This window comes from Corynebacterium sp. ACRQP, assembly GCF_022345915.1.
GTDB classification, from domain to species: domain Bacteria; phylum Actinomycetota; class Actinomycetes; order Mycobacteriales; family Mycobacteriaceae; genus Corynebacterium; species Corynebacterium lehmanniae.
In genome coordinates this window covers 55,403-112,793 of record NZ_JAKRMZ010000002.1, presented here as the reverse complement: position 1 = coordinate 112,793, position 57,391 = coordinate 55,403, and the positions used below count along the sequence as shown (strand labels likewise).

Genomic DNA, 57,391 nt, shown 5'->3' with positions numbered 1-57,391 from the left:
AGTTCCTCGGGGTCGTGGTTATAGCCGGTGACGTTCTCCTCCCCCACTGCGCTGCGGAAACGGAAGGTGAGCTTCGTGCCGTCCTGCTCCGCCGCCTCGACGGGGAACCAGGAGTGCTTCAGGTTCATGGCGCGAAGCACCGGGATGTAGTGGTTTTTGTGGCCTTCGGCCTGCCTGTCGCACTCTTTGTAAGTGCATTCACGGCGTCCGGCCGGCTGCTTGGGCAGCGGGACAACGGCATCCCCGACGCGGATCGCGCCCGCTTTCGGCGAGTAGTCGAACTTCGGGCCAGTGTTACCCACGAAACGGGCCGCTTCCATCGGGCTGTCGAACTTTGCGACGACACTTTCGCCCGTCTCATCGAGCGTGAACGCGAACGTAGTTCCGCTCATGTGGGCCAGGGTGGCAGGGGTCCAGTCGGTGGGCATGTTGGACATGTCGTTCATGTCGGAAGACATGGTTGATCTCCTTCGAGAATCGCACTTCCGGCGCGGCGGTTGCGCGTGCCGGCGGATCTTCCCCCGGGGGCACCGTGCGCGATATGCGCGGTTGCCAGCCGACGAGCCGGGAGGCTTTTCCCTTGTGCAGGGTGCGTCGGACTTCGTGATCCAAACCAGGACAATAACAGACCGCTTGGTCTACTGCAAGTGGGGGCCGGAGGACGTCGATAAGCAATATGCTCTAAGGGATGAAACTCAGCAGCGCGATGATGACACTGGCGGCCGGGTACGGGGCGGTGCGCGGGCTGCAAAACCGCCCGCCGATGCCGTTCAACGACCGGAATTTTCAACCCACACACCCCACACCGGTGATGTACGTGCACGGGATCAACTCGCGCACCGCCGCGTTTGAGTCGAACGCGCAAAGGCTGAAAGAACAGGGGTTTTGGGTCTGGGGCTACGACTACGGCGACATGATCGCGCCCGGGTTCTTCGGCGCGGGCGACCTGAATTCGATCGTGGGGGACGTGGAAGAGCACGTGGACCGCGTGCTGCGGAAAACCGGCGCTGAGCAGGTGGACATTGTGGCACACTCGCAGGGCGCGCTGATGACCAAGCTGTTCATTTCGCGCGGGGGTGCGGAGAAGGTGCGGCGCGTGGTGGCGATGGGCGGCAATTTCCACGGCACCGACTTCCGCGGGCTGGCCGGACAGATGGGCGCGTTCGCCTCGAAGCACCCGCACTTCACCGCGATATTCGCCCCGGGGGCGGCGCAGCAGCTCGCAGGTTCCGCCTGGTTGCGCGAGTTTTTGAGCGGCCCGGACACCGTGCCGGGAATCGCGTACACCTCCATCTACTCGCCGGCGGACACGGTGGTCACCCCGGCATCCGCGTCGATGCTGGAGGCCGTGCCGGGCGCGGATGTGGCGAACATCGACTCCGGACAGTGGTACGACGGCTACGCGCCCTACCACGCACTCATGCCGCGCGACCCGCTGTACGCGGACCTCACCGTGTGGGGGCTGCTGCGCGAGGTGGGCGACCATGTGCCGCCTGCACAATTCGAGTGAGCACCTTTTGCTTATCGACGAGCTAAAGTTTCTGGCCATTTAGGGTTATTCGAACGTGCGTTTGGTTTTGTGACGGTCGTGTCGGAGGCGTGTCGTAGCGTATGCATTGTTCATTCGTTGACAGTGCGCACCTGAAGGGAGGGATCCGCCCATGACCACGGTGATTGACCACCACGTGGACCAGCTCGTCGATAGCCTGAAAGCTCTCGAGGCGCTCATGATGCAGCCCGAATCCCTCCACCTTCTGTCCACGCACCAGGCGATGGAACGGCTGCACGCGGCGCTGCCGCTGCTCTCCAACGCGAACATCGCGTTTGCGCACCTGTGCGAGCGCGACGGGGCTGGCCGGTTGGTCGGCGCCAACCACCCTGTGGAGTATTTGACCAAGCAGCTCGGGCTCCCTCGGGCCGACGCCTTTAGCCTGCTCAACCAGGCGAAGACGATGTTCGGCGAGGTCGAGGTGCCCACCCCACCCTCGGATCCGCTGATGGACGAGGAAGAACGCAAGCAGCAAACCGAGGAAGAAGAGCGCCGCAAAGAAGAAGCGCGCAAGGCCAAAGAGCGCGCGCGGAAGGCGGCGGCGAAGGCCAACGCGGAGAAGAAGCGCATCATCGAACGGGCGCTGATGCAGCTCAACGAACACTCGGACCCGGGCCGCGACGAGATCTACGCGCAGGCGCTCGAGGCGGCGGAGACGATGTCCGCGGAAGAACTGCGGAAGCACGTGAACACACTGGTCAAGCGTGCCAACCGCAAGGGCCGGGACTACGAGGGCAACAAGGACCCGCTCGCCGCGTTTAAGAAGAGAACCATGATTTTCGGCGAGGAGGACAGCGACGGCGGTTCCTGGGGGCAGATCTACTTCGACAAAGCCAGCCGCGCCGCGTTCGAGGCCGCGCTGGCCGCCGGCGAGTCGCCCGGGGCGAACCTGCCGCCCGGCGCCGAGGACAAGCGCACCCGCGGGCAGCGGCGGTTCGACCAACTCATGGACATCGTTGGTGACCACGCGAACTCCTCCACCGCGGCGCGCAAGGGCATCGGCACCGTGGTGATAACGCTGACGCTGGAAGACCTCATGGGGGCGGACGCGTACACCGAGTTCGCCACCAACACCTCGGTGTCGTTGACCGCGTTGGACATGGTCCGGCTCGGGTTGGCGGGCGATTCGTTTGCCCTGCAGCTGGACTCGTGCACCGGGGTGCCGCTGTCCCTCGGGCGTGCGCGGTTGGCAAGCGTGGAGCAGAAACTGGTGCTTTTGGCCATGCAGCAGGTGTGCGCCTGGACCGGATGCACCAAGCCAGGCGTGCAACTGGAAGCCCACCACATCCAGTCGTACCTGCACGGCGGGTTCACAGACCTGGAAAACCTGGTCCTCCTGTGTCGCGAGCACCACATGTGCAACAACGACAACAGAGACGGCGCAGGTGGCAAAGGACACTTCGAGAAAGACCCCTCCACCTGGGACGTCACCCACCACCCCGCCGACGGCGGGCCACCGACGCCGACCACGACCCGCCAGTACCAGGAATCGCCTGGTCAGAGGACTATCAGGCGGGTGCGGAAAAAATACCCCGCGTTCGACGACCCACCGAACCAGACAATCACCGACCCGCCGTTATTCGACATCGGCGATGGGTCCAGGGCCGGCCCCGACCGGGGCGGCAACATAGCGTGAGAGTTAGCGCTGCGCGCACATGGCAGGGCACCACCTGTCCCCTGCCATCCATACTGCACAGTCAGCTCCTAGTCATCTTCTCCACATCGCAGACCGGGGTATCCCACCCCTCTGGGACGGGAAGCCCGAAGTCCTCAATCAGCACACGAACTGCTTCGTCTGGGCAGTCGCGCACAACCGCTGCGGTTTGAATTCGACGCCACTTCTCCCGAGCGTTCTGGAGTTGCTGTTGCCAGCGGGCATTGTCGACATCGAGGTCGAATTCGACCCTCAATGCTTCAAGGACGTCCTCAAGGCAGGGCCGGAAACGAGGACCCCCGGTAGGAAAATGAAAATCCGAAAGGAGAGTGCCGCGTTTGAAATACGTGTTTACCTGCGCCGATTTTTGAGTATCAAGCTTGGCCGCAAATCCCAGTAAGTGCGTGAATTCATCTCGATGCGCATGCACATGGAAATGAGAGGTTGGGTATTTGCGACTGCTCCCCCGCAGGTATTCAACACGAAACAGCGGGTCCAACCCCGGTTGCGCGTATGGGTGAACGGCAAAACTCGAACTCTCAACAGCTAGAAACCTTCTAGTCGTATCCCACGAACAGCGGTACTCAGGTTTAATTCCGATGACTGCCTTCCCCTTGGACAGAAGGGGAAGGATACCCGGCCGCTCATTCTGCTGCTCGAACCGTATCGAGACCGATACGCCGCGCCCAGTATCCAGCCAGCTGTATTCAAACGGCGGACACGAGCCAGCAAAGACGGAGAGCGACGCCGAAAGTTCGCGGTCGAATTCTTTTACCGCGTTCTCGAGACTTCGACCTCCCGAATCAGCCATTGAGCAGCCACCGAAGTTCCCGGATACGCTCCCAAACCGCCTGCTCTCGTGGCGAGAGATCGAAGAATCGAGCACGCTCTTCAAAATTCTCGATTCCACCATCCACGCTTCGCTCGAGTCTGCGTAGTTCTCCGCGAGCCTCCTGCGGCGTCAGGTGTCTCATCAGGGGTGCTGACATTTTGGCCTCCTTACCCCAACTACCTTTTCGCTAATTGTTCCACGTCCCCCGATGCTTTTGCGCGAATTAGCAACTTGTATCGAACATTAGTTCGCACACTAACCGCTAACCGCAGCGCACGATCGGCTGCGGGTCGTACACCGTGGTCTGGGTCTCCCGGCTGAGCTCGTTTCCGGCGAGGTCGTAGATGATGCGGGTGTCGGAGGTGGTGAAACCAGGCGCGCCCGAAGACGGCGCGCAGTTCGAGCCGGAGACGTTCACCGGCTGGGGCTGCGTCTGCGCCCACCGGCCACCGTTGACGGACTCGACGGTCACGGTCTTAACGCCCATCAGGCTCACCGTGACCTCACCGCCGCCGACGCTGGTGGCGATGCGCACCGGGTACGGGCTGTCGTTGCGGAACTGCAGATCGATCGCCCCCTCGTACACGGTGGCCTCACGGCCGGCCGGGTAACGGGAGATGTAGTAAGAGTGCGGCATGTGCGCCACATCCGTCATGCCGGCAAAGTAGGAGGCGTTGTACAAGGTGGTGGCGAACTGGGAGATGCCGCCGCCGACCGCGGTGTCTGCGCGCCCGTTGAGGATGATGCCGGACTCCACGTACCCCTGCGCGGGGCCGCGCGGTCCGGTGTAGCCGTTCAGAGAGAACGTCTCGCCCGGGTTCACTACCGCCCCGTTGACGGTCTGGGCCACCAGCGCAATGTTGGTGCCGGACGCGCCCGAGTAGCCGCTGGTGGTGAACGAACCGACAACGTCGTTGAAGGTGGCGTTCTGCGCCTGCTCAGTGGTGAACTGCGCGGGCACGTCCTTGTACACCGCGTCCCATTCGCGGGAAGCCCCGCCGGTCAGGCGCTTTTCAAAGTCGGCCAGGGTGGCGTCCCAGTCCACCACGGAGCCGTCCACGGACGGTTCGACGCCGCCTCCGGCCAACACGCGCGCGTTCTTGCCCTCCGCCTCGGTCTCCGCGAGCTGGTCGCCCAGGATTGTGCGCGCCGCATCCAGGTTCACCTCGGGCGCGATGCGACCTTCCACCGCGGGGAACTGCACGATTTCGCCGATGCGGTCCTGCGGCACCGCGGCGGCGACGCCGTCCTTGCCGGTGACGGTGATCGGTCCGTCGAGGGCCGCGCGCACGGGGCCGCCGAGCGCGGCCTTCATGGCATCGTCGTTGATGGCGGGCTGCACCTCTTTCGGCTCCACCTCAACTCCGTCCGGGTTGAGCCAGCCGGTGGTCACCTCGTCGCGAAGCGTCGCGCGGTCCACGTCCTGGCCGAGCTTCGGGTCGGTGGTTTCGGCCTTGCCACCCTGCACGCGGATAGTGCCGTCGACGGGGTCCACGTGCAGCTCTTCGGTCATGCGGTCGAGCTGGCCGCCCAGGGCTTTGTCGTCGACAGTCGGTACGACATCCACCTCGCGGGTGGTGAACAGACCGCGGAAGCGCTCGACGGGGTTAGCGGTCTCGATGCCGGCGGCGTCCACCGTGGCGTCGAAATCGATGCCCAGGCCAGACTTCGCGGGAACGAACTCGGTGGCCTTCTCCCCCGCCTTGACCGGCACGGCCTTGTCGGCGACGCCGCCGAGTTCAGCCTGGAGCTTCTCGCGCGCCTCATCAGGCACCATGGCACCAATGTCCACGCCGCCGACCTGGGTGCCGCGGGGGACGTTGCCGCGGTGGGTAGCCAGATCCGCCAGATAAATCGCGAGCGCCACGGCGAGGATGCCTAGGAGCACACTGAGCGTGATTTTGGCGCCGCGGCCCATCACGCCCGGCCCGCCCTTGGCGGTGCCTGCGCGTCCTTTCCTGTGCGAGGTTGCCTTCACCGTAGTCACGGGCCCCACAGTAATGCAGATCTTTGATCTCTCATAGCCGGAGAGACGCCTACAACCCCACGTCGATGAGCTGCTGCTGCGCCCTTGTGGCGGCCTCGTCCACGCGGGCTTCAGGGATGTAGCCGTTGTGCACGCACCACACGATGTGGTCGATGATGCCGGGCAGGTCCGCGCCGGAGGACCACAGCGCCTGGTCCGCGCCGGAGCCGATCGCCCTGGCCACGGCGTCGCGGGTGGGGGCGTAGTCCAGAATGCCGCGCATGCCGGACAGGTCGTCGGTGACCACCACGCCTTCGAAGGGCACACCGCCCGGGTAGTCGCCGGTGCGCAGGAGCCGGTAGGTGTCCGGGTTCATGGAGCTGGGCACGCCGTCCGGGCCAAGGCCGGGGACGATCATGTGGCCCATCATCACGCTCACACGGGGGAACTGTTCCAGCAGCGGGCCGTAGGGGCGCAGGTCCAGCTCGCGCATCTGGTCCAGCGGCGGGGTAACGGCCAAGTGGTGGTGCGTGTCCCCGGAGGCGCGCCCGTGGCCGGGGAAGTGTTTGAACGTCGGGGTCACCCCGGCGTCGATAAGCCCCTGCGAGAACAGCCCGGCGACGCGCACGACCTCGTCGGGGTTGCCGTGGAAGGAGCGGTCGCCCACGATGTCCAGGCCGTTGACGTCCAGGTCCAGCAGCGGTGCGTAGTCCACGTTGATGCCGTGGGCGCGCAGGGATCGGCCGATGTCGTAGCCGGTGCCGCGGATCACCTCGGGCGGCTGCCCGGCGAGCGCGCGCGGCGGCATGAACTCGCCGAGGACCTGCGTGTGCCGCTGCACGCGGCCGCCCTCGAAGTCGATGGCGACGCTGAACGGCCGGTGGTACTGGGCGCGCAGGGCGTTGATGTCGCGGCCCACCTCGGTCAGCAGCGCCGGGTCAGCCCAGCTGGGGATGATCAGCCCGCCGACACCCTGGTCAAGCGCAAACCGCGCCTGGTCGTAGTTGGCCACGCCGACCACCATGAGCGAAGCAACCTTTTGCCGCAGGTCGTCCGGCACGCGCTGCTGCGCGGGCGACAAGGGTGCGGGCGCGGCCGGGGGCGAAGTAGGCGGCACCATCTCGGGGGCTTCTTGCTTGTCGACGTCCTCCCGGCCCGCAACCGCAGTCTCCAAAACCGCCGACTCAGCAGCGTTGTCCTCAGACTGTTCGGCACATCCGGCGAAGCTAAACGTCGATAGGCAAACAAGTGCGAGCAGCGCCGCACCTGTCCGAGCCCGCATAAACCATTCCCCTTGTCGCCTGTTTCAAACCCTGTTTCAAACCACAGCCACTGTACCCGCTGCTGGTAGGCTTCTCCGACATGTCCCACCGAGTATTTGCCCTGCCGGCGTCGCTTGCCCGGCGCGCCACCGCGCCCGTTTTGGCCAGCACGGTCGTTGGCGTGGTGCTCGGTGTTGTGGGGGTGCTCGGCATCGCGTCCGTGTCCGGGCAGTCCACGGTGCCGCAGGGTTCGGCGGTGCCGGCGGATGAGGCGGTTCTCGGCGGGCCGGAGTACGGCTCGAGGAAGTAGGCGCTGGTGCGGGGGATGCGCGCGCACCTCGCAGGCTGGCTGGTCCTGCTCGTTGTTGTGCTTGCACAGCCGCCGGGCCAGGTTGCGGCGGACACGAAATTCGACCTGATCGCCGACCCGGCGCGGTTTCTGCGCCGCGCGACGCACGCCTACACGGACGAGTTTCCGCTGGGCCAGGTGCAAAACCAGGCGTACGGGTATTTGTTTCCGCAGGGGCCGTTCTTCCTGGCGGGGGATCTGCTGCATGTGCCGGATTGGCTGATCCAGCGCGCGTGGTGGTGGCTGTTGCTGGGGTTGGCGTACTCCGGCACGCTCGCGTTGGCGCGGCGGGTCGGTATCCGCGGCACGTTTCCGCAGGTCCTCGCGGCGGCGGTGTACGCGCTGAGTCCGCGCATCCTGACTACCCTCACCGCGATTTCCTCGGAGGCGTGGCCGGTGGCGCTGGTGCCGTGGACGCTGATCCCGCTGACGCGCCGCAACCCACAGGTGGCGCCGGCGGTGGTGGCGGTGGCGTGCATGGGCGCGGTCAACGCCACCGCCACCATCGCCGCGTGCCTGCCGGCGTTCGTGCTGCTCATCGCGCGGCGTGCTTATAAAACCGCCGGCAAGTTCGCCGTCGGGGCGGCGGCGGTGTCCGCGTGGTGGATCGGGCCGCTATTGGTGCTGGGCCGCTATTCCCCGCCGTTCACGGACTTCATCGAGTCCGCCGGCGTGACCACCGCGTGGCTCAACCCAGTGGAGATCCTGCGCGGCACCACCAGCTGGACCCCGTTCGTGGACACGGAGCGCGCCGCCGGCCACCTGCTGGTGGCGGAGCCGACCTTCGTCATAGCCACCTGCCTCGTCGCCGCGTTCGGTCTCGCGGGCCTGGCGCGCCGCGACATGCCGTGGCGCGGGCCGTTGCTCGCGGTGTTCGCGGTGGGCTTCTGGGTGCTCGGCTCTGCGCACATGAGCACTTCGCTTTACGACGGTGCTCTCGCCCCCTTCCGCAACCTGCACAAATTCGACCCCCTGGTCCACCTGCCGCTCGCGCTCGGCGCCGGGCACCTGGCCGCGAACGTGAACCGACCGAAGGCTGTCGGCATCACCCTTGCCGCCGCAATGGCGGTGGCGCCAGCGTGGTCGCTGCGCCTGCTGCCGGAGGGCACCTGGCACGAGGTGTCCGAGGACTGGGTCGCCGCGGGCCAGTGGTTGGACGAGCACGCCGCCGGCACCCGCACGCTTGTGGTCCCGCCGGCGTCGTTTGCGCGGCAGACGTGGGGGTGGACGCGTGACGAGCCGATCCAGGCGCTGACCCAGGCGCGTTTCGCGTTCCGCGACGCGGTGCCCCTGGTGGATCCGGAGGCGATTCGGGGGTTGGAGGGGCAGGCGGAGCTCGTCGATAGGCAAGCGCTGCGTTCCATTGGTGTGGGCGCGGTGGTGGTGCGCCGCGACCTTGAGCGCCAACCGCCGACGCCGAATATGGGCGAGCCGGATGCGAGCTTCGGCGAGGTGGACATCTTCCTGCTGGACCCTCACGCGGACGTGATGGACACGGACCGCGAGCCGGTCGCGGTGGACGGCGGCGGCGAGGTGCTGCCGCTGCTGTGGCGCGAACTCGGCTACTTCCCGGCGCGACTGACCGGCGGGGATGCCGATGTGGTCACCGACACCCCGGCGCTTGCGGTGCGCAATTACGGCACCATCGACGGCCAGTCCGGCTATCTCGCCGCCGAGTGGGAGGACGGCACGGTGCGCAACCGTGTGAAGGACTACCCGTCTGCCGGCTCCCGCGCGGCGGTGGCGGCGGACGGCTTCGCCCGCGCGTCGTCCTCGGCCGCGGATGCCGGCGCGTTCGGCGGTCCCGACGCGTCGAAGTCGCTCACCTCCGCCTTCGACGGCGTAAACGAGACCGCCTGGTGGCCCGCGCCCGGCGACCGCGACGCCTGGATCGAGTTCCAAACCCAGCAGGAGCACGTCACCATCGCCGCCACCGCGGACACCACCGTCCAGCTGTGCGACGGGCACAGCAACTGCCGCAGCGTCACCCTGGTCAAAGACCAGCCGCGCAGGCTCACCCGCGGCGACGCCACCATCCTGCAGCTGACCGAACCCGTGGGCATCCGCGAACTCGACGTGGGCATCCACCGCATCGTCGAGGTGGAGGGCACCGCGGACCGCTACTTCTTCCAGCGGCATTTCCCCGAGCACACGGTTATCCAGCGCCGCTTCACCACCGCCGAGGACGCCACGTGGCAGCTCAGCGCGCCCGCCACCATCGACGGCGAGCGCCGCGTGGGCAGCGTCTTCCTCGAAGCCGGCACCCACGAGCTGTTCACCCGCACGGATACGGTCATGCTCTCCCGCGCACCGATGCCCAACCGCACCGGCGACCGGCTGATCCTGACCACCCGCGCGTTCAACGACGGGCTTCGCGCCACCCTCGGCGGCAACGAGTTGGAGCCCGTGCGTATCGACGCCGGCGCCCAGGCCTTCCGCGTCCCCCCGGGAGCCGACGGCGAGTTCGAGATGCGCTTCGCGGGCGAGGGCGCCTACCGCTACTCGCTGATTTTCGGCGGGGCGTTCAGCCTGCTCGTGCTCGCACTGTGTTTGTGGCTGCCGTGGCGGCGCGAGGACGGCACCCCGTACGTGCCGAAAGCAGGCGCGAACTGGGTGCCGACCGTCGCGGTGATCGCCGCGTTCCCGTTCCAGAGCCTAGCGGCGGTGGCCCTCGCGTGGGTGGTGCGCCGCTTCACCGTGTTACCGATGCACCGCGTCGCGGCCGGCACCATGGCTATCTGCGGGCTCGTGCTGGCGCGCGCGCCGTGGCCGGCGGCGAACTACGCCGGTTCCTCCACCTTCTTGGTCGTGGCCGGCCTGTTCGCCGTGGCCTGCCTGACCAACCGCGCGCCCGGCACCTCCACCAGCTCGTAGGAGATGTAGGCCACGGCGGTGCTCGCCAGCGCGGTGGCCGCGTAGACCAGTACAAACCCGCCCGAGAACATCGGCACCCCCAGCACGGGGAATACGAAGTACAGCACCGCCATATGCCACAAGAACACCGAGTAGGACCAGTGGCCCAGGGTGCGCATGACATTCGACGACAGCACCGTGCCGCGCTGCCGCTGCCCCAGCGCGAACGGCGCGACCACCAGCGCCGCGAACACCGCGCCGAGCAGCACCCGCACGTTGAACTCCGCCGGCGAGGGGTGTGCCAGCCCCCGCGGGCCCACCACGCCCCCGACCCAGGCCACCGGCAGCGCCAGTGCCGCCACCGGCCAGCGCGGGCCGGTGTAGCGCACGCCGGCGCGCTCCAGCTCCGCCAGCACAAGCCCCACCGCGAACCAGGGGACGTACGACGGCGGCCAGATCTGCATGTTCACCACCGCCGGATCCGTCACACCCGACACCGCCCACGGCCACGCCAGGCCCAGCACCACGGCCCCCGCCAGCGCCGCGTGCCGCCCCCACGACCCGAGGCGCAGGTACAGCGGCAGGACCAAGTAGAAGGCGGCTTCGACGCATAACGACCACATCTGCGTGAGCCCGTCGATAAGCGAATGCGGCACGTAAATCTGCGCAAGCAGCACATTCGCCGCGACCTGGCCCCACGTCACCCCCGCGAGCGGCGGCAGCGCGAGCAGCACCACAACCACGCACACAAGATACGCGGGTGCAAGGCGCGACACCCGCCGCCCGTAGTAGCCCTCACGGAGACCGCCGCGCGCCAGGAGGAACGCCGAAAGCGCAAAGAAGACGGCCACGAAGTAGTCGAAGCGCTCCAGCACCGCGGAGCCGGTGGCGGTCTGGAAGGCGACGTGCGTGGCCACGATGCCGTAGGCGGCCACGGCGCGCAGGCCGTCGAGCTCGGGCAAAATGGCGGGTCTGTTCACGATGGCGCAAGTCTAGCCACCCGGTAGGGTGACACGGGTGAACCTGCGACGCCGACTTGCCGCCTGCCTCGGCATCATCGTCGTGTGCGGCGCGCTCAACCTCGCCTCCCCCATCGTGATTGCGCAGCAGCGCACCCTGGATCCGGGCGAGTACACCATGCTTTTCGACGGCACTTCGCCCCGCACCCGCACCATCGAGCTCACCAAGGCCCCGAAGAGCCTGGATGCGGTAGTCACGCTGGACGGCGAAGAGGTGGACGCGTTTCCCATCGACCCCTCCACCGCCTTTCCCGCGAAGGGGCGCGCCGGGCTGGGGCCGCTTTTGCCCTACCGCCCGGAGCGGCGCACCTACCCGATGCTCGACTCCACGTCCGGCGATGACGTCGGGTTGGACTACCTGGGCCCCGGTTCGGTGCGGGGGTTGGACACGTACAAGTACTCGGCGGCGCTTTCGGACGGCTGCGTGCGCACCGTGGATGCGGAGCGGCGCACCGGCCGCATCGTCGACGAGGTGTGGGACTGCGGCGCCGACCAGTGGGTGCTGGCCGAGGAGACCAAGGCGGCGCAGGTGTCGGCGGCGGGGCGCGACGTGGCGTGGCTGCGGGGGCTGCAGGTGATGTCGGTGGTCACGCGCGTGATCGCCGCCGCGGCGTTTGTGGCGGGCCTGGTGCTGTATGCGCGCCGCCGTTAGCCGCTGGTGGGCGCCCGCGTACGGCGCGCTACTGGTGTTGTCGCTGACCTGGCCGTTTCTTATGCCCGGCGAGGCGTTCGCGCTGCGGGACATGATGGTGTTCGATGCTATGGCGCTCACCCGGGCATCGCTCGGCTGGGGTGACCTGGCCGCGCGCAGTGTGCCGCAGGACGCGCTGTTGGGGATCCTGCCGTGGCCGGTGGCGTTCGTGCGCGTGTTCATGGTCGCCGCTGCCGGGTGCGCCGCGTGGGCCGGGCACCGGTTCGGGCGCACCCCGTTCGGGCAGGCGGCGGCGATGACGGTGGCGGTGTGGAACCCGTTCGTGGTGGAGCGGCTGCTGCAAGGGCAGTGGTCGCTGGCCGCGGCGGCGTGGCTGCTGCCGTTGGTGGCGTTGGGGTGTGTGCCGGCGTCGGGCCTGGCGCACTGGTTGGCGTCGCTGACCCCCACCGGCGCGCTAGCGGCGGCGTGTTTTTCCCGCGGGTGGCGCGGAGTTGCGGTCAGCGTGTGCACCTGCCTGCCGTGGGTGGTGGCGGGTGTGTTTGCCAGCACACCCGGCACGTCCTCGGCCGCGTCCGCCGCGGCGTTCGCACCCCGCGCAGAGGCCTACGCCGGCACCCTCGGCTCGCTGCTGGGCCTGGGCGGGATCTGGAACGGGCAGGCGGTGCCGGCCTCCCGCGAGCTCGGGTTCGCGCTGTTCGGGGTGGCGCTGTGCGCCCTGCTCGCTTTGGCTTGGCGGTCGGTGCCCCGCCGTTTTCTGCTGCTGGCGGCGCTGGGGTTCGCGGTGGCGTTTGCCTCCTGGGCCGGCCTGACCGCGCCACTCATCCAGCACCTCCCGGGCGGCGGCCTGCTCCGCGACGGCCAGAAATGGCTCATCCTCGCCATCCCGGCCTTCGTCGCCGCCGCCGGAGCGCTCGAGCCCCGCCGCGCACTCGCCGCCGCCGCGTTCGCCCTGCTCCAGGTCCCGGACGCGCCGATCGCCCTCGCGGCGCTGACCCCCACCTCCATCGAGGTCCCCGCTGTCGACCACCGCGGCCGCGACGTCCTCTTCGAATCCCGCCCCGCGCTTGTACCTATCGACGGCCATCCGGTCGTCGACCCCACCCCCAAAGCCATGAACGTCGTCGAATCTGGCGCGCTGACGGTGGACGGGGTGGCGGTGGACCCGCCGTCGCTGCGGTGGACGGCGGCGCAGGCTGCCTTGGACGACCAGGAACGCCTGCGCGAGCTGGGCGTCGGTGTGGTGGTGCGCGCCGACGGTTCCGTGGCCGAGACTGGTGAGCCCGCGCGCCCGCTACCGCCTGCCGGGATCGCGTTGTTCGCCCTGTGGTGCATGGTGCCATTGCTACAGTGTGTCCGAAATCACACGGGAGCGCACCGTACCCCCTCACCAGCACATTTCTAAAAATTAGTTGGCTCCGACCAATTAATGACAAATTCCAATCATTGACCCTCTTGCATCGTTCACTTTTCGTCGCTTAAAGTGAACGCCAAGTTAACAACAGGTTACGTACATGCGTAACCCTGAGCCTAGAAAAGGAGCAGATACAGCTTCTGCAAGGAGGAACACAACATGGCTAACACAATTGACTTCAGCATCATCCGCGAGCGCGCACTGCGCAACATCCGCGAGGACCTGCTCGCCGAGTACGCCGGCAAGTTCGACGCACTCGAGATCAACGACGCGTTCGATGCTGTCCTGCGCACCCACCGCAACTCCGCTGTGATCGAGGACTTCATCCCGGTCCTCGTCGAGGCCGAGATGCGCGACCGTCTCCGCGACGGCGAGCTGTTCCCCTCCGCGGCGTAAACCCGCACAACCCCAACGCCCAGCCCTTCCCAGCGGCTGGGCGTTTTGCTATGTTAGATCGAAACTGTCGGTAGCGGAAAGCTCGCCGGCACCCAGCGAACGTCAACCCCACGCGTCCGGGGAAAAGGGCGCACTCATGGCGCCTTGTGGCCGTATCAGGGCTGAAGCGGTTCGATTCCGCTCACACGCACAACGCTTGCGGCCTGCACGACGCACACGGGCACGACCCCCACCACAGGGTTGCACCGAGCACTGTTTACTACCGCGACGTTGGGGGTGCCCCGGGCGGATCCGCGAGGGTTGGGAACGGGGACAGAAACGTACAAGGAGGCACTCATGCTGCTCGCAGAGGCACTGGCGCGACGCGCCGAGGCGCAGGACCGCCTGAACAAGCTGCAGGAACGCCTGGTGCAGGGCGCGATGATCCAGGAGGGCGACACACCCGTCGAGGACCCAGCGGCCATGCTCGAGGAGGCGGCCGCACTCCTGCAGGAGATTGAGACGCTGGTGCGCCGCATCAACCACACCAACGCGCAGACCGCCTTCGAGGGCGCCACGCTCACCGACGCCATCGCGCGCCGCGACGCGCTGCTGCGCTCCCGCCGCCTCTACGCCGCCGTCGCCGACGCCGGCACCATGACCGGCTCCCGCTATTCCCGCTCCGAGGTCCGCTTCGTCCCCGCCGTGGACGTGAAAGCCCTGCGCGACATGGCCGACAGCGCCGCGAAGGCCTACCGCGAGCTGGATACAAAGATCCAGCAGCTCAACTGGACAACTGAGCTACTTTAGGGCTCCAATAATCATCGCGAACCTCCGGCCGGTCTCCTCCCAGGAGAACCGCGCCGCCCACTCGCGCGCCGCGGGAGCCATTGCTTCTCGACGCCCAAGGGTCTCCCCCACAACCTGCTCAAACTCCTCGCCGGGATGCACCAGCCGACCAGTCTCGCCGTCGCGGATGGAGTCGGCGACCCCACCTGCGGACGCGTACGCCACGGTGGGCACGCCGTGCTGCGCCGCCTCGATCACCGCGATCCCCCAGCCCTCCTTGCGCGACGGCAGCAGGTGCACCGTGGCCCGCTCAAGCAGCGCGTGCTTGTAAGCCTCGGAGACGTGCCCGTGGAAGACCACCTTGTCGCCGTGCGGGGCGGCGTACTCGCGCAACTGGTCCTCCCACCAGCCGGAACCGACCACATCCAGGACGGCGCCATCCATCCCCGCCACCGCGTCGATAGCCTCCTCGATGCGCTTGTGCGGCACCAGGCGGGAGAGGGTGACCAGGTGCAACCTTTGGTCGTCGTGAAGCACAGGCGTGTGCGCCGGCACCAGGTCGACGCCGTTTTCCACGATCTCGATGTCCTCCTCACGCACCCCAAGCGCCACCAGGTCGCGCTTCGAGGCTTGCGACACCGTCACGTACTGCGCACCCCGGTACACCCTCGGCGCCACCCGCGACTCTAAGAACCACCCCAGGCGGCGGATCAGCGGGCCCGCCACCGGCCACTGCTCCTTGTGGCAGTGGTGCGTCAGCAGCACCACGGGCTTTCTCGTGAACAGCCGCGCAAAAAATGGGATGCCATTTTGCGTGTCCACGACCACGTCCGGCCGGTTGCGCCAAATCGATAGCGGCGCCGCAAGGTACACGCCGAACTTTCCCCCGGCGCGCTCGTAGCGCACCCCTTTCCTGCGAGAGCGCCTCGGCGCGTCCGTGTGCGTTGAGGTGCGGTAAATCACCTCGTGGCCCTGTGCCGCCAGGTACTCCCCGACGCGCTCGAGATAGCGCTCCGACCCGCCGCCTTGCGGGTGGGTGGAGTCGCGCCAGCACAAAAGCAGTATCTTCATGGCGCGATAACCTCGAGTCCCACTTCACGCGAGGCGTCAGCGAGGCGACTGTCATAGGTGAGCATCGCATCGGCCTCCAAGTCCAGCGCGGCCTGCAGATGGATCGCATCCAACGTTCGAAGGTACGGCATGGGCAGCATGCTCGCGCTGCGCAGCGTCGCCCGGTTCAGTTCCGCAAGCGAAATGCCGCGCAGGATCAGCGTGACCTCTCCCTGGGGCCTGCCCAAGCGCACCGCCAGCCGCCGCAGCTCAATCTCGAGCAAGTCCGACGAAACCACCTCGCACTCCCCCGCCTCGAGCCACAGCCGCATCGCGTGCGTGTGCGGCTCCGCTTTCAGCAGGCAGGCGATGGCTGACGTATCCGTATACACCCGCCGCATCCTAGAAGCGGTCCTCGCGCATATCATCGAGCATCTCAGCCAACGGCTCGCCATCCGCCGGCTCCACCGGAAGGTCCAGCCAACCGCCGACACGGGTGGCGGGCCGTGTGATGGCCAGCCGCGGCTTCGGCTCGTCGAGAGGCACAAGTCGCCCCACCGGCTCGCCGTTGTTGGTGACAACGAAGCTGTGCCCCGCCCGCACCGCGCGCAGGATCCGCGCAGAGTCGTTGCGCAGTTCGCGCTGCGATATCCTGCGCTCGACTAGCGATTCGTCGTATCCCGGCGTGGCCATGCACCGCACTGTAGCACGGTTGCTACAGTATGCCTATGCACCGTACCCGCCGGATGGCCACCCTTTCCCGCTCGCTCCGGCTGTTGCGCGCGTTTTCCTACGAACAATTCCGCCCGCGCATCTTCTACTCCATGCTCGCCCGCGATACGCGTTCGCTTATCGACGCCGTCTCGCACGACCTCCTGGGCACCCCCGTCACTGGCCAGTCCGTACTGGACGTCGGAGGCGGGCCCGGCTACTTCGCCGACGCCTTCTCGGACTGCTTCTACGTCGGGCTGGAACCAAACGTCTCCGAACTGTCGGCGGCGGGCTTAACCGGCTTCGGGGCGGTGCGTGGCGACGGCACCGCCCTTCCCTTCGCGGATGATTCCTTCGACGCGGTGTACTCCTCCAACGTCGCCGAGCACATCCCGAACTGGCAGGCCATGGGCGACGAGATGCTGCGCGTGGCCAAGCCCGGGGGCCTGGTGGTGCTCAGCTACACGGTGTGGCTCGGGCCGTTCGGCGGGCACGAAACAGGGCTGTGGCAGCACTACGTGGGCGGGGAGTACGCGCGCCGTCGATACGCAAAGGTGCACGGCCGCGACCCGAAGAACATCTTCGGCGAGAGCTTGTTCGCCGTCTCCGCGCGCGAGGGCCTCGCCTGGGCGGAGGGCACCGGCCAGCTCGCGGCCGCATTCCCCCGCTACCACCCGTGGTGGGCGTGGTGGGTCACCCGCGTGCCGCTGCTGCGCGAGTTCGCGGTGTCGAACCTCGTGCTCGTGCTGCGCAAGGGTTAGTACTGGGGCTTAATATGCTTGGATCCGAGCACTGCTAAGGCTTCTTACAAGTTCCCCCGCCATCCCGATGAGAATAGCGAAAGGCCTGCCAAACGGCAGGCCTTAAGCTCTATTAACAACAGATCCTGTCTGAAGTTTTCCAGCAGCAACGATACAACATCACTGCCGTGCTACTCAAGCGTCTACTTCGTCGCAGCGTGGATGCGCTCGTCCAGCTTCTTCAGCTGGTCGAAGATCTCCTGCGGCACGCGGGATCCGAGGCCTTCGAGGTAGCGGCGGGAGTCCGCGACGTCTTCCTTCCACAGCTCCGGGTCGGCGGTGAGAGCCTCGCGCACGTCCTCGATCGGGGTGTCCAGGCCGGTCAGGTCCAGGTCTTCGGCGCGGGCGGTGTAGCCGACCACGGTCTCGTCGGCATCGACCTTGCCCTCGATGCGGTCGATGACCCACTTGAGCACACGCGAGTTGTCGCCGAAGCCCGGCCACAGGAAGCGGTCGTCGTCGCCGCGGCGGAACCAGTTGACCAGGAAGATCTCCGGCATGCGGTCGCCGCCCTTTTCGCCCATGTCCAGCCAGTGCTGGAAGTAGTCGCCCACATTGTAGCCCATGAACGGCAGCATGGCCATCGGGTCGTGGCGCAGGGAGCCGACCTTCGCCTCCGCGGAGGCGGCGGTCTGGCCGGAGGAGAGCATCGCGCCGATCATGGTGCCGTGCTCCCAGTTGTGGGCCTGGGTGACCAGCGGCACGGTGTCCGGGCGGCGGCCGCCGAAGAGGATGGCGTCGATCTTCACACCCTGCCAGTCGTTGAACTCCGGTGCGGCGGCCGGGCACTGCTCGATGGCCACGCAGTAGCGGGAGTTCGGGTGGGCGGCCTTGGAGGAGGATTCCGGCGTCCAGTCCTCGCCGCGCCAGTCGATGAGGTGGGCGGGCTTGTCGCCGTCCATGCCTTCCCACCAGATGTCGCCGTCGTCGGTAAGTGCGACGTTGGTGAACAGGATGTTGCCCGGCTCCATGCTGCGCATGGCGATCGGGTTAGAGGCGTAGTTGGTGCCCGGCGCGACGCCGAAGAAACCGTTTTCCGGGTTGACGGCGTACAGCCCGTCCTCACGCAGTTTCATCCAGGCGATGTCGTCGCCGACAACCTCGGCGGTCCAGCCGTCCAGCGTCGGGGTGATCATGGCCAGGTTGGTCTTGCCGCAGGCGGACGGGAAGGCGGCCGCGACGTGGTAGGACTTGCCCTCCGGGGAGGTGAGCTTGAGGATGAGCATGTGCTCGGCCATCCAGCCCTCTTCCTTCGCCATCACGGATGCGATGCGCAGGGCGTAGCACTTCTTGGCCAGGATGGCGTTGCCGCCGTAGCCGGAGCCGTAGGACCAGATCTCCTTGGTCTCCGGGAACTGGGAGATGTACTTAGTGTCGTTGCACGGCCACGCCACGTCCTCCTGGCCCGGCTCGAGCGGGGCGCCGACGGAGTGGAGGCAGTGCACGAAGTTCTCGCCCTGGATCTTCTCCAGCGCCTGGGTGCCCATGCGGGTCATGATGCGCATGGAGAGCACGACGTAGGCCGAGTCGGTCAGCTGCACGCCGAGCTTCGGGTCCGGGTCGGAGATGGGGCCCATGCAGAACGGCACGACGTACATGGTGCGCCCGCGCATCGCGCCGGTGAAGTGCTCCAGCATCTCCTCCTTGAGCGCGGCCGGCTTCATCCAGTTGTTGGTCGGGCCTGCGTCTTCTTCGTTCTCAGTGGAGATGAAGGTGCGGGATTCGACGCGTGCGACGTCGGACGGGTTGGAGCGGGCGAGGAAGGAATTGGGGCGCTTTTCCTCGTTGAGCTTGATCAGGGTGCCTGCCTCGACAAGTTCGGCGGTGAGGCGGTCCCATTCTTCCTGGGAGCCGTCGGCGAAGACGACCTTGTCGGGCTGGAAGAGCTCGACCGCCTCGTTGATCCAAGCGATTAGCTTTTCGTTGTCGGTGGGGTTGGTCCCCTCCAGGCGCTTGATTTCGGCGGTCATACGTACTCCTTGTTCAACTGGTTATGGCCAGTGCGCGTGCGAAATTCATCGTTGTTGCGTCACAAGAGTATCGAAACGGGCGTTCATCTGGCCAAAAGTTCCGACCAATCCGCGCCCACTGGATATAACCAGACCGCACGAGCACGACCTTTGCTGCAAGCGGGGGTGACGCCCTACCCCCGTCGCCCGTTCTTGAGCCTTCGCTTTACGACGCCTTCGGGGGTGCCCCGTGGAGCTTGCGTTTGCCCTGTTCATGTGGACAATAAACGTGATGAATAGTACTGAAAATCTGCGCCCCGGAACGGGCGAATTGCCGGCGGGCCGCCCGCTGCAAACCGAGTTCGACACCGGCCTGGACTACCCGCGCCTGGGGTCTGTGACCTTCCGCCGCGGCACGTTGACGGAAAACCAGGAGGCCCTGTTCGACGAGCATTGGCCGCGCCTGGGCCGCGTACTGGCGGAGGGCTCGGACGATCCCATCGACGTCGACGAGTGGTTCGGCCGCTCCGGCCACCCCACCATCGTCGAGATCGGCTCGGGCACCGGCACCTCCACCGCCGCGATGGCGCCGCTGGAGGCGGACACGAACATCATCGCCGTGGAGCTGTACAAGCCTGGACTGGCCAAGCTGTTGGGCTCGGTGGTGCGCGGCGGCATCGACAACATCCGCATGGTGCGCGGCGACGGCGTGGAGGTGCTGGCCCGCATGTTCGGCGAGGAGTCCCTCGACGGCGTTCGCATCTTCTTCCCGGACCCGTGGCCGAAGGCGCGCCACCACAAGCGCCGCATCATCCAGTCCGGCACTCTAAACCTGATTGCCACTCGCTTGAAGCCGGGCGGTGTGCTGCACGTTGCCACGGACCACGCGGAATACGCCGAGTGGATCGACGAGCTCGTGAGCGTTGAACCCACCCTCGAGTACAAGGGCTGGCCGTGGGAGGAGGCGCCGCTGCTCACGGACCGGCAGGTGATCACTAAGTTCGAAGGCAAAGGCCTGGACAAGGATCATGTGATCCGCGAGTACCTGTGGGAGAAGAAGTAGCCATGGATCTGCAAGCGCTGTCGCACCCGTACACCCCGGGCGCGCCCGCCGGCCCGGAAAGCTACCTGCTGGTGTGGGATGCGCCGAACTTGGACATGGGCCTCGGCGCGATCCTGGGTGGACGCCCGACTGCGGCGCACCGTCCCCGCTTCGACGCGATCGGGCGCTGGCTTATCGACGAAGCCGAGGCCCGCGCCGACGAGCTTGGCCGCGACATCGAACCGGAGGCGACGGTGTTCACCAACGTCGCCGCCGCAGGCGCGGATTCCATCCGCCCGTGGGTGGAAGCGCTGCGCAACGTCGGTTTCGCGGTGTTTGCCAAGCCGAAGAGCGACGAGGATTCGGACGTGGACCAGGACATGCTGGCCCACATCCAGCGCCGCCGCGACGAGGGCGTACTCCAGGGCGTCGTGGTCGCCTCCGCTGACGGGCAGAACTTCCAGGAGCCGCTGCTCGAGCTGGTCGACGCCGGCATCCCGGTGACCGTCCTCGGTTTCCACGAGCACGCCTCCTGGGCGGTGAACTCCCCCGACGTGGAGTTTGTGGACTTGGAGGACATCCCGGGCGTGTTCCAGAACCCGCTGCCGCGCGTGAACCTGGACCGGCTGCCGGACGGCGGCGCGTGGCTGCAGCCGTTCCGCCCGCTGCGCTCCCTGCTGCACAACACCCGCGACTAGGAGGCCGGAGATGTTTTACAAGTGGGGCCGTTTCGCGTTCCGCCACCGCCGGATCATTCCGCTGGTGGTCATCGTGCTCATCCTGGCCATGCAGGTGCTGATCGGCTCGAAGCTGGGCGAGCGCCTCTCCCAGGAAGGCTGGGAGGACCCGGGCGCGGACTCGACCACGGCCGCGCAGATCGAGTACGACACCTTCGGCCGCGACAACTCGGGCGATGTGATCCTGCTGGTGAGCACACCCGACGACGCGGCAACCCCGGTCAGCATCGACGATCCGATGCTCGTGGACACGATGAACACCCAGATCAGCAGCCTGCGCGATCAGTTCCCCAACGAGATCGACCACATCACCAGCTACTTCGAGCGCCCCAACCCGCAGCTCGTCAACGACGACCACACCAAGGCGTTCGCGGTGATCGGCCTGAAGGGCGACGGCGAGCAGACGCTGAAGGACTTCCGCACCATCAAGCCCGCACTCGAGGCGATGGAGTCGCCGTACGGGACCGTGCAGGTCGCCGGCGCCACGGCGGTGGCGGACGCGCTGGATACCGGCATGGCGAACGACATCGCCCGCGCCGAGAAGGTCGGCTTGGTCTTCGTCGCCGTCATTTTGTTGTTTGTGTTCGGTGGCGTGGTGGCTGCCGCGATGCCGCTGATCGTGGGCATTTTGTCCATCATCGGTTCGCTGTCGCTGCTGTCGGTGTTGGCGCAGTACCAGCAGGTGAACATCTTCTCGCAGTCCATCATCACGCTGCTTGGTCTGGGCCTGGCCATCGATTACGGCCTGTTCATGGTCTCGCGCTTCCGCGAGGAGCTGGACCGCGGCGCGGACGTCGAGGAGGCGGTGGCGGTGACCACCAACACCGCCGGCAAGACCGTGTTCTTTTCCGCGCTCATGGTGGGCGTGGCCTTGTCCGGGCTGCTGATGTTCCCGCAGGCCTTCCTCAAATCCGTGGCCTACGGTGCAATGAGCGCGGTGCTGCTCGCCGCCGTGATCTCCGTGGCAGTGCTGCCGGCGCTGTTCGGCATGCTCGGCCCCAAGATCGACATGTGGTCGGTGCGTAAAGCTTCTCGACGTGCACGCCGCCTCGAAGACACCGTGTGGTACAAGATTCCGGCGTGGGCGATGCGCCACGCCAAGGCCGTCGTGGTCGGCTGCGCGGCCCTGTTGCTCCTGCTCACCGTGCCGATCGTGGGCATCACGTTCGGCGGCATCAACGAGACGTACCTGCCGCCGAGCCAGGCCACCCGCCAGGCCCAGGACGAGTTCAACGAGGAGTTCCCCGCCTTCCGCACCGACCCGGTCAAGCTCGTGGTCACCGGCGCGGACAACCAGCAGCTGGTGGACATCGTGATGCAGACCCGCCAGGTCGAGGGCCTGGCTGCGCCGCTCAAACCCGCGCACGCCACGCAGGACGGCACCACGGTGCTTTCCGCCCCGTTGGCGGATAGGGCCGGGGGCGCGGACGTCGTGAAGCAATTGCGAAACATCGACACCCCCGAGGGCGTCGAGACCTACGTCGCAGGCACCCCGGCGATGGAAACCGAGTCCATCGAGGCGCTGCTGAAACGCCTGCCGTGGATGGCGCTGTACATGGTCATCGCCACGTTCCTGCTGATGGCGCTAGTGTTCGGCTCCGTGATCCTGCCGGCGAAGGCCGTGATCATGAATGTGCTCGGCATCGGCGCCACGCTCGGCTTCCTCACCGCTGTCTTCGTCGACGGCCTCGGCGCAGGCGCGCTGAACTTCACCCCGGGTCCGCTGATGAGCCCGATTCTGGTGCTGATCATCTCCATCCTCTACGGCCTGTCCACGGACTACGAGGTCTTCCTGGTCTCGCGCATGGTGGAGGCGCGCCAGGACGGCGAAAGCACCGACGAGGCGATCAAGCGCGGCACCGCGCACACCGGCGGTATCATCACAGCCGCGGCGCTCATCATGATCGTCGTCGCCGCCGCCTTCGCGCTCAGCGAGATTGTGATGATGAAGTACATCGCCTACGGCATGATCTTCTCGCTTGCGCTCGACGCCACCCTGATCCGCCTGCTGTTCGTGCCTGCGGTGATGCACCTGCTGCGCGAGGACAGCTGGTGGGCGCCGCGCTGGGTCAAGCGTTTGGCCGGCGCGTTCGGGGAGGGCTCAAGCCTATCGACGCCACCGCGCACCGATACCCCCATCTCCGACATGGTGCCCGACACCCAACCCGGCCGCGCGGGAGTGTCGGTGTCCGAGGATGCCTCGCTGGTGCCGTTTACCCAGCTCATGCGCGACCTGGAGGAGCGCCGCGCACGCCAGGCGCTGGAGCAGCTGAAGAAGAAGGAACTTGAACGCTAGGACGTGGTGGCAGTGGCTGCGCTGGCTCGCGCCCGTGGCCATCATGGTGGTCGTGCTGGTGGTGTTGCGCGACCAGCTGCCGTTTTTCGGGGAGGCGTGGAGGGCCGTCGGCGCGGCGTCGACAGGCCCGCTGCTGCTCGCGGTGGCCACTGCGGTGCTGTCGCTGGCGGCGATGTCCGGGGTGATGCAGATCCTGCTCAACGTGGAAGGGCGGATTACGGGGGTGGCGCGCACCAACGCGATCGTGTTCGCCTCCAACGCCTGGTCCACCACGGTGCCGGGCGGGCCCGCGCTGTCGGCGTGGCTGACGTTTAGGGTGCACCGGTCCTGGGGCGCGTCGGTGGGGTTGTGCGGCTGGTTCTTCGTGGTCTCAGGCGCGCTGTCGACGGTGTGGATGGTGCTCATCGGCGTGGTCGCCGTGGCGCTTTTGGGCGCGGAGCTGTCCGTGTGGTCGCTGGTGGCGTCGCTGGCAGTGGCGCTGGCGACGATCGGCGCGGTGTTCTGGGCGACCCTCCACCCTGCGGTGCTGAAGCGCTGGGTGCGGTTTCTGCCGGAGAAGGTGCGCGGGCGGGTCGTGGACGTGATCGACCAGGTCTCCGCGATCCGCATTTCCGCGCCGGCGTTTTTCGCAGCGGCGGGGCTCTCTCTTGCGAACCGGCTATTGGACCTGGCCACGATGGTCTTCGCCGTGTGGGCCGTGTCCGGCCAGGGCGCGCCACTTGCCGGGGTGTGCCTGGCATTCATCATGACCAAGCTGGCCGGCTCGGCCCAGGTCACGCCCGGCGGGCTCGGCACGGTGGAGCCCGTGGCGGTGGGCATGCTGGTCGCCGCCGGGTTGCCGCTGGCCCACGCCACGGCGGCGACGGTGGTGTACCGGGCGGTGTCGTTCCTGCTCATCACGGCTATCGGGTGGGTGGTCTACGCCGCGGTATACGCGGGTCGTGGCTTCATGGTCGGGCGACCGTCTGCCGGCGACGCTGTTTGAGCTGGCGTGACGTTTTAACTTGCGCGCCGTACGCAAAATGGGTCTAAGGTGGCCCTACATGAGCGTTTCCAGCATGCTTTACGGTCGCAGCGTGGATTTCGAACGCGTCTTGCCGGTCGGCTGGCACGCGCACGAAGAGGGGGTCGCCGCGCTCCTCGAAAGCTTCCAGCGGGTACCGGACGTCCAGCGGGTGCGCCTGGCGAAGAAGACGTCGAACCTCTTCCGCTCCCGTAGCGCCGGCGGCGCCGGACTCGATGTCGAGGGCCTGCGCGGCGTCATCGCCGTCGACCCGGTGACGAAAACAGCCGACGTGCAGGGTATGTGCACCTATGAGGACCTCGTCGACGCCACCCTGCCGTACGGCCTCGCGCCATTGGTGGTGCCGCAGCTAAAAACTATTACTCTCGGCGGCGCAGTTTCCGGCATGGGCGTGGAGTCCACCTCCTTCCGCAACGGTCTGCCGCACGAGTCCGTGCTCGAGATGGACGTGCTCGTGGGCACCGGCGACATCGTCACCTGCTCGCGCAACGAAAACGTCGCGCTCTTCCGCGCGTTCCCGAACTCCTACGGCTCACTCGGCTACGCGGTGCGCCTCACCATCGAGCTCGAGGAGGTCGAGCCGTTTGTCGAGCTCCAGCACATTCGCTACAACGACCTCACGGCCTTCCAGGACGCCCTCGGCGACGCTGCCGCCACCGGAGAATGGGCCGGGCGCGCCCTGCACGGCCTCGACGCCGTCGCGTTCTCCCCCACCGAGCAGTACCTAGTCTGCGCCTTCCGGGTGGGCCAAGCGCCGGGAACGTCCGACTACACGCGCGATGCCGTGTACTACCGCTCGCTTCAGCACCCGTCCGGAGTGCACCACGACTTCCTCACCGTCCGCGACTACATCTGGCGCTGGGACACCGACTGGTTCTGGTGCTCCCGAGCCTTCGGCGCCCAGCACCCGAGGGTGCGCAAACTCTGGCCGCGCGAGCTGCGCCGCAGCGCGTTCTATTGGAAGCTCGTGGGCTTGGACAAGAAGTACGACCTCGAGTACCGGTTCCTGAAAAAGCCGAAGGGCCTGCCGCGCACTGAGCGAGTTGTGCAAGACATCGAGGTGCGGGACACACAGGTCGCCGAGTTCCTCGACTGGTTCTTCAAGGCCAGCGACATCGAGCCGGTCTGGCTGTGTCCAATCCGGCTTCGGGACGGCGTCGATACGCTCGCCGGCGTTGGGCTCGATGACCAGGCACCGTGGCCGCTCTACCCCCTCGAGCCGGGGACGACCTGGGTGAACGTCGGCTTCTGGTCCGGCGTCCCGGAGGTGAAGCCGGGGGCCTTCAACAGGGTCATAGAGCGAAAGGTCTCCGATCTCGGCGGGCATAAGTCCCTGTACTCGGAGGCGTTTTACGACCGCGCCGAGTTCGAGCGTCTCTACGGCGGGGATCTACCGGAGCGCATGAAGGCCCAGTACGACCCGGACCGGCGCTTCCCGGGCCTCTACGAAAAAACAGTGGAAAACGCGTAGGAGAATGACCATGCACATGACCGTCGCAGATATCGTCAACACCCTCTTCCCCGGTGGCACGCCGTTCAAATGGGAAGCCTTCGACGGCTCCTCGACGGGCCCGGCAGACGCCAGGCACACCGTGAAGGTGAACAGCCCCGAGGGCCTGTCGTACATCGTCACCCACCCCGGCGATGTCGGGCTCGCCCGCGCCTGGGTCACCGACGGTCTGACTGTTGAAGGCGCGCACCTGGCGCACCCTTACGACGTCTTCGACGACATGCGCACCCTCTACAACAATTACAAGCGCCCGAACCCGCGCGAACTTGTGCGCATCGCGCGCTCCCTGCGCTCCATGGGCGCGCTGCAAATCCAGCCCATTCCAGAGGCGGAACAGGCCTCCTGGCTCGAGCGGACCATCCGCCAGGGCCTCGCCCCACACTCGAAGGAGCGCGACGCACAGGTCATTTCGTCCCACTACGACGTGGGCAACGACTTCTACGAACTGTTCCTCGGCGAGTCCATGGCCTACACCTGCGCCTACTACCCCACCCCGGACGCCACCCTCGACGAGGCGCAGGAAAACAAGTTCCGCCTCGTCTTCGAGAAAATGAACCTCAAGCCCGGCGACAGGCACCTCGACGTCGGCTGCGGCTGGGGCTCCATGGTGCGCTACGCCGCCCGCCAGGGCGTGAAGTCCCTCGGTGTCACCCTGTCAAAGGAACAGGCAGAGTGGGCGCAGGCGAAGATTAAAGAGGAGGGCCTCGAGGAGCTTGCGGAGGTGCGCTTCCTCGATTACCGCGACGTCACCGAGACCGGCTTCGACGGCGTCTCCTCAATCGGCCTGCTCGAGCACATCGGGGTGAACAACTACGCCTCGTACTTCGAGTTCCTCGCCGGCAAGCTGCGCCCGGGCGGCGTGATGGTCAACCACTGCATCACCTACCCGGACAACCACAAGACGCCACAGGGCGACTTCATCAACCGCTACATCTTCCCGGACGGCGAGCTCACCGGCTCCGGCACGATCATCCACGAGATGCAAGACCACGGCTTCGAGGTCTTCCACGAGGAGAACATCCGCTTCGACTACATGCGCACGCTGCGCGACTGGTGCGAGAATCTCAAGGCCAACTGGGACGAGGCGGTGTCGCTCGTCGGTATGAACACCGCAAAGCTGTGGGGCATGTACATGGCGGGCTCGGAGTGGGGCTTTGAACACGACGTCGTCGAGCTGCACCAGGTCGTGGGCATCAAGCTTGATCGCGACGGCTCGCGCGCCGGCACGCCGGAGCGCCGGTGGTGGAACGACTCAGTGTTCTAAAGTGACCATCATGCGCAACACAATTTCCAAGCCTTACGCCATCGCCGCAGACTACGTCGCCATCGCCGCATTCGCCCTCCTGGCGCGCGCGGCGCACCAGTCCGACGATATGCCGTTCAACTTCTCCGGCTGGCTGTCCACCCTGTGGCCGTTCGCCCTTGGCGTCACACTCGGCTGGCTGATTTCCCGCGAAAACAAGGGCGGGGTCATCTGGATCGTCACCGTCGTCACCGGCCTGGTCATCTGGGGCATCCGCAACCAGGCAATCCCCCACTGGTCGTTCATCGTCGTGGCCACGGTGATGTCCGCACTGCTCATGCTGGGCTGGCGCGGCGTAGCCAAGCTGGTGAAGAAGTCCTAGAAGCCGATGCCGAAGTTCCAGGCCGGGTTTCCGGTCTGGATGCCATTGATGAACCAGACCAGCATGCTGATCAGGTCGCCGAAGATGTCAAGAGTGGAAGAAAGCATAGGAAAAACCTTACTAGAGGGGACTAATGGTGTGTTTCTTAGGCAGGTCGAATTCCTGCTTGGAGGCTAGCTGCCGGAGGGCTCGCCGTAAAGCGATGCGGGTCTGCGAAGGCTCAATCATCTGGTCAATGTAGCCGCGCTCCGCAGCGACGTACGGCGAGGTCATTTCCTGGTCGTAGAAGTCCATGAACATCTTCTTCATGGCCTCGCGCTGCGCCGGGTCCTCGATGGCGGCGAGCTGCTTGCCCTGCAGCATCACCACCGCCGCCGCCGAACCCATCACCGCGATCTGGGCGGTGGGCCACGCCAGGTTGATGTCGCCATTGAGGTTCTTCGACCCCATCACCGCGTACGCGCCGCCGTAGGCCTTGCGCACGACCAGGGTGACCTTCGGCACGGTGGCCTCCACGCCCGCGAACGCGAACTTCGCGCCGCGGTGGATCAGGCCCTCGCGCTCCTGCTCCACGCCCGGCAGGTAGCCGGGGGTGTCCACGACGTAAACGATGGGGATGTTGTAGGCGTCGCAGGTGCGGATGAAGCGCGCGCCCTTGTCGGCGGCGTCCGCGTCGATGCAGCCGGCGGCGTACATCGGGTTGTTGGCGACGAAGCCGACGGCGCGGCCGTCGATACGCCCGAATGCGCAGATGAGGTTCTCGGCGTACCCGGACTGGACCTCAACGAGGTCCTCGTCGTCGCCGAGTTGCACGAGCAGGTCCATCATGTCGTAGCCGGCGTTGGTATCGTCGGGCATGAAGGTGTCTAGCGCGGTGTCGTCGAGCTCCTCGTCGGGCTGCGCGGCGACGACGGGCGCGGCGTCGAACGTGGACGTCGGCAGGTGCGCGAGCAGGTCCTTGACGTAGTCGAATGCGTCCTCCTCCGTCGCCACAACCGCCTGGATGTTGCCGGCGGCCTCCTGCACGCGCGCCCCGCCGAGCTCGGCGGAGGTGATGTCCTCCCCGGTGACCTCGCGGATCACGTTCGGGCCGGTGACGTACATCTCGGACTCGCCGTCGACGGCCACGACGAAGTCCGTGGTCACCGGCGCGTAGACGGCGCCGCCGGCGGATTTGCCCAGCATGATGGAGATCTGCGGCACGCGCCCGCTCAGAGGCAGCTGGCGCTTCGCGATCTCGGAGTACATTGCCAGCGACGTCACCGCGTCCTGGATGCGCGCGCCGCCGGAGTCCTGGATGCCGATCACGGGGCAGGAAATCTTGATGGCGAACTCCATGACCTCGGTGACCTTGCGCCCGAACGTCACGCCGACGGAGCCGCCGTAGACAGTCTTGTCGTGCGCGTAGACGGCGACGGGGCGGCCGTCGATGCGCCCGTAGCCGGTGACAACGCCGTCGGAGTAGACGGCGTCCGGGTCGCCGGGGGTGCGGGCCAACGCGCCGATTTCGACGAAGGAGCCTTCGTCGAGAAGCGCGTCGATGCGCTGGCGCGGGGTGGTGCGCCCGGCGTCGTCGCGGCGCTTCCGGGAGCGCTCGGAGCCCGGGTCCTGCGCCTTGTCCAGGCGCTCGCGCAGGTCTTGGAGTTTCTCGGCGGTTGTCATCGCTTCCCCTCAATCCATGCGTTCATATGCTTTCCAACGATCCCCACCGCCGGCTCGTCCACCACCGCGAGGTGGTCGCCGGGCAGGTGGACGATGGTCAGGTCGTCCACGATAGCGCCCCAGCCGCCGTCCTCGTCGATGTGCGCGTAGTTCGGCTCGAGCTGGATCGCGCCGTCGTGCATGCGCTCGGCGCGGAACAGCAGCACCGGCACCTGCACATCCGCCCAGCGGGTGAAGTCGAGGTGGTTGAGAATCTGGTTGTCCACGAAGCTCGCTCGCTGGTGCTCCAGCACACCGGCGGCCAGGCCGTGCTCGGAGGCGTCGGTGGTGGCCAAGAACTCGGTGAGCATCTGCAGCAGCGCGTCTTCGCCGGCGGTCTCCAGCAGCTCGTAGGGCACTTCGAACTCGAGGCCGTACGTTTCCTTGGCAAACGCGGCGTAGCGGCCCCAGCGCGCCTTCGTCTCCTCGAGCGTGTCCGGGATCGGCTCGGACGGCTGGGTGGTGTCCAAAAGCGCGATGTAGTCGATCTTGTCGTTGCCCAGCTGGTGCGCGACCTCGTAGGCCAGCGCGCCGCCGAAGGACCAGCCGGCGAGCACGACCTTGCGCCCGTCGGCGATGCGCTCGATGTCCTTGACGTACTCCGCCGCGCGCTCCTCCAGGGAGCCTTCCAGGCGCTCGACGCCGTAGACGGGCACGTCGTCGCCAAGCCTCCGCGCGAGCGGCGCGTACACCGACGACGACCCGCCCGCCGGGTGGAACACGAACACCGGGGAAGCCTCGGCGTCGCCGTCGCGGAAGACGCGGATGTTGCCGTCCACAGGTGTTTCCAGCCCCTCGCGCACGAGGTTCGCCAGCGGCTCGAGCGTCTCGGCGCCGAGCACGTCGTCCGCGGTGACGTCGATGCCGGAGCGCTCGGTCAGGTGCGCGGCGATCTCGGCCGCCTGCTCCTTGCTAATCGACGGCAACTCCGACGTCACACCGGCCGCCGCCGCACCCGCGTACTTGGCCCAAGCGCCGAAGACCATGCGCTCGGAGGCGTCACGCGGGGCCACGCCCACACCTTGGGTCTTCTCGGCCGCCGCGGCCGGGTCGCGCGCCTCGTCGTTGTAGGCCAACGGCTGCGGAGCGTCCGTCTTGCCGGCGACGGCGTCTTCGACGATGCGGATCACGTCGGCGACGGAGGCGTCGCGAAGCGTCTGCACCTGCAGCGGCGGAATCTGGAAGTCGTTCTCCACGCGGTTTTTGATGCGCATGCCCATCAGGGAGTCGAGGCCGAGGTCGATCAGCGGCAGCTCGTCGGGCAGGTCCGCGGCGTCGTAGCCCATGGACTCGGAGACGATGTCGCGCAGGCGGTCCGCCACCGACTCGCCGGAGTTGGGGTCCCAACGCACGGCATCTGTCTCGGTGTCTTCCTCGGGGGCGTTGTCCACCGAAGGTTCGTCGTCAAGCGGTTGCTCCATCACGCCCTGCACCGGGGCGCGGTCGATGGTGGACGCGAAGCCCTCCGCGAGCAGTGTCGCGCCGTCGAAGACCTTGATGGACACCCCGCCGAGCGAGGAGGCGACGATGGTGGTCACCTCGCCGTCCGCGGGCAGGTAGCCGTGCTCCTCGGTGGCCACCACGCGCGCGTCGGGCGAGACCTCGGCGGCGGCGGACTCGATGAGCTGGTGCGGGCTGAAGATCTGGTCGGCGGCGGTGGAAAACGCCACCTCGCCGCCCGGCAGGCGCACGCGCGAGCCCAAAAGCGACGCGCGCGACGACGACGGCCGTGCCGGCGTCCAGTGGTCCACCTGTTTAAACACGGTCTTCGGCGCCTGGACCACGTCGCCCGCACCGTAGAACGCGCCGAAGTCCACGCCCATGCCGCCCACGTACAGCTTCGCGGCCAGGTCCAGCAGCGATTCCAGTTCGTCCACCTTGCGCTTGGTGGTGTACAGCAGCTGCGCCTCTGGCTTGCCGGCGGCGAACGCGGTGTTCATCATGCCCATCAGCGCCACCGGGTTCGGGGTGATTTCCACGAGCGTGGTGTGGCCGGCGGCAAACGCGGCCTCGGTGGCGTCTTGGAAGTACACCGGCTGGCGGGTCATGCGCAGGAAGTACTGGTCGTCGTGGACGATCTGGCCGGGCTGGTACACCTCGCCGCGGTCCACGGAGGAAAACAGCGGCACGCGCAACGGCCGCGCGTCAAGACCTGCGATTTCGCCGGCGAGGTCGCCCATGATCGGGTCGAGGGCGCTGGTGTGGCCGGCGCCACGCACGTTGAGCTTGCGCGCGAATTTCTCCTCGGCCTCGAGCGCTGCCACCACGTAGTCGACGGCCTTGCCCGGCCCTCCGACGGTGGTCATGCCGGGCCCCGCGTACACGGCGGGTTCCACGCCGCGAGCCTGCTCATGCTTCTCGACGAACTCCGCCAACTCCTCGCGGGAGAGCTCCACCACCGCCATCGCACCTTCTTGCTCGGTGCCGGCGATCATGGCTTCGCCCTCGCCCATGAGTCGGGCGCGCGCGGTGGCGACAAGGATGCACTCCTCGGCGGACAGGCCGCCGGCGCCGTAGGCCGCGGCGATCTCGCCCATGGACATGCCCATCGTGGCGGCCGGGGTGATGCCGGCGGCGGCGAGGAGGTCGGTCTGGGCGATCTGGATGGCGGTGATGGTGACCTGGCCGTTTTCGGTGTCGTAGGTCAGCTCGTCGTTCTCGATGATCTCGAGCATGGACCAGCCGGCCTGGAACTGCACCATCTCGTCCAACTCGCGCATGCGGCGCGCGAACAGCGGGGAGCGGGCAATGAGCTCCTTGGCCATCTTGCGGTGCTGGGAGCCGAAGCCGGAGTAGACGAAGACGGGGCCCATCGGGGTGGGCGCGTCGGCGGCGGCGATGCCGGGGCCGATCTTGCCGTCGGCGACCTGGCGCAGGCGGCGCACCGCCTCCTCGACGCCGGTCGCCTGCACGACGGCGGCGGAGCGACCGTGGTTGCGCTTGGCCAGCGAGCGCGCGACCGGGATCAGGTCGGCGTCCGCGCGGCCCTCGAGGAAGTCCGCGAGCACACCGGCGGCCTCCTTGCGCCGCGACGGCAACAGCCCCGACACCGGCAGCGCCGCCGCGGAAACGCCTTCGAACGCGGGCTCATCCTCGACCACGTCGAAGTTGTAGTCGGCCGGGTCGAAGTCGGCGACGACCACGTGCGCGTTGGTGCCGCCGAAGCCGAAGCCGGAGATACCGGCGACGCGGCGGCCGGAGTAGCGCGGCCACTCGCGCGGGTCCTGGACGACCTCGATGCGCTCGGCGTCGAAGTCCACGTAGCGGTTCGGTGCGGCGAAGTTGATGGACTCCGGGATCGTGTCGTGCTTGAGCGCCTCGAGCACCTTGATCAGCGCCACCACGCCGGCGGCGGATTCGGAGTGGCCGATGTTGGACTTCGCCGAGCCCAGCAGCAGCGGCTGGTAAGCCTCGCGCCCGCGGCCGAGCACCTCGCCCAGCGCGGTGGCCTCGATCGGATCGCCGAGGATGGTGCCGGTGCCATGAGCTTCGACCAGGTCCACCTGGTGCGGGTCCACGCCGGCGTCGGCGTAGGCGCGGCGCAAAACGTCCACCTGCGCCTCCGGGTTCGGGGCGGTTAGCCCGTTGGAGTGGCCGTCGGAGTTCGTCGCGGAGCCCTTGATCACGGCCAACACGTTGTCGCCGTCGCGTATGGCGTCCTCGACGCGCTTGAGCACCACAAATCCCGCGGCGTCGGCGCGGACGATGCCGTCGGCGTCATCGGAAAAGGCGTGGATGCGCCCGGTCGGCGAGATCACGCCGAGCTCCGAAAACGCAAGCGTCGCGAACGGGTTGGCCAGGATGTTCACGCCGCCGGCCAGGGCGACGTCGGCCTCGCCGTCGCGAAGCGCGCGCACCGCGTGGTGCACCGACACGAGCGACGAGGAGCACGCGGTGTCCACGTTCATCGACGGGCCCCGGAAGTCGAACGCGTACGAGATGCGGTTCGGGATCACGGCCGAGGACGCGCCGGTCAACGCGTACGGGTGCGCCTCGTTCGGATCGGCGGCGATGAGCATGCCGTAGTCGTTGTTGGACGAGCCCACGAACACGCCCACGGGCTCCCCGCGGAGCTCACTGGGCGCCAGGCCGGCGTCCTCGAGCGCCTCCCACGCGATCTCGAGCATGATGCGCTGCTGCGGGTCCATGTTCTGCGCCTCGAGCGGGGAGATGCCGAAGAACTCGTGGTCGAAGGACGCGATGCCGTCCATGTAGCCGCCGTCGGTGTTCTCCTCCGCCATCTTGGTGCGCACCACCGGGTCGCCCAGGTACTCGTCCCAGCGGAGCGGGGGAAGCGGGCCGGTGGCGGAGCGGCCGTCGATAAGCATCTGCCAGAATTCGTCGTTGTTCTTCGCGCCCGGGAAGCGCCCGGCGGAGCCCACGATCGCGATGTCGTGGGAGCTCGTTGCTTCTCGACGTTCAACCTTCGGCGCTTCCTGCCTCTGCGCGAGGAGCGCCTGTGCCAGCGCCGTGATGGTCGGATACTGGTAGGCGACGGTGGGGTCGACCCGGCGGCCGAGCAGCTTTTCCAGCTCGCCGGAGAGGATCACCGCATCGCGGGATGCGAGGCCGTAGGTTTCGAGCGGCGTGGTCGGGTCCACCGAGTCGACGCCGGTGGCGCCCTCGACCCAACTGGTGAGCCACTGGATCAGTTGATGCTCGTTCATAACAGTTCAGAGTATCGGCCCATCCGGGCTTTTCGTTACTCCGCTGCAGCGTGTTCGCGCTCGGTGAACTGCTTCGCGTTGACGCGGCGGGCGATCTTGCCTGCGGTGGAGCGGGCCACCCCGCCCGGCGCGCGGAACTCCACGACCTCCGGCGAGATGCCGTGGTTGGTGGTGATGGCGGAACGGATGGCGTCCTCGGCGGCGGCGTCGCCTTCCTCGGTTGCGTCGTCGGCGCGCTCGGCGAGGATGATAAGGCGCTCCACGTCGTCGCCAGGCACGGCGAACGCGGCGACGGAGTCCTTGCGCACGTGGTCGGAGGCCTCCATCGCGGTGGCCTCGATGTCCTGCGGGTAGTGGTTGCGGCCCGCCACGACGACGAGGTCTTTCACGCGCCCGGTGAGGTAGAGGTGGTTGTCCAGCACGGTGCCCAAGTCGCCGGTGGCGCACCAGTTGTCCTTCGGCAGGCCGTCCTGGATGGTGGCTCCGATGGTGTTGCGGAAGGTCGCCTCGGTTTCCTCCGGGCGGTCCAGGTAGCCGGCGGCGACGTTGTTGCCGTTGACCCAAATCTCGCCGATCTCGCCTTCGGGCAGCTCGTTTTTGGTCTCGGTGTCCACGATGGCGAAGTGCATCCACTTCGCCGGCTGGCCGATGGACGCCATGGGCACGCCGCCTTCGGCGGGCACGGCCTTGCCGTCGGCGAGTGCTTCGCGGTCGAATTCAATGAACTTCGGTCGCTCCTCGGTGCGGTCCGTGGACACCAGCAGTGTGGCCTCCGCCAGGCCGTAGGAGGGGCGCAGCACCGTGCGGTCCAGGCCGGACTCGCCGAACGCGCCGACGAAGGCCTCAACGCCCGGCTTGGTCACGGACTCGGAGCCGATGAGGATGCAGTGCACGCCGGAGAAGTCGTACTGGTCCGGGGTCTCCGGCGCCGCGTAGCGGGCGGCCAGATCCAGCGCGAAGTTGGGGATGCAGGAGTAAATGTGCACGTCGGCCGGGTCGTCGTTGCGCCGCGAGAGCATGTCCACCCAGCGCTTCGGGTTCTGCAGGAAGTCGCGCGGGCTCATGATCTCCAGCACCTGGCCCAGCACGAGGCTGACCACGGCGACGATGGCGCCCATGTCGTGGTGCTGCGGCAGCCAGGTGGGCACGCGCATGGGGGCTTCGAAGCGCAGCGCCTCGTTGATCTGGAGTACGTCGGTGACCAGCGCTTCGTTGGTGATCATCACGCCGGCCGGATTGCGGGTGGAGCCGGAGGTGTACTGCAAAAAGCAGATGGCGTCCGCGGTGTTCTCGCCCTCAACGGGGGCGACGGGCTGCCAGGAATCGGCGAGCGTGTCGGGCAGGGAGTCCGCGGCGATAATGCGGGGGCGCTCCGCGGCCGGACGGTCGGCGAAGAAGGCGCGCACGGCCGGGGCGCCGGCGGAGTTGGTCACCACGAGCCGCGCGTTGGCGTCGTCGAGCACGGCGCGCAGGTGGGCCTCATGGCCGGGCTCGTTCGGGTCGTACAGCGGCACCGGAGCCAGGCCTGCGTACAGCGCGCCCATGAAGGCGAAGAGGTACTCGGCAGAGTTCGGGGCCATAATCGCCACGCGTTCCCCCGGCTCGCCTACCTGGGCGAGGCGCGCGGCGACGGCCTTGATGCGTGTGTTGACCTGCGTGCGGGTGAACTCGCGCGCCTCGCCTTCCGGGTTGGAGGTGAAGTCCCAGTCACGGATGTTCACCGCGTCGCCGCCGCCGGTGGCCAGGTGGGCCTGGTAGATCGTCTCGCTCAGGCGCGGGAGGGTGAAGTGCTCTGGGAGCGCGATTTGGCCGTCATCGTCGAAAAATTGCGCGATGAGCTGCTGAAGATCCATACCCGTAACTCCTTTTCAGGACAAAATGATTTTGGACTACAAACTGTCTACCACGTTCTGGACCCAACCTACAGTCCATTCCGGCGTGGTGGTCCCGGGGATGACGGCCGGATTGGTCGCGTACATGGCGTGATTGCCGTTCGCCGCAATGAGTGCGTGAGCCCGGTCGATGGCGTTACCCACACCCTTCGGCGCGTCGCAGACCGTGTCGTCCGGCGCGCAGATCTCAAACGCGCGGTCCTCAACCAGGCCGAAGCCGCCAGGACGCGGGCCGGTCATGGTCGCGCCCGGGGTGACCCGGTCCACAAGCCCCTGCAGCGGCTGCATGACAATTTCCGCGCCCACGCCGCCGACCTCGGCGCCCGGGTTGACGCCCACGCCGTTTTCACGCCGGCCGTCCGCGATCATCACCGCGCCCAGCAGCCGCTCCGGGTCGATCGGCCCTTCGCTGTTGCCGATCTTGGACGCCACGTCGCCCACAATCACCGCACCCTGGGAGAACCCGGCGACGATGAACTTTGTCGACGGGCACGTCTCCGCCACAAACCTCAGCTCGCCCGACAGTTTGGCGGTGCCCTCGGCGCGCGAGTCGTCGTAGGTCATCTCGGCGCGCCCGTGCGCCGTCTGGATGTTCCTGAACTGCGCGGTGTACGGCACCGTGAACACGCGCACGTGGTTGATGTCGTACATCTGCTGTAGCGGCTGGGTGATCGAGAGCATGAAGCTCGCCGGGTTGGCCGCGGGCGCGAACGGGTCATCGTCTGCCGCGGACTCCCAGGTGCCGGGCACGGAGACGAACTCGACCGCAGGGCACCAGTCCGGCTCCACCGCCTGCGACTCCGAGGGTTCCTCAGGCGCCTCGGAGGTCGCCAACGGCCCGTCCGCGGACGGCAGCCCGGTCTCGCCGGAACGCCACTGGTAGATCCCCAGACCGATCAAGGACAGCACCACAATCACTGCGGCGACGACAAATACGTTGCGCGATGCGCGCATGAGCCCAGGCTCCCTTCTGTACTGCTAGGAGCAGAGGTTGGCGCGTGCGGTGTCGCTGATCAGCGCCGCCACGCCCGCCGCATCCATGTCGGTGCGGCGCTGCTCCACAAGCTGGCCTGCCACCGCGTCGCGGGTGATCAGGTCGTCCGCGCATACGGTAGCCCCGGTGGCTGTGAGCTGGTCTTCAATCCCGTCGACGTTGACTCCGCTTTCCCTTAGGGTGGCCAGGTAGGCCTCCTCCTGCGGGGAGAATGCGCTGGCCTGCTCGGGCACGTCGGTCACCTCGCGGGCCGGTTGGTCGTCGGCGCGTTTGCCTTGCGACGGCACAACTGCCGACGACGACGGCGCCACCGACGATGACGCAGTTTCCGTCTCGGATTCAGTTTCCGCCTCAGTGGTCTCGCTGGCCACCGTCGGGGTCTCCGTCACGTCGTCGGAGTCCACAGTGGCGCCTCCGCAGGCGGCCAGGGCGACGGCGGCAGCGGCCGTCGCAAAGCAGAATGCAACCTTGCGCACTACTTCTTCCTCACGTTGACGTTGCCGTTGACCTGCTCGATCGTGCCGCGCTGGAAGTCGATGGTCAGGCCGCCGGCCGGGATCTTCTCCATGTCCTTCACCGGCCAGCCCAGCTCGCCCTGCTCGTAGCCGCGCCTGCCCCACTCGTCGAAGATGTCGCCGGTGAGGATGGTGTGCGCGCCCGTGGCCGCGGACCAGTAGATGTTGCCGTGCTCGAACGGCTGGAAGAAGCCGCCCTTGACCGCAATCTCGTTGCCGGTCGGGTACCCCAGCTCAGAGGTCGCGGTGCCGATCTCGCCGTACTTCTCCGCGATCGCGCCGTGGACGATGAAGTGTTTGCCGTCCGGGTTGCGGGTGAGGAAGCCGCCCTGGAACTTCTGCACGTAACCCTCGCCCACCTGGTTCGCCTCGGCCACCGGGTACTTCAGGTCGCCGCCCTCGTAGCCGTTTTCACCCCACGCGGCGAACATGTCGCCCGGGATGGCGTACGCGCCGGTCTGCGGGGTCCAGTAGACGGAGCCGTGCTCAAAGTGCACGAAGCGGCCCACGCCGTCCGGCGCCGGCGTCTCACCCGTGACCGGGAAGCCCAGCCAACCCGCCGGGCCGCCGAGCGCATTGTACTTGGCCAGGATCGCGCCGAACAGCGCGTGCGCGCCGGTGTCCGGGGACCAGAAGGCGGTGCCGCCGCGGAAGTCCTGAGCCTTGCCCTTGGTGTCCTTGCCCGCGTCGTATTCGTCGTTGACGCAAGACCCGATCGTGCCGGACTTGGTGGCCTCCGCGATCGCGCCGACCGGGGTGCACTTGGAGCCGCGGTCCGCCTCCGGCACCTCCAGCGCGTTGGCCATGTACGGCCAGGCCTGCGCCATCTCGAACTGCCAGTACTCCCAAGAGTGCACGCCTGACGGGCGGAAGCGCACGATCGGCTTCACCGGGGTGCGGGAGGCGTAGTCCACGAACGTCTGGGTGGACAGGCGGGACAGCACCTCCAGGCCGATGCCGGCCGGGTTCGCCTGGCCCTTGGCCACAGACTCCGGGTTGCCGAAGTCGTCGCGGCCCGAGCCTGCGGAGACGTAGACCGTCATGTCCTTCAGGTTCTCGATGCCCAGCTTCGGGTCGTGGTCGATCCAGTCCTGCGAGCCCAGCGGGCCCCACATCGCCTCGGCGTTGTAGCCGCCGGCGTCCATCTGAGCCGCCTTGATGGCGGTGGGCATGCCGGTGGTGGTGGTGTCGAGGTAGCCGGAGAAGGAGCCGACGAACTTGAACAGGTGCGGGTTGCGCTCAGCCAGGTTGACCGCGGCGGTGCCGCCCATGGACAGGCCCACCACGGCGCGGGAGCCGTTGGAGCGGAACTCGTTGTTCAAAACCGGGATGAGCTCCTTGGTAAGGAACGTCTCCCACATGTAGTGCTTGCCGTTGTTCTCGCGCTGCCAGTCGGAGTAGAAGGAGGACTCGCCGCCGACCGGCAGGATGACGTTGACGTTCTTGTCGGCGTAGAACTGCTCAATGTTCGTCTCGATGGTCCAGCCGTTTTCGTCGTCACGCGCGCGCAGGCCGTCGAGTGCCCACACCTCGGGGAACTTCGCGGTCGGGTTGGAGTGCCAGTCGCGCGCCAGCAGGATCTGCACCTGGATCGGGTGGTCCGGCATGGACGGGGAGTTGATGAACACCGCCACGCGACGGTTGGTGATCCACTCGATGCGGTCCACCTTCACGCCGTCCGGCAGGCCCGGGATCTGCGGGCTGGTCTCCACCTCGATCGGGGTGCGCTTCGGCGGGTCGTGCGGGCGCAGGCCGTCGGAGATGCCGCGGTTGGAGGACAGCTGCGAGGACAGGTCACTCGGCAGTGCCGGCTGCGCGCTGGCGGCGGGCGCGGTGGCAACTGCGGGTGCCAGCGAAAGCGCAAGAGCGGCGGGCAGCAGCGCGGCGGCGATCCGCGTGGGGGTGGTTCGGTTGTCTCGCATGAGTCTCCTACCTCGTCTGGCTACTGGTGTCACAAGAGTATCGACCAAAAGCTTAAGTTTCACTTGAAGGTTTAGTCGTGTGCGACACGCGATGCGTTACGACGAGCCCCTCCCCTCGCCGCCGCGCCTGCCCCCAGCCCGGGCCCGGGGCCCGATCCAGCCCCCGATCCGCGCAGATCTTCACCATCTGCGGTTCACCATTTGCCCCGAAAAGGCCAAAACCGGCTACCTACATCCGGCTATGTGCTGGAAAATCAGCGGGTAGCCGTTTGTAGGTAGCCGGTTTCGGCAGGATATGCCCGGCGGTCCGGGCGAGATAGCGCCCTACCAGGCGTTCATCACGTTCAGGATGCGCGGCTTGGTAGCCGCGAGCTGGCCGCCGAACTGGTCCCAGTTGTGCAGGCCGGTCGGGGTGAACACGGCGGTGTGCTGCACACCGGTCACAGTGGCCTTCGCGGACCACGCGCGGGTGGTAGCGTTCGCGACGTTTTCCAGCGCGATGCCGGCGGCGCGGTGCTGTGGCAGGTACTTCTGGTCTGCCGGGCCCGGCACGCCGGAGCCGGCGGAGACGTACACGTCGCGGCCGCGGAGGTTGCCCATGTTCAAGAACGGGTCGTTTTCAAAGCGGCGCGGGTTCAGCGAGGACCCCCACATGGCGTTGACGTTGTACATGCCGCCGTCGAGAAGCGCGGCTCGCAGTGCGGTCTGGCCGCCCGGCACCGTGGTGGTGAGGTAGCCCGAAAAGGACAGCACCTGGCGGAACTGGTTCGGGTGCAGCGCGGCGAGGTTGATCGCCGCGGTGCCGCCCATGGACAGGCCGAGGATGGAGTTGTTCGTCGGCGACACGCCGAAGTGCTGCTGCAGGTAGGGCGGCAGCTCCTTGGTCAGGAAGGTGTCCCACTTGTAGGTCACCGGATGGTTGAAGTCGTAGGTCGCCGGGGCGTTCCAGTCGGTGTAGAAGGAGGACTGGCCGCCGACCGGCATCACCAGGGTGATGTTGTTGTCCTTGAACATCTGGGCGGCGTTGACGTCGTTGACCCAGGCGTTGGTGATCTCGGTGGCGCGCAGGCCGTCGAGCATGTACAGGCCAGCGTTGCCGGCGCGCTGCGCGGGCTGGATCTGGACGGGGATGTGGCGGTTCATCGCGGGGGACCACACCGTGCAGCGCTGCACCCAGAATCCGACGCGGTCCCACTCGCAGTGGCCGGTGGAGTCGGGCCGCAGCCAGTCACGGTGCGCCGCCGACGCCTGCGGGGCGCCGATCACCGCTGCCAGGCCGGTAACCAGGGCCATGAGCAGCGCAGTGAGCTTGCGGCGCACAGAATTTTTGGAGTTCATAGATCCCCTCAAAACGTGTTTTCAGGCAAAAGACACGTTCACGTTACCAATTCGAAACGTCACCCGCTATTCCCCGTCGTGCGCCTGCACCGGCCAGGCGATCTGCGCGCCGCCCATTCCGGGGTTGCCGCCGTGGCGGATCGCCCGGCGGGTGTCAGCGTCGATGTAGAGGCCGGGGTCGCTGGAAAGCTGCAGCGTGCGGCCTTTGCCAAGCGAATAGCGCACGTTCTTCCAGAAGCGCTCCCAGCTCATCGGTTCGCGCGAGGTAGCCAACAGTTCGGAGATTTCGGGGCTGCGCAGTGCGGCGCGCGCCTGCTTCGCGCGCATGGAGCTGATGAACGGCGGCAGCCCGTCCAAGTAGGTGTCGGTGTCGGCGGCCTGCCAGGCAGGGTCGAGGAACTTGTCGTGGCCGACGCGGCCTTTCGGGTCGCGCGGCATGCGCGCGGCGATGGGGGTTGCCAGGCCTACGGTGTCCAGAATGCGCACGTCCAAAGGCGCGTTCATGCTAGTCATGCCCAGGTTGATCAGGTATGCGGTCAGCGGCAGATTGCTCAGATCCGAGGCATCCTCTTCGCGGTCGCGGTAGTACCAGCTGTAGATTTCCGGGTCGGCGGAGACGTAGGCGAGGTTGAGCTGCGCGGCGTTTGCGTCGATGCCCTTGTCCAGCGCGTCTTCCCAGTTCTGCATGAGTTTAGAACCGAGGAAGTCTTCGGCGTAGCGTGGCGGGTCGGTCAGTTCGCGGCCGACGGCGAGCGTCCAGAACTCGCGCTCGTCCACGATGCCGAGTTCCTTCTCGCCGGTCTGGTACGCCTCCCAGTCGATGGGGTGGGCGCGCACGATGGTCACACCCGCCCACACGGCCACGGCGGTCGCCAAAGCAATGCTGACGCGCGTAATCGGCACGGCCATCGCGGGCAGCAGCAGCGCGAACAGCGGCAGCAGCCACATGCGCCCGTGCATGAAGTCGCCGCCGACGCGCAGGACGTAGAGGATGTGCGCGAGCGCGCAGCCGGTGACAAGCAAAACAATTGCTAATCGACGTCCTCCGGTCCCCCGCATCATCCACCCCACCAACGCGGCGGCGGCCAGCACGGGCAGCCAGAGCCAGTAGTAGCCCACAAAGTCGGCGAAGTACTCGAACCCGCGCGCCCACTCGGCGCCGGAGGCGGACTTGGCCACGGCGGTGTGCGGGGTGAGCAGGCCGTAGTAGCCCATGCGGAAGATTTGGTAAGCGGCTGGCACGGGCAGCGCCGCGGCGAGGATGCCTGGGGTCTTGCGGGGGTTGCACGCGATGAGCAGGATGCCGGTCACGCCGCCGTAGAGCGCGAGCTCGGGGCGCACGAGCCAGGACATGCCGCACCAGAAGGCGAGGAAGTAGCCGACCTCGGGCGCGCGACGGCGCAGCGGCTCGGCCCACGCGACCAGCGCGGCCCACCACCCGGCGATCCACAAAAGCGACAGGCCCCACTCCAGCCCAGAGGTGGCGAAGTCGCGCGCCGGCGGCAGCGCCAGGTAGATCACGATGCCCAGGGGCACAACGGGGCCCACCTTGCCCCAGAACCGGCCCGCGGCGAAGGTGGCCAGCGCGGCCGCCGTCACGGTGCAGATCAGCGCGAGCCACATGGCCACGTCCTCGAGCCGGGCTCCGGTGAGCCAGCCAAACGCGGTAATCAGGTACTGCCACAGCGTGGAGGTGTTGGCTTCGACGCGCTCGCCGGCGTTGAACACGGGCCCGTTGCCGGCGAGCAGGTTGCGCACGGTGCGCAGGACGATCAGGCCGTCGTCGGACATCCAGCGGCGGGTCCACCCGCCCCAGAACGCGAAGATGCCCGCGACTACGGCTGCGGCGAGCGCGGAGAGGCGGGCGTTCTTTGTCATTGCGACGATGTTAGTGGGTCAATGCCTACCAGCCTAAGTTCGGCACAACGTAGACGGCCATCGCGATGCAGAACAGCCACGCCGCGGCGAGCAGCTGCAGCACGCGGTCCTCCAGGGCGATCTCGTCGGGCGCGCCGCCCTGCCCGCCGTCGACCACGGAGGCGTAGCGCAGGATCGCGATGACAAACGGCACCATGGACACCTGGTACCAGATGGCGGCGGTGCCCTCGACGGAGTTGGACAGCTGGAAGCCCCACAGCGCGTACGACATGACCACGGCGGTGGCGGACAGCGTCCACACGAACCGCAGGTAAGTCTCGGTGTAGCCCTGCAGCGAGCGGCGGATTTCCGCGCCGGTTTCTTTCACCAGCAGCAGCTCGGCGTAGCGTTTGCCGGATGCCATGAATAGGGAGCCGAACGCCGCCACCAGCAGGAACCACTGGGACAGGCTGATGCCTGCGGCCACGCCGCCGGCCATGGTGCGAAGCATGAAACCGGAGGACACCAGGGCGATGTCGATCACCGGGATGTGCTTCCAGCCGAAGCAGTAGCCCAGCTGCAGCGCGATGTAGATGCCGATGACCCAGGCCAAAGACGTGCCGTCGGTAGCCAGAAGCGACAGGCCGAGCGCGAGCGCAATGAGCACCGCCGCCATCACGTACGCCAGGTTGATCGGCAGCATGCCGGAGGCGATCGGGCGGAACCGCTTGGTGGGGTGGCGGCGGTCGGATTCGACGTCGCGCGCGTCGTTGATCAGGTAGATCGAGGACGCGCCGAAACAGAACACCACGAACGCCAGGAGGATGTCCACGGCGGTGCGGGAATTGAAGGCATCCGCGCCGGCGGCCAGGGGCGCGGCCAGCACGAGGACGTTTTTCACCCACTGCTTGGGCCGCAGGCCCTTGATCATCGCGTCCGGGAGGTTCTTCGGCGGCGTTTTCTTCATCACCTGGTCAACGCCGGAGGTGTGCGGCTCCGACTTGATCAGGGGCTCGTCCACAGGTTCACGGGTGTTTGCCACTAGATCCTCTTCTCAGCCTCGATTGCCACCTTCGCCGTCGCCGCGCCCAGGGCGGCACCCGCGAGGGTGTCGGTTGGGTAATGCACGCCGAGCACGTTACGCGACAGCATCATCACCGGCACGAGCAGCCACGGCCACTTTTTGCCGGTGATGTCCGCCAGGTGCGCGGCGGCGGCGCCGGTGTTCGCGGCGTGCGAGGACGGAAACGACAGCTGCGAGGGCGTTTTCACGCCGATTTTCACGCGCGGGTCGTGCGGCCGCGGGCGACGCACGATGCGCTTGAGCACCACGGTCGCGGCGTGCGCGGCGAAGGTGCCAGCGCCGAGCGCGAGCCATTTGGAGCGATTTTGCTTGTCGACGGCTCCGCCAAGCCCCGCCACCGCCAGCCAACCGAGATCGTGCTCGCCGAAGTAGCTCAAACCCCGGGCAGCCTTCGCGGTTTCTGGGGTGTACAGCGCGTCTTGGATGGCGACGAGCAGGTCGGTTTCTTTACTGGGCATCGAAGATCTTCCCCCAGTTCTCGTGGCTGGTTAGTCCTTCGCGCGCGTCGCGGTAGGTGCGCTTGAGCTCCGGCCAACGCTCCTTGATCTGGGCGCGCAGTTCCTTCTGCTCGTGCACCAGCTCGTCGGCAAGCTGCTTGTCGCGCTTGCGGAAGGCCACGCCGGTCCCGCCTGCGGTGGACACGGTCGCCGAGTCCACGCGGGCAAGCGTGTACCAGCGCGCCTCGTCGGCGGTGAGGTTGAGCTGCGGCGCGTCCCAGTGCGCGCGGTCCTCGTCCTTGCGCAGGTGCATCAGCGCCTTGACGGCCCACGGGATCTTCTTGATCTTGGCCAGGCGGCCGCCAACTTTGTTGGTGGGCACGCCCGGCGCGCCGGTCGGCGCGGGCAGGTCTGTCGCGGACGGCAGCACCTGCGCGTCCGAGTACTCCTTACGGATCCCTTGAATCCGCGGCAGCGAGGTTTCGAGGATGTCGAAAAGCTGGTCCGGGCCGGCGAGGAAGTCGCGCATCGCCTCGTTTTGGATGGCGATGGTGGAGTACTCCATGCAGAAGTAGTGCTTCGCGGTGGATTTTTGCATGTTCTTCAGCATCGCCTCCGGGTTGTCCGGGCCGTAGATGCTGGCCACGATGAGGCGGTTGCGCATGTGGAAGTACGCCTGCCAGTCAATCGCGTCGTCCTTGTCCGCCCACGCCATGTGCCAGATGGCCACGCCGGGCCAGGTGACCGTCGGAAAGCCTGCTTCCTTGGCGCGCAGCGCGTACTCGTTGTCGTCCCACTTGATAAACAGCGGCAGCGGCAGGCCCATCTTCTCCGCCACCACGCGCGGGAAGAGGTTCATCCACCAGCCGTTGTAGTCCACGTCGATGCGGCGGTGCAGCGGGCGCGATGTGGTCTTCTTCGGATCCAGGTCCTCTTCGTCCGTGCCCACGTAGCCGAGCGGGTACTTGGCAAAGTCGTGGTCGTAGACGGCGTGCTTGGCGGCGGAGAACATGAAGATCTCCGGGTCCACCGTTTCACCCGTGGTGCGCAGCTGGCTGCGGTCCTGCAGGTTGAGCATCTGCCCGCCCACCAGGATCGGCTGTGCTGCGTAGCGCGCGGCCTGCACAGCGCGGACGATGGAGTCCGGCTCGATGGCGATGTCGTCGTCCATGTACAGGATGAACGGCGCGTCGGTGCGGTTCAGCGCCTCGTACATGATGCGGGAGTAGCCGCCGGAGCCGCCCAGGTTGCCCTGCTGGAAAATCTCCAGCTTGCCGTTTAGGTTCTTCTTGGCCTCGACGAAGTCCGGCTCGTTCGCCGGGTGCTGGTTGCCCTGGTCCGGCATGAGCACGTTGCTGATGCAGGCTTCCACGTACGGGTCCTCCGCCAGCGCGTGCAGCGCGTTGACGGCGTCGCGGGGACGGTTGAACGTGGGAATGCCCACGGCCACCTGTTTGGGCTGGGGCGGGACCACGGTGCCGTCGTCAAGCACCTGCTCTTTGGGCTCCTGCGGGGAGCACCACGCGGCGTCCGCGATGCGCGTGTCGTCCTCGGCGGTGATGTCGAACCACAGCCAGCCACCGTCCTCGAAGTTACTCAGTTTCAGCGGGATCTCGATGCGCCCGGTTGCCTCGACGTTGGTGATGCTCACGCGCGTGCCGTCGTGCTTGGACCGGTAGACGGAGATGGTCGCACGCCCCTCGACGTCCATGGCCAGGACCACCGTGTCCAGCTGCGACCAGCGGCGCCAATAGCTCGCCGGGAAGGCGTTGAAGTACGTCTCGAAGCTGACCTCGTTGCCCGCGGGGACCTCGAAGCTCGTGCGGTCGGACCAGCGCAGACGCTGCTTGTTGTGCTCCTGCTCGATCAGGTACAGCATGCGCACGTCGTGCGGCTCGCCCTTCTTCGGCATGAGGACGCGCTGCAGCGTGTCCACGGCGAGGGTCTTGCTCGTCTCCACAGCTCTCACTTTCTGTTGTGGGCAGTTGGAGCCAAGCGTAATCGCTCCAAAGGTGATTCCTTGGTGTGGCTCGCGGTTCGGTGCGGGCTAGCTGGAGAAGAGGAGGCGCAGTCCTTCGCGGAGGTCGGCCACGATGCGGTCGGCCTCAGATTCGGGAACCCTCAGGTTATCCAGCGTGAGGCCGTTGATTAGCGCGGTAACGAGGCGCGCTTTGGGTGTTACATCCTCCTCACCGCCGAGCGCAGCGACAACGCTGCTCTGAAAATCTTCAAGCACCTCGGTATAGAGCTTCGCAATCCAGTCCCGGGTTGCAGAGGCGGAGCCGTACGTGACCCAGATCGCGGCATCTTCGGAACGCACCCCTCCGATCGGGAGAAGCTCGGCGAGCCTCGCCACCCAGGTTTCGAGCTCGTTTTCCCTTTCAGGCACCGCCGCTACCCGCTCGCTCTGGCGCTGGATGGAGCGGATGAACGCGTGAGCCAGCAGGGTGTCTCTATTCGGGGCGTGATACTGCACCGAGCCGGCGGCGAACCCGGATTCCTTCGCCACCTCCCGCACGCTCACGGCATCGAGGCCCCGCGACGCAATGATGCGGATAGTGGCGTCGGCAATTGTCGCGGCCGATTCTGAAAACTGATGGTCCAGGGAAAAGTCATTCATGGTTGCGCACCAGTCTAGATTCTCGTACGTTCGTAAGGCGCAATACGTTCGTACGAGAGAATCGGAGCGTCCCATGGATTCAGTCATCGCAGTCGTTGGCTTGGCGCTGCTCGACAGCCTCAGCCTGGGCACCCTTGTCATCCCCCTCGCGCTTATCGTCCACTGGCGCGCCGTCCGCGTTCCCGCACTGACCGCGTATCTGATCACCGTCGCGGCGGTCTACTTCCTCCTCGGGCTCGGGATGCTCCTCGGATTCGCTGGCCTGGGCTCGGCCGCCGAACGGATCACGCAGACCGACGTCTTCCCGTGGATCACGTTGACGCTGGGCGCGGTCCTCGCACTTTTCGGCATCTTCGGCCCCAACCCCAAAAAGCCCGAACCCGGGCAGTTGCCGAAACGCGCAGCCGGAGCCACAAGCAGCGTGCCGAGCATGGTCGCCCTAGGCCTCGGCGCATCTCTCACCGAGGCGGCGACGATGCTGCCGTACATCGCAGCGATGGGAATCATTGGCAGCTGGGATATCCCCTCCGCGGCAAAGGCCGGGGCCGTGGGCGTCTACTGCCTCGTCATGATCTTGCCTACGGTCATCCTCGCTACCTTGGCACTGCTCTTCGGCCAGAAGTTCTTCCCGCGGCTCGAACGCCTCATCCCCCGCCTCGAATACGAGGCGAAAGTGACGCTTCTCTGGATCGCCGCCATCGTCGGCATCTACATGGTGGCGAACAGCGTCGCGACGATCCGCGGCGACCTTCCCGCCCTCTGATTTTGCTCGCAGGGTTTCGCGATGTGAGGCACAGTGGGTCCATGACTTTGCTCGCGCACAAAGACTTCGGCCCGCGCGACGGGCACCCAGTCGTGTTTTCCGGCTCCATCGCCTCCACCACCGACATGTGGCTTCCGCAGCTCGACGCGCTGTCGGACACCTTCCGCGTCATCGCACTCGACCACCCCGGCCACGGGGAAACACCCGACGCATCTTGCCTATCGACGATCCCCTCCCTCGCCTCCTCCACCCTTGAAACGTTGGACTCGCTGGGCGTGGACGAGTTTTCCGTCGTCGGACTGTCGCTCGGCGGCGCGATCGCGCAGTGGCTGGCTGCGCACAGCGGCCGGGTGAACAAGGCGGTGTTCATGTGCACCGGCGCCAACCTCGGCGGCGCACCCGTGTGGGCCCCGCGCGTGGAGCAAACCCGCACCCACGGCGTGGCACCGCGCGTCGACGGCGCGGTGCAACTCTGGGTGACCGGCGAGTTCAGGCAATCGCACCCCGCGACTGCCGACGCGCTGGCCCGCATGATCGCCTCCACCACCGGTGAGGGCTACGCCACCTGCGCAGAAGCGTTGGCGGGTTGGAATTTCGCCGACGAGCTCGCCCGGATCACCGCGCCGGTTCTCACCATCGCCGGGCCCGAGGACACCTCCACTCCGCCCGGGGTCGTGCACGCCATCGCCGACGGTGTTTCAGGCCCCGCCGAGACACTCACGCTCACCGCGGGTGGGCACGTGCCGACCGTGGAAGTTCCCGACGAGGTCACGGCCGCGATCCGCGCGTTCCTTTCCAGGTAGGCTGCGGGCCATGCAGTTCCAGGGATACGACGCAGATGGCCTCCCCCACGACCCCGCAGATCAGCAGCGCTCCGGCTCGCAGGCACGCAACTACGCCGTCGGCGCGGCCTGCATCGTGGTGGCCGTGCTGTCGTTCGCGTTCCTGTCCGGCTCAACGTCCGTGTTCATCGGCGTCGCCGGCGCCGTTGCGGGCGCGGTGTTTATCCTCATGGGAATCCAGGGCAGCAGCAACCAGCAGCCGGATGCGCTCGAACAGGGCGACTACGGGCTGCAGGACCCGGGAGCGGACTACGACTGGGACGGCAACTTCCGCCGCGAGTTCGGAGACGGCGCTCCGGGCGGGCGCTAGGGGCCGAGTGCGCCTATGGGCACCACCACAACGCCGTCAGCACGGCGGTGCGCGGGCCCGCCGGAGGTGATGACCAATTTCACGGTGTCTTGCTCAAGTTGCTCGTCAAACCGTGAGAGCGTGTCCGCTGCCTGGTCCAGAACCTCCGGCGTGTATCCGAGTTTGACCTCCACCAGAATGTCCACCCCTTCGAAATTGACTACCGCATCCACCTCTAACTTCGTATTCAGTCGCGCGTGATAGACCGTTTTCCCAGTTAGAGCGCGAAGCTCGTGCACTACGAGTGACTCGAAGAGCTGCCCGAAATAGCGCGGGTCCTGCATGAGATGGTGGGGGCCTCGTTCGAGGGCAGCCATTGCGAATGCTGGATCTGCAAGGTGACGTTTGGGGGATTTCCGCAACGTAGCTTTGGAACGCAAATGCGTCGACCACGCGGGCTGGTCTACAGCGATGAAAATGCGCGTCAACGCGTCGAGGTAGTCGCGCGCGGTTTCTCTGGTGACATCCGCGTCGCTGGCGATGGTTTGCATTTCGACTTCTGTCGCAACCGCGCGTGCTATGGACTGCACGATGCGACGGACCCGCTCCGAATCCCGCACCACCGTTCCCACTGTATGAATATCCACATCCGCGACGGTTTGCACATAGTCGCGGACGTTCTGCATCGCGTCTTCTAGCGAGAGATCAGCGTTGTAGGGAAGCCCTCCGCGACACATCCGCTCAGCGAGTCCAGAGAGGGTCAAGTCTGGGGTCGCAAATTTCGGATCCCCACCACTCGCGATGTGTCGAAGTGAGACAGATCCATCGGACTCTCCCGACTCGCACAGTGTCATTGTGGACATGGTGAGCCGGGCAAACCGGCCCGCGCCAGAGTGCCGGGTCGCGTCTACGCTTGGAGCAGTCGAACCAGTGAAGATGAACTGGCCTTTCGCCTTCCGCTTATCAATCTCGTGGCGGGCAAAATCCCACAGACGTGGCTGCAATTGCCACTCATCCACCAACCTCGGCGACGCCCCCTCCAAGAGCAGTCTCGGGTCTGTCGACATAGCAAGCGGAACTGCAGGGTCTGTTTCGACATTCAGCACACTGCCTGCGTGACGGCTCGCGGTTTCTGTTTTTCCGCAGCCCTTTGGTCCCTGAATGAGGACTCCCCCTTGGCGGCGGAGTGCCCTTTCGAGCTGCTCATCCGCAAGACGAGGAATGTAGAAATCAGACATACCGAAATCATAGCTATCTAGCTGCCCATTTTGCATTTCGAAACGGTTTCACTTTGCGTTTCGAAACGGTTCTGCTTTGCGTTTTGAAACGGTTTCACTTTGCATTTGGGAATTTCGGGGGTGGGCCGGAGGGTCGTCGATAGGCAAAGGCCCCCTACTTCTGCTCCCACATCGAACTCGGCGCGGTGAGGGCCTTGCGGTTGCGCGCGAGGATGAGGCGGTCCAAGTCCGCGAGCACCGCATCCACATCCGCAGGGTTGTACTTTCGCTCGCGGCGCGCCTGCTGCAGCTCCCAGCTGGCAGCACGCAGCGCAACCTCCTGCAGCTGCGCAGCGCCAGCGCGCGCACGGTCGAAGGCAGCCTTACGCTCCTCGGAACCCTCGGGGTCCTGCAGGCGCTTCTCCGCGATCGAGTCGAGGCGCTCCTGCATCATCGCGTATGCCTCCGGCGCGTACTCCTCGCCGTGCTCGCGGACCGCCTTGCGCGCCGCGGCGTACGCCCGCTGGCTCAGCTCCTCGACGGCCTTGTCGCCGGCGGGGCCGTTTTGCAGGTCAAGCTTATCGACGAGCCACGGCAGCAACAGCCCCGGCAGCACCATCGTGCAGGTGAGCACGGTCAACGCGATGACTGAGAGTTCGTGGTGGTAGGCAGTCGCGGACGCCGGGATTGCCAGCACGAGCGCCAGGGTGACCAGCCCGCGCATGCCCGCCCACGCCATGAGCAGGACCTCCTGCAGGCGCAGCGGCGAGACGTTGGTGTGGTGCTTTTTCTGGTTGATCTTGTACAGCACCCACATCCAGATGAAGCGCACCGCGAACGCGACGACGGACAGGACCACGCCCACCTGCACCGCCTGCCAAATGTGCGTGCCGGCGGTGTCCATGGCATCGCGCACGCTCATGCCGATCAGGCCGAACGCAACGCCGGTGAACAGCAGCTCCACCGTCTCCCAGAAGGAGTGGCCGGTGAGGCGGTCCTCGGCGGTCATGGTCGAGCGCGAGGACATCTCCACCGCGGCGATGACGATCGCGATGACGCCGGAGGCTCCGATGGCCTCGCAGCCTGCGTAGATGGCGAAGGGCAGCACCCAGGTAAACGCGGTGCGGATCACGGAATCTGGCACAGAGTTGGCGAAGATCGCGGCCAATCTGCCCACGACTAGGCCGATCAGCACCGCGGCGATGGCAGCGTAGAGGAACTGCAGCGCGCCCTTGCCGAAGTCGACCTCGCCGTGCGCGACCGCGGCCGCCATGGCGACGTTGAAGGTGACGATGGAGGCGGCGTCATTGAACAGCCCCTCCGTCTGCAGCGTGCCGGTGATGCGCTTCGGGATGCCGGCCGGGCCCGCCACCGCGTCTACCGCCACCGGATCCGGCGGGGCAATCGCGGCGGCGAGCACCATCGCCGCTGCCAGGCTCAGCCCCGGCAGCATCCACATCGCCGTGGCGGTCAGCGCCGCGACGGTAAGGAACACCAAGATGATCGACATGGTCAGCACCACATTGAGCTGCGCCCCGATCTGACCCCAGCTCGTGCGCCGGGCCAACGACCACAACAGCGGCGGTAGAAAGATCGGCAGGATCAGGTGCGGATCGATGGACACGGTGTCGATGCCGGGAATGAAGATCACCGGTGCGACCACCACGGTCAGAAGCGCCGGCCACGGCAGGCCGGTGCGCTCACCTATTGCGGCGACGAGGACGGTGGCCAACAGCAGGCCGATAAGTGCTATGAAAGTTCCCACAGTGGGCAAGTGTACGGGGCGCCGTAGGTGGCAGCAGGTGTCGCCGAAGCTGATCCTTCATCTCAACGTTCGTCGACTCGGTCCCGCGCAACACAATGAAGATTGCCACTAAGGTAAGGCATACCTTAGTCTGATCACGTTAGGTCAGGCAGACCTATCTAACAACTCTTTACCCACCTACGAAAGGTGCAACCTTGGGACTCTCTACCTCTCGCGCCCTGAAGGGGATCGCAGCCACTTTCGCCGCGGCGCTCGTGCTTGCCGGCTGCTCCGGAGGATCAAGCGATCCAACAGCCGCTCCCGAAACCTCCGATGTCAACGGGTCAGAGGAGCGAATTGTGACAATGGGCCTCGGCGACGTCGATACGGTCCTTGCACTCGGTGAACAACCGGTCGGTTACGCCACCTGGCAACAGGAAGGTTCGGGGGACCCTTCCGGGCTTGGGCCTTGGGCCAAGGACAAGCTCACAGTCGACCCGAACCCGATCCGAGACACGACCACTGAGTTCAGCACAGACACTGCCGAAAAGGTGGCCTCGCTCAACCCGACAAAGATCATTGCAGTGAACAGCGGCCTCGAAGCCGACAAAGAAGCACTGCTCGAGCAGATTGCGCCAACCACCTTCCACTCGGATAAATACCAAGATTGGCAAGTGCCGTGGGATGAACAGATTAAGGAAATCTCCAAGGCGTTGAACAAGGAAGCCGAAGGCGAAAAACTCATCGCCGACTCCGAGCAGGCTTTCCAAGATTTCCGCGAAGCTCACCCTGAAATGCAAGGCAAAACAGCGGTCATCGGCATGCCTTACGACGGCAAGTTTGGCGTATACACCTCGGGCGACGGCCGCGGCTCCTTCATCGAAAAACTGGGGTTCAAGATCCCAGAGAAGTTCAACGGCGATGGATCCAGCTTCTTCCTCGACTGGTCCCCAGAGAACTACGCTGACTTCAACGACGTGGACTACGTCTTCGTATTGGACTACTACGGCGCAATCGATGCACTGAAGAACGATGCCACCTTCATGGACCTCGATGTGAATAAGCGTGGCGGGGTCTACTGGTTAGACACAGATACCGCCAACGCAATGAGCATGCCGAACCCCCTGTCTATCCCATACGCAATCGAGCAAATCAGAAAGCAGCTCTAAGTCTCCAACCTCAAGTGGTGCTTACCGGGGGACAACCAGTGGACCCCCGTTTACCGGGTCTGTCGCCACGACAGCAGGCAGATGAAAAACACGGTCCAGTAGGGACTCGGTGAGCACCTCGGCAGGCGCACCGACCGCTTCCACCTCGCCACGCTGCATCACGACGAGTTGATCTGAGTAGCGTGCAGCGAGGTTCAAATCATGCAGCACCATAAGCACGGTTCTCCCCTCCTGATCAGCGAGACGACGTACCAGCGACAAGACCTCGACAGAGTGAGACAAGTCGAGGTACGTCGTAGGCTCGTCCAAAAACACGAGCGGAGTCTCCTGCGCTAAGACCATCGCAATCCATGCCCGCTGACGCTGACCACCAGAAAGCCGCTCGAGCGGACGGTTTGCAAACTCCGTGACATTGGTCAGTTCCATCACCGCATCGACCACACGCGAATCCTCAGCTGAATCCTGTCGCAACCAGGATTGATGCGGGTGGCGTCCGCGGCCAACCAAATCACGAATCGTCAACCCCTCGGGAGCGACCGGGGTCTGCGGCAATACTGCCAGCTGACGTGCAATCTCGCGGCGCTTCAGTTCTGCCATGTCCACGCCGTTCAGCGTTACCGTGCCGCAGTCGCGTGCAAGAAGCCCTGCTGCTGCTCGCAACAGCGTCGACTTGCCGCAACCGTTTGGGCCGACGATTGTGGTGATACCGCCTTTGGGCACATCGAGATCGATGCCTTTGAGGATGACAGAAGCGCCATAACTCACTGTGAGATTTCGGACTTGAAGCATCATATGGACACCTTTCGTGTTGCACGCAACAGCGTGTAAAGCAGCACTGCACCACCGATTGCCGTCGTAGCTGTCCCCACCGGCAGGTTCCCTGGCACCAGGGTTCGCACAGCCAAGTCAGCGACGGAGACGATCGCTGCGCCAGCAAGCATCGCAGTTCCTAATGGCGGCGTTGCTGTATGTGTGATCTTGCGACCGATCTGTGGCGCGACAAACGCCACGAAGGCTATCGGCCCAGACGCCGCAACGCTCATCGATGCCAGCATCACAGCCATCAGCATGAGGATGAGCTGGGTACGCCGGGGCTCTACCCCGAGACCAGCCGCGGTGTCCTCCCCGAGAGAGAGCGCCTCAAGCTTGAAGGCTGCCCACCGCAATAGCGGAATGACGACCGCCAGTGCAATAAGTACCGCGATTGCGTCGTGCCAACCAGAAGACCCCACCGAACCGGTTACCCACGCCTGCGCCTTGCCCACATCTCGATAGTCGGCGCGAACAAGCAGGAACGAATTGTAAGCCGTCGCCAGCGCATTAATGATGATGCCAGCGAAGACAAGCTGGAAGGAACCGAGTCCAGCACCGCGGCTCAGCCACCAGATCGCCGCGGACACGGCCAGTCCGCCGAGGAATGCACTGAGCGGCACGCCCAGTGCACGCAACGTCATCCCGGCGCTGCCACCAGCGAGCAACGCAGTCAAAGCGAAAGCGGATGCGCCCGAGGTGACACCCAAGATGTCCGGGCTCGCCAGTGGGTTCCTTGTAATGGTCTGGAAGATTGCCCCGGCAAAGCCCAGCGCAGCACCTACACCCAGCGCCGTGACCACTCGTGGCAAGCGCCACTCAAGAACTACGGTCCGGGTCAACTCCGCCGTTTGGCCCATGAGAGCGGAAACTACGTCTCGAACCGATAGCTCGAAATCTCCGACCATCACACCACCAAGCGCCGCTGCTAAGGCCAGCACCGCAAGAACACTATTCATCGCGACAACCCGCATCAGAGTTTCGCCCCCTTCCGCAGAATATGCAGGGCGAATGGGGCTCCAACGAAGGCAAGCGTGATGCCGACCTGCAATTCTCCGGGGCGTGCGATGACGCGACCAAAAACGTCGGCAAGCAAGAGCAACGTCGCTCCAGCCAGTGCGGAGCACGGCAGCACCCAGCGGTAATCCGGCCCCGTGAAGGTGCGTACAAGGTGCGGAACTACCAGGGCAACGAACCCGATTGGTCCGGCCCCAGCCACCGCTGCACCGGTGAGCAACGCAACCAGGACGATACCCACGGTCCGCGCGATGGATACTCTGACGCCAAGCGCATTTGCTACGTCATCTCCCAGGTTTAGGAGGTTCAGCTGATTCGCCGAAACAAAGGCGCCCACGAGACCGAAGACAATCACGGGAGCGAGGACTGCGACCACCTGCATATCGCGTCCGGCAATAGCACCCGCTGTCCAAAACCGCATCTCATTAAGGCTTTGCGTATGCGTCAGCACGATGCCGCTCGTCAGCGCAGAACAGACCGCGCCCAACGCGGAACCACCAAGCACCACCGTGATCGGAGTTGATCCCAGACTTCTCATGCTGAGCACGAATACAAGCGCCGCCGCAAGCATTGCCCCGAGGAATCCCACCCCGACAGTGCCCACTACTGTCATTGAGCCGTGAAAAGAAATGGCCGCTGCCACAGCAAGCGCCGCGCCAGGCCCGACGCCCAGAAGGTTTGTGTCCGCTAGCGGATTTCGGGTGTGCCCCTGCAGTAGTGCTCCCGCAGTGCCCAGCGCTGCTCCCACCAGCAAACCAAGCAGAGTGCGCGGAACACGGAGTTGCGCAATGATCTTCGCCTCGTCGCTGGGTGCCTCAAGTTGTTCAGCCGTGTCCGAGAACGCCAGCACGATTCCATCACGAACCGCGCTCACCGTTGCCCCGAACCCCATTTCGCGCGCCCCGATCAACAGCGACACCAGCGCTGCACACACAGTGGAAACCACAAGGAATACGAAAAGCCCAACACGTTTAGTCACGCTGCAACTCCGTTACCGCCAGTACCCCATGAACGACACGCGGTGGCGAGGCACGCCTGCCTCACCCACCAGGAGCCGCCGCATCGCCGTCACAGCTGTATTCTTCCCGGCGATCCAGTAATAGGTATGCCCTGCAGTATCCGAAGTGGGAGCTATAGATTCACCACTGCTGGAATACGTGGGTGTCTCCCAGACTTCATCAAGCGGGACCTCATCCACAAGACCAGGTTTTCCTGCCCCCAGCGAAGCGCAGGTACAACGGGACTCAACCTCCTTTTCCAGCTGCGCACGAAGCAAGTCTCCGTAGTCGAAGTCCCCCTGTGCGCGAAAGTGCCAGCGGACATCAACCTGTGGAGGGGAGTCGATGGGCAGGTGATTGCCAGCAGGTACCTCAATATCGACAGAACCGGCGAGCCCCTCGGGCCAATCCGCCAAGATTCGAGCCATTGCAGGCAACGCGGTTTCATCGCCGTATAGGCGCGCGATCGCAGCAGACCCCGGGTCAAATTCGATACCAACACCGGAATCATCGTCGCGGGTTGGCCCAATTATCAGCAGCTGCTGTCCAGGTTGTGCGTCCTGCGCCCACGCCGAGGCGGGACCGGGACTATCGCTGTGCAAGACAAAATCCACGTCCACTTCGTCAGGCCCGTCAGCACTTCGCCGGAACTCCCGAATGGAATAGGTACGCAGGTGGCCGCGCATGTGCTCCGGCATTGCACGCCACGTCTCCCACCACCCCTCTTCCGGAAGCTCGAACAGACCACTGGCAGGCGGGATCAGCAGCTTGATACGCAAATCCCTAATGGGAACGGCGGGCCCCATGGAGTCGACCCCGGTGAACGTCACCCGCTGGAAACTCGGTGCAATGCGTTCACTGCGGGCGACGGTTGCAAGGAAAGGCCTAAAACTCACCCCGCAAACTATATAGGCTTGCCTAACCTAAGGGAAGATCCGACTGCATCCCAGGAAACGTAATTACTTCCCACAAGCCGGTCGGCGCTTTGTCTTAGCCGAGAGGGGAACCGAGGGCTCACCGAACTCCCAGTGGCTACACCGCGTCGAAGAACTCCACCGTGGTGCCGTCGAGCACCTTCGAGGGCACCCCGATCTTGCCGGCGTCCCGAGCGGCGGCGTAACCGGACAGCCGGTCACGGTAGTGCAGGAAGCGCTTCAGACTGCCGAGCTCGGTGACGTCGAGAAGCTCAGCGTCGCCGAAGCTTTGCGAGTTGTCGTTGTATTCGGCGATGACGTCCGCGCAGTCCGGGCAGTCGGGGTGAACGAAAATCTCTTGAATTGCCATGCCGCCCCCTTAGTGCCCGCGCGGCTGGCTCAGCGGCTCGCCGGACTCGAAGAACGGGCGCAGCTGGTTGTCAAACAGGGTCAGCGCCGCCGCGATCGCCATGTGCATGTCCAGGTACTGGTAGGTGCCCAACCGTCCGCCGAACAGGACGTTGTTCTGCTCGGATTCTTCGGCCGCGAGGCGTCGATAAGCTTCGAGCTTCTGGCGGTCCTCGGGGGTGTTGATCGGGTAGTACACCTCGTCGTCGTCGGAGGCGAAGCGGGAGTACTCCTTCACAATCACCGTCTTATCCGACGGGTAGCCCGAGCGCTCCGGGTGGAAGTGGCGGAACTCGTGGATGCGGGTGTACGGCACGTCGGCGTCGTTGTAGTTCATCACCGGGGTGCCCTGGAAGTCGCCGACCTCGAGGACTTCCTGCTCGAAGTCGAGGGTGCGCCAGCCCAGGCGGCCCTCGGCGTAGTCGAAGTACTGGTCCAGCGGTCCGGTGTAGACCACGGGCGCGTCCGGGTTTTCGGCGCGGATCTCGTCAGCGACGGCGAACCAGTCGGTGTCCGTGCGGACGTCGATAAGCTCATGCTCCGCCATCTTCTCCAGCCAGGCGGCGTAGCCGTCCACTGGCAGGCCCTCGTAGGTGTCGTTGAAGTAGCGGTTGTTGAAGGTGTAGCGCACCGGCAGACGGGAGATGATCTCCGGCGGCAGGTCGGTGGGGTCGGTCTGCCACTGCTTGGCGGTGTAGTGCTTCACAAACGCGTCGTAGAGCGGCTTGCCGATCAGCG

Annotated in this window: 49 protein-coding genes and 1 riboswitch (2 of these 50 cut by a window edge); of the genes, 20 read left to right on the top strand and 29 right to left on the bottom strand. The window is 66.1% G+C overall.

Annotated features, from left to right (window positions below; translation table 11 throughout):
- Positions 1-458, bottom strand: the 5' portion of a protein-coding gene (locus MHY23_RS01860) for a hypothetical protein (protein WP_239306175.1). It extends 121 nt beyond the left edge of the window; only the first 458 of its 579 coding nucleotides appear in the window; its start codon is at positions 456-458; its stop codon lies off the left edge, out of view.
- Between the two features lie 16 nt (positions 459-474).
- Positions 475-609, bottom strand: a riboswitch (SAM riboswitch).
- A 79-nt stretch (positions 610-688) separates the two neighbouring features.
- Here MHY23_RS01860 and MHY23_RS01855 point away from each other — a divergent pair.
- Positions 689-1,510: a triacylglycerol lipase gene (locus tag MHY23_RS01855; RefSeq protein ID WP_239306174.1), complete on the top strand. Its 822-nt coding sequence runs from the start codon at positions 689-691 to the stop codon at positions 1,508-1,510.
- A gap of 151 nt (positions 1,511-1,661) precedes the next feature.
- A complete protein-coding gene (locus tag MHY23_RS01850) occupies positions 1,662-3,185 on the top strand; it encodes an HNH endonuclease signature motif containing protein (RefSeq protein WP_239306173.1) in 1,524 nt (507 codons plus the stop codon).
- A gap of 61 nt (positions 3,186-3,246) precedes the next feature.
- On the opposite strand, the gene MHY23_RS01845 is transcribed toward MHY23_RS01850, so the two are convergent.
- The 3 genes from MHY23_RS01845 to MHY23_RS01835 form a co-directional block, all read right to left on the bottom strand.
- Positions 3,247-4,014, bottom strand: coding sequence for a hypothetical protein (locus MHY23_RS01845; RefSeq protein ID WP_239306172.1), 768 nt, complete (start codon positions 4,012-4,014; stop codon positions 3,247-3,249).
- Positions 4,015-4,297: 283 nt separating this feature from the next.
- On the bottom strand, positions 4,298-5,953 hold the full coding sequence (locus MHY23_RS01840) for a VanW family protein (protein ID WP_181889653.1): 1,656 nt from the start codon (positions 5,951-5,953) through the stop codon (positions 4,298-4,300).
- A 118-nt stretch (positions 5,954-6,071) separates the two neighbouring features.
- Complete coding sequence (locus MHY23_RS01835; RefSeq protein ID WP_239306171.1) at positions 6,072-7,283, bottom strand: glycoside hydrolase family 3 N-terminal domain-containing protein; 1,212 nt, start codon at positions 7,281-7,283, stop codon at positions 6,072-6,074.
- 80 nt (positions 7,284-7,363) lie between these two features.
- On the opposite strand from MHY23_RS01835, the gene MHY23_RS01830 reads away from it, so the two are divergent.
- A complete protein-coding gene (locus MHY23_RS01830) occupies positions 7,364-7,573 on the top strand; it encodes a DUF2613 family protein (RefSeq protein WP_239306170.1) in 210 nt (69 codons plus the stop codon).
- A 15-nt stretch (positions 7,574-7,588) separates the two neighbouring features.
- Complete coding sequence (locus tag MHY23_RS01825; RefSeq protein ID WP_239306195.1) at positions 7,589-10,486, top strand: alpha-(1->3)-arabinofuranosyltransferase family protein; 2,898 nt, start codon at positions 7,589-7,591, stop codon at positions 10,484-10,486.
- Here MHY23_RS01825 and MHY23_RS01820 read toward each other — a convergent pair.
- Positions 10,393-11,445, bottom strand: a complete 1,053-nt coding sequence (locus tag MHY23_RS01820; RefSeq protein ID WP_239306169.1) for an acyltransferase — start codon at positions 11,443-11,445, stop codon at positions 10,393-10,395. The two genes, MHY23_RS01825 and MHY23_RS01820, sit on opposite strands and share 94 nt — an antisense overlap.
- 37 nt (positions 11,446-11,482) lie before the next feature.
- Here MHY23_RS01820 and MHY23_RS01815 point away from each other — a divergent pair, with 37 nt between their 5' ends.
- The 4 genes from MHY23_RS01815 to MHY23_RS01800 all read left to right on the top strand — a co-directional run bounded on the left by MHY23_RS01815 (position 11,483) and on the right by MHY23_RS01800 (position 14,732).
- Positions 11,483-12,136: a DUF3068 domain-containing protein gene (locus MHY23_RS01815; RefSeq protein WP_239306168.1), complete on the top strand. Its 654-nt coding sequence runs from the start codon at positions 11,483-11,485 to the stop codon at positions 12,134-12,136.
- Positions 12,120-13,538: a hypothetical protein gene (locus MHY23_RS01810; protein ID WP_239306167.1), complete on the top strand. Its 1,419-nt coding sequence runs from the start codon at positions 12,120-12,122 to the stop codon at positions 13,536-13,538. The genes MHY23_RS01815 and MHY23_RS01810 overlap by 17 nt, the downstream gene beginning before the upstream one ends.
- A 168-nt stretch (positions 13,539-13,706) precedes the next feature.
- A complete protein-coding gene (locus tag MHY23_RS01805; RefSeq protein WP_181889203.1) occupies positions 13,707-13,943 on the top strand; it encodes a three-helix bundle dimerization domain-containing protein in 237 nt (78 codons plus the stop codon).
- A 336-nt stretch (positions 13,944-14,279) separates the two neighbouring features.
- Positions 14,280-14,732 carry a DIP1984 family protein gene (locus tag MHY23_RS01800; RefSeq protein ID WP_239306166.1) on the top strand — a complete coding sequence of 151 codons (453 nt, stop codon included), beginning with the start codon at positions 14,280-14,282 and terminating at the stop codon, positions 14,730-14,732.
- On the opposite strand, the gene MHY23_RS01795 is transcribed toward MHY23_RS01800, so the two are convergent.
- The 3 genes from MHY23_RS01795 to MHY23_RS01785 are packed head-to-tail and all read right to left on the bottom strand — an operon-like array spanning position 14,724 to position 16,454.
- A complete protein-coding gene (locus MHY23_RS01795; RefSeq protein ID WP_239306165.1) occupies positions 14,724-15,782 on the bottom strand; it encodes a glycosyltransferase family 4 protein in 1,059 nt (352 codons plus the stop codon). The genes MHY23_RS01800 and MHY23_RS01795 overlap by 9 nt on opposite strands.
- Entirely contained in the window at positions 15,779-16,162 is a 384-nt protein-coding gene (locus tag MHY23_RS01790; RefSeq protein ID WP_239306164.1) for a type II toxin-antitoxin system VapC family toxin, read from the bottom strand. The genes MHY23_RS01795 and MHY23_RS01790 overlap by 4 nt, the downstream gene beginning before the upstream one ends.
- 1 nt (position 16,163) lies before the next feature.
- On the bottom strand, positions 16,164-16,454 hold the full coding sequence (locus MHY23_RS01785) for a type II toxin-antitoxin system Phd/YefM family antitoxin (protein ID WP_181889207.1): 291 nt from the start codon (positions 16,452-16,454) through the stop codon (positions 16,164-16,166).
- Between the two features lie 35 nt (positions 16,455-16,489).
- Here MHY23_RS01785 and MHY23_RS01780 point away from each other — a divergent pair, with 35 nt between their 5' ends.
- Positions 16,490-17,233 (top strand): class I SAM-dependent methyltransferase, encoded by a 744-nt coding sequence (locus MHY23_RS01780; protein ID WP_239306163.1) that lies wholly within the window; start codon positions 16,490-16,492, stop codon positions 17,231-17,233.
- Positions 17,234-17,415: 182 nt separating this feature from the next.
- On the opposite strand, the gene MHY23_RS01775 is transcribed toward MHY23_RS01780, so the two are convergent.
- The gene (locus MHY23_RS01775; RefSeq protein ID WP_239306162.1) at positions 17,416-19,242 is read right to left on the bottom strand and encodes a phosphoenolpyruvate carboxykinase (GTP); all 1,827 of its coding nucleotides are present in this window, start codon (positions 19,240-19,242) and stop codon (positions 17,416-17,418) included.
- Between the two features lie 271 nt (positions 19,243-19,513).
- On the opposite strand from MHY23_RS01775, the gene trmB reads away from it, so the two are divergent.
- From trmB to MHY23_RS01740, 7 genes are read left to right on the top strand one after another with little or no spacing between them, the layout of a single operon-like run.
- A complete protein-coding gene (trmB, locus tag MHY23_RS01770) occupies positions 19,514-20,284 on the top strand; it encodes a tRNA (guanosine(46)-N7)-methyltransferase TrmB (RefSeq protein WP_239306161.1) in 771 nt (256 codons plus the stop codon).
- Positions 20,285-20,286: 2 nt separating this feature from the next.
- Positions 20,287-20,961 carry an NYN domain-containing protein gene (locus MHY23_RS01765; RefSeq protein ID WP_239306160.1) on the top strand — a complete coding sequence of 225 codons (675 nt, stop codon included), beginning with the start codon at positions 20,287-20,289 and terminating at the stop codon, positions 20,959-20,961.
- Positions 20,962-20,971: 10 nt separating this feature from the next.
- The gene (locus tag MHY23_RS01760; RefSeq protein WP_239306159.1) at positions 20,972-23,296 is read left to right on the top strand and encodes an MMPL family transporter; all 2,325 of its coding nucleotides are present in this window, start codon (positions 20,972-20,974) and stop codon (positions 23,294-23,296) included.
- Complete coding sequence (locus MHY23_RS01755; protein ID WP_239306158.1) at positions 23,286-24,281, top strand: YbhN family protein; 996 nt, start codon at positions 23,286-23,288, stop codon at positions 24,279-24,281. Before MHY23_RS01760 ends, MHY23_RS01755 begins: the two co-directional genes overlap by 11 nt.
- Before the next feature lie 58 nt (positions 24,282-24,339).
- Positions 24,340-25,791, top strand: coding sequence for an FAD-binding oxidoreductase (locus MHY23_RS01750; protein ID WP_239306157.1), 1,452 nt, complete (start codon positions 24,340-24,342; stop codon positions 25,789-25,791).
- A 16-nt stretch (positions 25,792-25,807) separates the two neighbouring features.
- Complete coding sequence (locus tag MHY23_RS01745) at positions 25,808-27,094, top strand: cyclopropane-fatty-acyl-phospholipid synthase family protein (protein ID WP_239306156.1); 1,287 nt, start codon at positions 25,808-25,810, stop codon at positions 27,092-27,094.
- A gap of 10 nt (positions 27,095-27,104) precedes the next feature.
- Entirely contained in the window at positions 27,105-27,455 is a 351-nt protein-coding gene (locus tag MHY23_RS01740) for a DUF3054 domain-containing protein (protein WP_239306155.1), read from the top strand.
- Positions 27,456-27,575: 120 nt separating this feature from the next.
- On the opposite strand, the gene MHY23_RS01735 is transcribed toward MHY23_RS01740, so the two are convergent.
- The 12 genes from MHY23_RS01735 to MHY23_RS01680 form a co-directional block, all read right to left on the bottom strand.
- Positions 27,576-29,117 (bottom strand): acyl-CoA carboxylase subunit beta, encoded by a 1,542-nt coding sequence (locus tag MHY23_RS01735; protein WP_239306154.1) that lies wholly within the window; start codon positions 29,115-29,117, stop codon positions 27,576-27,578.
- Positions 29,114-33,823, bottom strand: a complete 4,710-nt coding sequence (pks13, locus tag MHY23_RS01730) for a polyketide synthase Pks13 (protein WP_239306153.1) — start codon at positions 33,821-33,823, stop codon at positions 29,114-29,116. Before pks13 ends, MHY23_RS01735 begins: the two co-directional genes overlap by 4 nt.
- 35 nt (positions 33,824-33,858) lie before the next feature.
- The gene (locus tag MHY23_RS01725) at positions 33,859-35,676 is read right to left on the bottom strand and encodes a FadD32-like long-chain-fatty-acid--AMP ligase (RefSeq protein ID WP_239306152.1); all 1,818 of its coding nucleotides are present in this window, start codon (positions 35,674-35,676) and stop codon (positions 33,859-33,861) included.
- Positions 35,677-35,712: 36 nt separating this feature from the next.
- Positions 35,713-36,669, bottom strand: a complete 957-nt coding sequence (locus MHY23_RS01720) for a cutinase family protein (RefSeq protein WP_239306151.1) — start codon at positions 36,667-36,669, stop codon at positions 35,713-35,715.
- A gap of 24 nt (positions 36,670-36,693) precedes the next feature.
- Positions 36,694-37,185, bottom strand: coding sequence for a DUF732 domain-containing protein (locus MHY23_RS01715; RefSeq protein WP_181889219.1), 492 nt, complete (start codon positions 37,183-37,185; stop codon positions 36,694-36,696).
- Complete coding sequence (locus MHY23_RS01710; protein ID WP_239306150.1) at positions 37,185-39,146, bottom strand: alpha/beta hydrolase-fold protein; 1,962 nt, start codon at positions 39,144-39,146, stop codon at positions 37,185-37,187. The genes MHY23_RS01715 and MHY23_RS01710 overlap by 1 nt, the downstream gene beginning before the upstream one ends.
- 324 nt (positions 39,147-39,470) lie before the next feature.
- Positions 39,471-40,484 (bottom strand): alpha/beta hydrolase family protein, encoded by a 1,014-nt coding sequence (locus MHY23_RS01705; RefSeq protein ID WP_181889222.1) that lies wholly within the window; start codon positions 40,482-40,484, stop codon positions 39,471-39,473.
- Positions 40,485-40,550: 66 nt separating this feature from the next.
- Entirely contained in the window at positions 40,551-42,362 is a 1,812-nt protein-coding gene (locus MHY23_RS01700) for a hypothetical protein (RefSeq protein WP_239306149.1), read from the bottom strand.
- A 25-nt stretch (positions 42,363-42,387) separates the two neighbouring features.
- The gene (locus tag MHY23_RS01695) at positions 42,388-43,383 is read right to left on the bottom strand and encodes a decaprenyl-phosphate phosphoribosyltransferase (protein WP_239306148.1); all 996 of its coding nucleotides are present in this window, start codon (positions 43,381-43,383) and stop codon (positions 42,388-42,390) included.
- Entirely contained in the window at positions 43,383-43,883 is a 501-nt protein-coding gene (locus MHY23_RS01690) for a phosphatase PAP2 family protein (RefSeq protein ID WP_239306147.1), read from the bottom strand. The genes MHY23_RS01695 and MHY23_RS01690 overlap by 1 nt, the downstream gene beginning before the upstream one ends.
- Entirely contained in the window at positions 43,873-45,822 is a 1,950-nt protein-coding gene (locus tag MHY23_RS01685) for a glycosyltransferase (RefSeq protein ID WP_370645788.1), read from the bottom strand. Before MHY23_RS01685 ends, MHY23_RS01690 begins: the two co-directional genes overlap by 11 nt.
- An 87-nt stretch (positions 45,823-45,909) precedes the next feature.
- The gene (locus MHY23_RS01680) at positions 45,910-46,482 is read right to left on the bottom strand and encodes a TetR/AcrR family transcriptional regulator (RefSeq protein ID WP_239306146.1); all 573 of its coding nucleotides are present in this window, start codon (positions 46,480-46,482) and stop codon (positions 45,910-45,912) included.
- A 73-nt stretch (positions 46,483-46,555) separates the two neighbouring features.
- Between MHY23_RS01680 and MHY23_RS01675 the strand changes: the two genes are divergently transcribed.
- Genes MHY23_RS01675 through MHY23_RS01665 form a run of 3 tightly spaced genes read left to right on the top strand, consistent with a single transcriptional unit; the run spans position 46,556 to position 48,397 of the window.
- Positions 46,556-47,245: a GAP family protein gene (locus tag MHY23_RS01675; RefSeq protein WP_239306145.1), complete on the top strand. Its 690-nt coding sequence runs from the start codon at positions 46,556-46,558 to the stop codon at positions 47,243-47,245.
- Between the two features lie 41 nt (positions 47,246-47,286).
- Positions 47,287-48,048 (top strand): alpha/beta fold hydrolase, encoded by a 762-nt coding sequence (locus tag MHY23_RS01670; protein WP_239306144.1) that lies wholly within the window; start codon positions 47,287-47,289, stop codon positions 48,046-48,048.
- A 10-nt stretch (positions 48,049-48,058) separates the two neighbouring features.
- Complete coding sequence (locus MHY23_RS01665) at positions 48,059-48,397, top strand: hypothetical protein (RefSeq protein WP_239306143.1); 339 nt, start codon at positions 48,059-48,061, stop codon at positions 48,395-48,397.
- Here MHY23_RS01665 and MHY23_RS01660 read toward each other — a convergent pair.
- Together MHY23_RS01660 and MHY23_RS01655 are read right to left on the bottom strand one after the other, a co-directional pair.
- On the bottom strand, positions 48,394-49,614 hold the full coding sequence (locus MHY23_RS01660) for an ATP-binding protein (RefSeq protein WP_239306142.1): 1,221 nt from the start codon (positions 49,612-49,614) through the stop codon (positions 48,394-48,396). The genes MHY23_RS01665 and MHY23_RS01660 overlap by 4 nt on opposite strands.
- Positions 49,615-49,768: 154 nt before the next feature.
- Entirely contained in the window at positions 49,769-51,358 is a 1,590-nt protein-coding gene (locus MHY23_RS01655; protein WP_239306141.1) for a sodium:proton antiporter, read from the bottom strand.
- Positions 51,359-51,552: 194 nt separating this feature from the next.
- Between MHY23_RS01655 and MHY23_RS01650 the strand changes: the two genes are divergently transcribed.
- Complete coding sequence (locus MHY23_RS01650; RefSeq protein WP_239306140.1) at positions 51,553-52,506, top strand: iron-siderophore ABC transporter substrate-binding protein; 954 nt, start codon at positions 51,553-51,555, stop codon at positions 52,504-52,506.
- 21 nt (positions 52,507-52,527) lie between these two features.
- Here MHY23_RS01650 and MHY23_RS01645 read toward each other — a convergent pair whose 3' ends face one another.
- The 6 genes from MHY23_RS01645 to glf all read right to left on the bottom strand — a co-directional run.
- Positions 52,528-53,298 carry an ABC transporter ATP-binding protein gene (locus tag MHY23_RS01645; RefSeq protein ID WP_239306139.1) on the bottom strand — a complete coding sequence of 257 codons (771 nt, stop codon included), beginning with the start codon at positions 53,296-53,298 and terminating at the stop codon, positions 52,528-52,530.
- Positions 53,295-54,290 carry an iron chelate uptake ABC transporter family permease subunit gene (locus MHY23_RS01640; protein ID WP_239306138.1) on the bottom strand — a complete coding sequence of 332 codons (996 nt, stop codon included), beginning with the start codon at positions 54,288-54,290 and terminating at the stop codon, positions 53,295-53,297. Before MHY23_RS01640 ends, MHY23_RS01645 begins: the two co-directional genes overlap by 4 nt.
- The gene (locus tag MHY23_RS01635) at positions 54,290-55,312 is read right to left on the bottom strand and encodes an iron ABC transporter permease (protein ID WP_239306137.1); all 1,023 of its coding nucleotides are present in this window, start codon (positions 55,310-55,312) and stop codon (positions 54,290-54,292) included. The genes MHY23_RS01640 and MHY23_RS01635 overlap by 1 nt, the downstream gene beginning before the upstream one ends.
- A 12-nt stretch (positions 55,313-55,324) precedes the next feature.
- A complete protein-coding gene (locus MHY23_RS11960; protein WP_239306136.1) occupies positions 55,325-56,227 on the bottom strand; it encodes a siderophore-interacting protein in 903 nt (300 codons plus the stop codon).
- A 136-nt stretch (positions 56,228-56,363) separates the two neighbouring features.
- Positions 56,364-56,615: a hypothetical protein gene (locus MHY23_RS01625; RefSeq protein ID WP_239306135.1), complete on the bottom strand. Its 252-nt coding sequence runs from the start codon at positions 56,613-56,615 to the stop codon at positions 56,364-56,366.
- A 9-nt stretch (positions 56,616-56,624) separates the two neighbouring features.
- Positions 56,625-57,391, bottom strand: partial view of a UDP-galactopyranose mutase gene (gene glf, locus MHY23_RS01620; RefSeq protein ID WP_239306134.1) — the 3' portion only. Its footprint extends 424 nt past the window's final position; 767 of the gene's 1,191 nt are visible here — the last part of the coding sequence; its start codon lies off the right edge, out of view; the stop codon is at positions 56,625-56,627.

Bases quoted from the DNA above. Each gene is read 5' to 3' on its own strand.
- MHY23_RS01675 (WP_239306145.1), top strand. From the start codon at position 46,556: ATGGATTCAGTCATCGCAGTCGTTGGCTTGGCGCTGCTCGACAGCCTC.
- MHY23_RS01775 (WP_239306162.1), bottom strand. From the start codon at position 19,242: ATGACCGCCGAAATCAAGCGCCTGGAGGGGACCAACCCCACCGACAAC.
- MHY23_RS01840 (WP_181889653.1), bottom strand. From the start codon at position 5,953: ATGGGCCGCGGCGCCAAAATCACGCTCAGTGTGCTCCTAGGCATCCTC.
- MHY23_RS01700 (WP_239306149.1), bottom strand. From the start codon at position 42,362: ATGACAAAGAACGCCCGCCTCTCCGCGCTCGCCGCAGCCGTAGTCGCG.
- MHY23_RS01800 (WP_239306166.1), top strand. From the start codon at position 14,280: ATGCTGCTCGCAGAGGCACTGGCGCGACGCGCCGAGGCGCAGGACCGC.
- MHY23_RS01750 (WP_239306157.1), top strand. From the start codon at position 24,340: ATGAGCGTTTCCAGCATGCTTTACGGTCGCAGCGTGGATTTCGAACGC.
- MHY23_RS01640 (WP_239306138.1), bottom strand. From the start codon at position 54,290: ATGCGGGTTGTCGCGATGAATAGTGTTCTTGCGGTGCTGGCCTTAGCA.
- MHY23_RS01830 (WP_239306170.1), top strand. From the start codon at position 7,364: ATGTCCCACCGAGTATTTGCCCTGCCGGCGTCGCTTGCCCGGCGCGCC.
- MHY23_RS01720 (WP_239306151.1), bottom strand. From the start codon at position 36,669: ATGCGCGCATCGCGCAACGTATTTGTCGTCGCCGCAGTGATTGTGGTG.
- trmB (WP_239306161.1), top strand. From the start codon at position 19,514: ATGAATAGTACTGAAAATCTGCGCCCCGGAACGGGCGAATTGCCGGCG.
- MHY23_RS01810 (WP_239306167.1), top strand. From the start codon at position 12,120: ATGCGCGCCGCCGTTAGCCGCTGGTGGGCGCCCGCGTACGGCGCGCTA.
- MHY23_RS01625 (WP_239306135.1), bottom strand. From the start codon at position 56,615: ATGGCAATTCAAGAGATTTTCGTTCACCCCGACTGCCCGGACTGCGCG.
- MHY23_RS01845 (WP_239306172.1), bottom strand. From the start codon at position 4,014: ATGGCTGATTCGGGAGGTCGAAGTCTCGAGAACGCGGTAAAAGAATTC.
- MHY23_RS01790 (WP_239306164.1), bottom strand. From the start codon at position 16,162: ATGCGGCGGGTGTATACGGATACGTCAGCCATCGCCTGCCTGCTGAAA.
- MHY23_RS01855 (WP_239306174.1), top strand. From the start codon at position 689: ATGAAACTCAGCAGCGCGATGATGACACTGGCGGCCGGGTACGGGGCG.
- MHY23_RS01665 (WP_239306143.1), top strand. From the start codon at position 48,059: ATGCAGTTCCAGGGATACGACGCAGATGGCCTCCCCCACGACCCCGCA.
- MHY23_RS01670 (WP_239306144.1), top strand. From the start codon at position 47,287: ATGACTTTGCTCGCGCACAAAGACTTCGGCCCGCGCGACGGGCACCCA.
- MHY23_RS01760 (WP_239306159.1), top strand. From the start codon at position 20,972: ATGTTTTACAAGTGGGGCCGTTTCGCGTTCCGCCACCGCCGGATCATT.
- MHY23_RS01785 (WP_181889207.1), bottom strand. From the start codon at position 16,454: ATGGCCACGCCGGGATACGACGAATCGCTAGTCGAGCGCAGGATATCG.
- MHY23_RS01780 (WP_239306163.1), top strand. From the start codon at position 16,490: ATGCACCGTACCCGCCGGATGGCCACCCTTTCCCGCTCGCTCCGGCTG.
- MHY23_RS01725 (WP_239306152.1), bottom strand. From the start codon at position 35,676: ATGGATCTTCAGCAGCTCATCGCGCAATTTTTCGACGATGACGGCCAA.
- MHY23_RS01795 (WP_239306165.1), bottom strand. From the start codon at position 15,782: ATGAAGATACTGCTTTTGTGCTGGCGCGACTCCACCCACCCGCAAGGC.
- MHY23_RS01705 (WP_181889222.1), bottom strand. From the start codon at position 40,484: ATGAACTCCAAAAATTCTGTGCGCCGCAAGCTCACTGCGCTGCTCATG.
- MHY23_RS01805 (WP_181889203.1), top strand. From the start codon at position 13,707: ATGGCTAACACAATTGACTTCAGCATCATCCGCGAGCGCGCACTGCGC.
- MHY23_RS01745 (WP_239306156.1), top strand. From the start codon at position 25,808: ATGACCGTCGCAGATATCGTCAACACCCTCTTCCCCGGTGGCACGCCG.
- pks13 (WP_239306153.1), bottom strand. From the start codon at position 33,823: ATGAACGAGCATCAACTGATCCAGTGGCTCACCAGTTGGGTCGAGGGC.
- MHY23_RS01645 (WP_239306139.1), bottom strand. From the start codon at position 53,298: ATGATGCTTCAAGTCCGAAATCTCACAGTGAGTTATGGCGCTTCTGTC.
- MHY23_RS01660 (WP_239306142.1), bottom strand. From the start codon at position 49,614: ATGTCTGATTTCTACATTCCTCGTCTTGCGGATGAGCAGCTCGAAAGG.
- MHY23_RS01850 (WP_239306173.1), top strand. From the start codon at position 1,662: ATGACCACGGTGATTGACCACCACGTGGACCAGCTCGTCGATAGCCTG.
- MHY23_RS01740 (WP_239306155.1), top strand. From the start codon at position 27,105: ATGCGCAACACAATTTCCAAGCCTTACGCCATCGCCGCAGACTACGTC.
- MHY23_RS01765 (WP_239306160.1), top strand. From the start codon at position 20,287: ATGGATCTGCAAGCGCTGTCGCACCCGTACACCCCGGGCGCGCCCGCC.
- MHY23_RS01835 (WP_239306171.1), bottom strand. From the start codon at position 7,283: ATGCGGGCTCGGACAGGTGCGGCGCTGCTCGCACTTGTTTGCCTATCG.
- MHY23_RS01690 (WP_239306147.1), bottom strand. From the start codon at position 43,883: ATGCCCAGTAAAGAAACCGACCTGCTCGTCGCCATCCAAGACGCGCTG.
- MHY23_RS01825 (WP_239306195.1), top strand. From the start codon at position 7,589: ATGCGCGCGCACCTCGCAGGCTGGCTGGTCCTGCTCGTTGTTGTGCTT.
- MHY23_RS01710 (WP_239306150.1), bottom strand. From the start codon at position 39,146: ATGCGAGACAACCGAACCACCCCCACGCGGATCGCCGCCGCGCTGCTG.
- MHY23_RS01735 (WP_239306154.1), bottom strand. From the start codon at position 29,117: ATGACAACCGCCGAGAAACTCCAAGACCTGCGCGAGCGCCTGGACAAG.
- MHY23_RS01680 (WP_239306146.1), bottom strand. From the start codon at position 46,482: ATGAATGACTTTTCCCTGGACCATCAGTTTTCAGAATCGGCCGCGACA.